Origin of the sequence: Streptomyces sp. NPDC049970, assembly GCF_040660235.1 — a bacterium.
GTDB lineage: Bacteria > Actinomycetota > Actinomycetes > Streptomycetales > Streptomycetaceae > Streptomyces.
In genome coordinates this window covers 338,422-396,092 of sequence record NZ_JBFALP010000003.1, presented here as the reverse complement: position 1 = coordinate 396,092, position 57,671 = coordinate 338,422, and the positions used below count along the sequence as shown (strand labels likewise).

Genomic DNA, 57,671 nt, shown 5'->3' with positions numbered 1-57,671 from the left:
GACTCCGAGCTGGACGGCCAGCAGGCCGAGGACCGGCTCCACGAGCTGGGCATCACCGTCAACCGGAACGCCGTCCCGAACGACCCGCGGCCCCCGATGGTCACCTCGGGTCTGCGGATCGGCACGCCGGCCCTGGCGACCCGCGGTTTCCAGGCCGAGGACTTCACCGAGGTGGCGGAGATCATCGCCGCCGCGCTGAAGCCGGCCTACGACGCCGACGACCTCAAGGCCCGCGTGATCGCGCTCGCCGAGAAGTTCCCGCTGTACCCCGGCCTCAAGTAGGCCGTCCGCAGTTTGCACGCAGGGTGGGGGCACCGCGCACACTGAACACAGTGAGCGCGGTGCCCCACCCCTTTGCCCCGCGCCCCCGGGCCCACCGGCCCGTCCCGCACCACCCGGGCGGACAAAGACGTCCACCAACGCCTTAGGAGTACTCCCGTGGCCATTTCGGTCTTCGACCTCTTCTCGGTCGGCATCGGCCCGTCCAGCTCCCACACGGTCGGCCCGATGCGCGCGGCCCGCATATTCGCCCGCCGGCTCAAGAACGAGGGCCTGCTGGCCCACACGGCGTCGATACGCGCCGAGCTGTACGGCTCGCTCGGCGCCACCGGCCACGGCCACGGCACCCCGAAGGCCGTCCTGCTCGGCCTGGAGGGCGAGTCGCCCCGCACGGTCGACGTCGAGGGCGCCGACGCCCGTGTCGAGGAGATCCGCGCCTCCGGGACCATCAGCCTGCTGGGCATGCACGACGTCCCCTTCGACGCCGACGACCAGCTGGTCCTGCACCGCCGCAAGGCACTGCCGTACCACGCCAACGGGATGACCCTCTTCGCGTACGACCGCGAGGGCGCCCCGCTCCTGGAGAAGACGTACTACTCGGTGGGCGGCGGCTTCGTCGTCGACGAGGACGCGGTGGCGGGCGAGAACCCGATCGTGCCGGACGACACCGTCCTCAAGCACCCCTTCCGCACCGGCGACGAACTGCTGCGGCTCGCCCGGGACACCGGCCTGTCCATCTCCTCGCTGATGCTGGAGAACGAGAAGGCCTGGCGGACCGAGGAGGAGATCCGGGCGGGACTGCTGGAGATCTGGCGCGTCATGCAGGCCTGCGTGGCGCGCGGCATGTCCCGCGAGGGCATCCTGCCCGGCGGCCTCAAGGTCCGCCGCCGGGCCGCGAACTCCGCCCGGCAGCTGCGCGCCGAGGGCGACCCGCAGAAGCACGCGATGGAGTGGATCACCCTCTACGCGATGGCCGTCAACGAGGAGAACGCCGCCGGGGGCCGCGTCGTCACCGCCCCGACCAACGGTGCGGCCGGCATCATCCCCGCCGTCCTGCACTACTGGATGAACTTCGCGGCACACGGCTGCACCGAGGCCGAGAAGGACGACGGCGTCGTCCGCTTCCTGCTGGCCGCGGGCGCCATCGGCATGCTCTTCAAGGAGAACGCCTCCATCTCCGGCGCCGAGGTCGGCTGCCAGGGCGAGGTCGGCTCCGCGTGCTCCATGGCGGCGGGCGCCCTCGCCGAGGTCCTGGGCGGCTCCCCCGAGCAGATGGAGAACGCCGCCGAGATCGGTATGGAGCACAACCTGGGCCTGACCTGCGACCCGGTCGGCGGCCTCGTCCAGATCCCCTGCATCGAGCGGAACGGCATGGCGGCGGTCAAGGCGGTCACGGCGGCGAAGATGGCGCTGCGCGGCGACGGCAGTCACATGGTCTCCCTGGACAAGGTCATCAAGACCATGAAGGAGACGGGGGCCGACATGAGCGTGAAGTACAAGGAGACCGCTCGGGGCGGTCTCGCGGTGAACATCATCGAGTGCTAGGCAGATGGGCCCTGACCAGCGCCTTCGCGTCTTTCGGCGCTGTCAGGGCCTTCCCTGCTTACGCGGCGGAAAGTCCCTGAAACCTCCCCGGACAGACGTGAAAGTCCCTGAGAACTCCCTGGGATGTGCCTCTGGAAGGGGCTTTCGACCTGCGGGTTCGCGGCATGTGAATCAACACCGGATGTGCCGCTCACCCACCAGCTGATGCATCAGATCGTTCCCTCACCTCCACGACGGCGCAGACGCGACAGGCCCTGCTCTCCCCTCGCGATCTGGCGCACTTGGTCACGGGGGAGACAGACGAACTGCCATCTTGGCGACGAGTCCACCCACCACACCGGCGAACACGGCGTCACACGGGCGAAGCACGCAAAATTTCAGCCACCATCGAAAGAAGTCCCCCGCCGTTCGGGCACCGCGGACGCCCGAAGTGCGATTCTCATCCATTTACTTATCGCCCGGATGATCCGCAACCCGCAGGCGCACTCCATGCCTAAGGCGAGGGGTCAACAGCACCGATACCAACCCTCGGCATCGGATAGGGCACCAATCCAGACTGCCTCACCGCGTCTTACCGACGAATCGCTGATGAAGAATAGGTGAGTCCGAAAATACCCAAGACAAGCCAAAACGTGACCAACAGCCAGGAAGTCAGCAGCATCCGCGCTCATGCCCGCACGCCCGATTTCCGGGCGCGGATCCCGCCAGGCCGGCCGAAGTCGTTGACATGATCGAGACAGGACGCCGAGACTCACATCGGGCAGGGTAGGTTTCGGCCGCCAGTCGAATTCCGGAATGGACCTGCGGTGACCTGCAATGATGCCGGAAAACCCAGAAACCTCCCGCAGCTCCGTATTCGATTTCCACTGCACGACGAAGGCAGGCAGGAGGTGAGGCGTGCCATGGCACGCTTACAGGGTGTTCACCACACCGACGACTACTTGATGCACCTGATACTCCCGTCAGTGCATTCCAGGAGTTCGACCCCCCTCGCGCTACTGGAGACGGAGGGCGAGGCGTGCAGACATCGCCTCGCTCGGGACCGTTCGCCCTGACGCCGGCCGTACCGACACATGACCCGCGCGATCCTCATCACGTGAACGCCATTCGAGCCGAGTCCGGCGATCGACACCGGAAACGCACTCCTGCGGGTCGCACGGGAACCGGTCATGGCCGGCCGCGCGGAATGCGAGAGCCTGCCCAGCCATCCCGACCGACTGACGATCACCGCACGGGTACCGCGCCACCGCAGCTGGTCGCCGATCCCTCCGGGGCGAGTGCGCCTCGAGGCCGTGGACCACAGCCGGCGCGTTCCTGACCGCCCGGTCGGCCAGCGGCCCCAGCCGGGACTGCACACGGCACTTGCCGACGATCACGTCTATCACCTTCTGGTGATCACGCCCCGTCCACCTCGGCTCCCACTCCGGCGATGCCTCCTCGGCCCCACCGGACATCACCCCACGACGCACGTCAGGCAACGATCAGGCAATCCGAAGGACACTGCCCAGCCCGGCCGTACGGAATGAATGGGTCCCATGGAAATTGATCAGAATTGCGGCGAAGTGTCCCAGCCCGTCGATGACTGGGTTCCCAACTCGATCCAGGTCAGAATCCTGGAGGGTGTTGCGGCCGGCTTCACCAGCGGGAGGCTTTCGAGAGAGTTGTACCTCAGCTCGAAGACCATCGATTACCACATCCGCGTCATGTCGGACAAACTCCAGGCTCCGAATCGCGTCGCGTTGATTTCAAGGGCGTTCGTCCTCCAGATTCTGCGAACTGATGAGTGGCCCCCGCGCATCGCCTGGGAAGCAATGGATTAGCCCGTGCGAGCAGTCGCCGACAGCGCGGCGACCCGCCCCCGACCGACGTCCTACGGCACGTCCGGTGCTGTGCTGCGGCGTCGGAACGCTCCCGCCTCGGCCTGCCTGTGCCCATCGCCCTCCCCTTCTGGCTGGCCGGGCGCGCCACCGGGCGCCACCGGGCGCCGGCTCAACGACCGGACTCGAAGTACCGCCTCGGGTCCGCCCATCTGCAACTAATCCACAGAATTTTTCAAATACAGCGCGTCGCTGTCTTCTTTGGGGTTTTTCCCAAACCCGAATACACCCACATCGCATCGTTGACACCACCAGGACCGCCCTCCAGGATGGAAACCAATAGCTGCCACCCGATTTCGGCACCGCCCAGGATTCCGGATCAGGAAGGCGGCCACATCGCCTACTTGCCCCAGTACCGAATGACTCTCGCATACGCGAAGGTGCTGCACGGTTGATGAATGCGAAGAATCCGGCCCGGGAGATTCCTGCGGAACCAGGTCCCCTCGCACGACAGTGGCGAGCGTAGAACATCGTTCACCGCAGGCCATTCGTCAACGCCGTCGGCATCCGAGCTCTGGAGGAGTGCCCCATGTCGAATCTGGACGAGCTCACAAGTTCACCCCCAGCAGTGCTGGACCCTCAGGATGAGGTGAAGATAGTTGGCCAATACTACGACGACAAGACGGAACGACTCGTTCGTAAATACGGCCCTGGGCCCAGGATTCACTACCACGTGGGTCACTACCCTTCCTCGGAAGCGCCGCTGCGTGCTGACGATGTGACACCGGATGCCATTCGCGGCAGCATACGGCTCCATCAAGAGGGCCTACTGCGGTACGCAGCCAAGATCTGGGACGCCGAGCAGCGGCTTTCGGGCAGGATCCTGGATGTCGGCTGCGGCCTCGGCGGGGGATCGCTCTTCTGGGCTCAGGAATACGGCGCCGACGTCACGGCCGTCACCAACGCCCCGGAACACGCCCCCGTTCTCGACGGGTTCGCGCGGGAGTGCGGTGTGGGCGAGAGGGTCCACACGCTGGTGAGCGACGCGAAGCATATTCCCCTGGACAGCGGCCCGTACGACGCGGCGGTGGCCATCGAGAGCAGCGGGTACTTCGACCGTCCCCTGTGGTTCGAGCGTCTGGCGCGTGTACTTCGTCCTGGCGCGAGTGTGTGCGTTGAGGAAGTATTCATCACCCGTCCTCACGGGGCCGATGTGTGGGCCGACTACTTCTACACGAAACCGGCCACGGTGCTCGACTACACAAGGGCAGCTCAGGCCGCGGGTTTCGAATTGGTCGACGATGTCGATGCCACGTCGGAAACCGCACCGTTCTGGGAGGAGAGCGCCGCCTGGACGAAGGCGCTGCTGGACAGTGACAACAGCCTCTCACCGGTTGACCGCAGGCAGTTGAGGATATCTCTGCTGGCGAACCAGGCGCTCGGCGCTGAGTGGCGGGCCGGTGGCGTGCGCCTCGGCTTCCTGCGCTTCGAACTGAAGTAGGCCAGGAATCAAGCATATCCGCCGAGCCGCGCCCAGCTCACGGCATCTTGATGTGGCTTCCACAGCCGGCAAGGGGTCAAGCAGGCGCTGGGCTGGTGCTGTCCGGAACAGCCCAGCCCTGCGGCGGGATTCCGCCCGCCTTTCCACAGGTCCGCCGGGCTCCCGCCGCCTTCACAAGGATACGGAGTTTTCATGACACTCGAGCAGTCTCCCGCGCACAGCGACGTTCTCAACGTGTACGACGGATTCGGCCGGATCTACGGTTCCGCGTGGGGCCCCAACATCCACTACGGCTACTGGGAGAACGACGCCGATGAAAGTTCCGTCGCAACGGCCACGGACCGCCTGACCGATCTGATGATTTCGGGTCTCGCCGCACGGCCGGGCCAGCGAGTCCTGGACATCGGCTGCGGCATCGGCTATCCCGCCCAGCGGCTCGTCCGTAAGTCCGACGTGGACGTGGTGGGCATCACCATCAGCCGGATCCAGGTGGCGGATGCCACGAAACTCGCGGCGGAGGCCGGGCTCGCCGACCGGGCCACGTTCCAGTTCGGGGACGCGATGGACATGCCGTTCCCCGACGGCTCGTTCGACGCGGCCTGGGCGTTCGAGTCGATGTGGCACATGCCCGACCGCGGCCAGGTGATCTCCGAGGCCGCCCGCGTCCTGCGCCCCGGCGGCCGCCTCGCCGTCGCGGACGTCATCCAGCGCGAACCGATCACTCCTGAGGGCCGCGTGGTCCTGGACCACGTGGTCGAGCACTACGGGGTTCGCTCCCTGGGCACCGTGGACGAATATCGGACGGCGCTGGCGGACAACGGCTTCGTCGATGTCGAGATCACCGATATCACCGACAACGTCATCCGCACCCTCGGGCTCATGGCCGACGCCGTGGAGACGGTTCACGACGACCTCGCCGCACTGGTCGGCGAGGAACAGGCCACCTCGCTCCTCGACTTCATGCGCAAGTTCGGGTCCGTCCCGGAGAGCGGCTACCTCTTCCTGACCGCCGTCCGCGCCTGACCGCGACGACCGGCCTCGGCTTGCCAGGACGAATGGCAGGCCGAGGCCGAGGTACGTCCCTTCGCTTCCGGCCGGCGTTCGTCACGCCTCACAGGTCGGCGGCCGGTAGGGCGCGACGAGCGCGGGCCCCCGAACTACCGACCGAGATGTCTCACGCCTCCGTCACTCTGTTCGGGGGCCTTCCCGGTTGACGGTGCCGCAGCGGTCCGCCGGTCGTACGCGCATGGAGCCGGCCACCATGCTCATCGCCATCGGGACGACCGGCCGGTGCCCCGCCCGTCCGGATGGACGGGGACACCGGTGCACCTCCGCGCACACACCCCTTCGGCAACAGCTCCGACGCCGTGACCGACTCTGCCACGACGGGATCATCGCCCCGGCATCCGCGTCACCTCCGCTGCCGCACACGCAGTTCGGTCAGCGCCCGGAGCGGAAACACCGGCCGATGGCTCGGCAGCGGCCCTGGCGCCAGGGTCAGACCTGGCATCCGGGTGGCGAGTGCCTGTATCGCGATCTCCAGTTCCGAGCGGGCGAATCCGGCTCCGAGGCAGAAATGGATGCCGTGCCCGAACGCGAGGTGCGAGGCGGACCCGCTGCCCGGGCTGAACGCGGCCGGGCACATGGAGGACTGGCTGTCCCGGCCGGCCACTCCGTAGAGGAGGAGCAGTCGGCTCCCCGCCGGCAGGGAAACGTCCCCGACCACGACGTCGTCGACTGCGGTCCGGTACATGCCTGCCAGCGGGCTGTCGAACCGCAGCCCCTCTTCGACGAGATCCCGGGCGGAGATCGTCCCGTCGACCACCTCCGCCCAGCCACCGGGCGCCTGGAACTGCTGGAAGAGGATGGTGCCGAGTGCCTCGGCGCAGGTCATGTGTCCTGCGAAGATCAGAGTGGGGATCATGACGGAGGCCTCGTCGGCCGTGAGCGTGCGGCCGGCCTTGCCCTCGTGGAGCAGTTCACTGATCAGGTCGTCCTGCGGCGAGGCGAGCCGCTCCTGCACGAGTGCCCGGCAGAACGCTCCGAAGTCCATCAGCCCGCGAGCGTATTCGCGTAGCCCGTCGAGATCGGTGTTTCCCCGTACCATCATGAGTTCGATGCGTTGCTCGGACCATGTGCGGCAGCGGTCGAGGTACTCGTCCGGTATGCCGAGGCGCCGCCCGATCACCTCGAGGGAGTAGGGGACCGCGAACTCCGTGATGAAGTCGAACTCCTCCGCGACCGCGACCCGCTCGACGAGGCCGTTGGCGACAGCGCGGATCGTGGGTTCGAAGGCCCTGACCCTGGCAGGCGTGAACCCGACGTTCAGGACCTCCCTGATCCTGGTGTGCTCGGGAGGGTCGAGCGAGCCCACGGCCAGCGCGTCGGCGCCGCGCCACGTGCGCAGCATCCGGCTCACGTCCTCGGGCAGAGAGACCGCAGAACGCGGATTGTGGTCACGTGCCGAGAAATTCTGGTCGTCGCGCAGCACGGCAACCATGTCCTGGCGCCGGGTGACGCACCATGCGTCGAGCAAGGGTGCGTAGAAAACCGGTTCCGTCTTTCCGATGCCGGTCAGGAAGGAATACGGGTCGTCACGATGCGCACCATACGGATCGAACGACCTGTCCTCCTGCGGTTGCCCCGAATCAATGGACATCGGCCATTCCGCCTCTCAGGCTTTCCGTGAGTCATTCCCGGAAATGATCAGTGACATGGTGTGATGCCCCTCGGCATGGCCGTCCCCGACGAGGCGCGGCGTTTCGCATGGCCGTCAGTGGCCACGCCCGCCCGTCACACGGACGAGCCGAGAGGGTTCCCTGTTCCGGCTTCGGACCCCGGGGAGCGGGCCGCATCGAGCACGTCCAGCGCCCACGTCGGTCGACGGAAACCGATCCCTCCGCAGGAAGCCCTATCGACTGTCAGGCGCCGGCTCAACGGCCGCACTCGAAGTGCGCCCACCTTGGATGCGGCTCAGCGGCCATCAATCCGCAGCGTAGTCCACATCCTGCTCCGGGCCGCCTTCTTTGGGCTTTTTCCTAAACCCGAAGATGCCCACGCCACATCGTTGACACACCCGGGGAAGCCCCACCAGGATGACAATCAGAACGATCACGAAAATACCGGCGCATCACCCGGGTCCGCATTGCGCGTATACGCGGGATCTGCCGCACGGATCAGCCTGTAGCGATTTCAGGCGATCTCGCACTTCAGGACAGCGACTGAACGATTGTTTCACGCAGTCGTCCAGCACATCAATTCTTAGTCGTGCAATTCGCGAACCCCATGCGCGTCGCTTCTGATCCGGCGGAGGCCGTCAGTGAGTACCCCAGCTCAATTGCCTTTCGAGCAGACGAATGTGCTGCACCTCGCGCCAGGGCTTCGCACGCTCCGTTCCCAGGGTGCGGTCCATCGGGTTCGTACAGCCGGGGGCGACGACGCGTGGCTGGTGACCGGTCATGCCTGGGTGACGCAGTTGCTCGACGACGGCCGGCTCAGCCGCTCGAATCCCGATCCGCAGGCTGCGGCGAAGGACGGCGGTTCCGCGATTCTGGCGGGCCTGCTGGGCGATCTGGCGACCGACCACGGCCGGTTGCGAGCGCTGCTGGATCCGCACTTCTCACCCGACCGGATGCTGGCGCTGCGGCCCTACGTCGAGGAAGTGACCGGGCGGCTCCTGGACCAGGTCGCCGTCCAGGAGCAACCGGTGGACCTGCGCGAGGCGTTGGCGCTTTCGCTGCCGCTCCTGGTGATGTGCGAGTGGCTGGGCGTCCCCCAGGAGGACAAGGACCGGTTCGGCGGCTGGATCCAGGACGCCGCCGGCGTCGGGGACCCGGTCAGGTCCAAGCAGGGGCTGGGTGAGCTGTTCGCCTACTGCGGGCGCCTCGTCGCTGACAAGCGGCGTGACCCGGGCGATGACGCGGTCTCCAGAATCTGCGCGACCGAGGGGATCAGTGACGACGAGGTCATCGGACTGACGGCGTTCCTGCTGTTCGGTGGATATGAGACCACGGTGGCCCGCATCGGCACGTGCGTGTCGCTGTTGCTGGCCAACCCCGAGCAGTGGCAGGCCTTGCTGCGCGACCCGGGTCTCGTCCCCGGCGCGATCGAGGAGACACTGCGGATGTCGATGCCGAATCCGCACAACGGCGGCATGCCCCGGTACGCGCTGACGGACTTCGAGATCGACGGCGTCGCCATCCGGACCGGCGACTTCGTACTGTTGAACACCATCGCGGCCAACCACGACGAGGCGGTCTTCGACCGCCCGGACCGGATCGATATCACTCGCGACACGACGGGCAGCCTCGCGTTCGGACACGGTGCGTACCACTGTGTCGGCGCGACGCTGGCCCGGATGCAGCTGCAGGTGGTGCTCACCCAGCTCGTCGCGCGCTTTCCGACCATGCGCCTGGCTGTAGGTGTGGACGAGCTGAGGCTACGCCTGACCACGCTGATCGGCGGGTTGGTCCGACTTCCGGTGACATGGTGATTGGATCCTTATGCTGCACGAGATATCCAGTGGTGTAGTCACCAGGAGCCCCGCACAGGTCCGCCCGTACCTCCTGTTGATGCGGCTCGACAGGCCTACGGGATACGTGCTCTACCTGCTCCCGGGACTGTGGGCCGTGGCCCTCGCCTCCGGGCGGCGACCGGACCTGCTGACGGTGGTGCTTCTCGCGGTCGCCGCGGTGCTGGTGCGCGGGGCTGCCTGCGCCGTCAACGACGTGATCGACAGGGAGGTCGACGCCAGGGTCGCCCGCACGGTGTCGCGGCCTGTCGCCTCGGGGACGCTCGGCGTCAGGGACGCCCTCCTCTTCGCCGGCGCACAGGCCGTGGTCGCGCTGCTGATCCTGGCGGTGGTGAACGTGGAGACGGCAGTGGTCGCCGCTGCCTCGTACCCGCTGATCGTCGCGTACCCGTACATGAAGCGCGTCTTCTTCTGGCCCTCGGCGTTCCTGGCGCTGGTCATGAGCGTCTACGCGCTGATCGGCTGGACAGCGGCGACCGGAAGCGCCGACTACCGGCCCGCCGTGTACGGCCTGTACGCCGGAGGAGCCTTCTGGACCCTGATTCACGATGCCGTCTACTCCCATCAGGACAAGGAGTACGACCGCCGAATCGGCGTCAAGTCCTCCGCTCTGCTGTTCGGCAAGGCAACGAAGGCGTGGCTGGCGACCTTTGCCGTGTTCAGTGTCGGCGGCGTGCTGTGGGCCGGTTCCCAGACGTCCATGGGGTGGGCGTTCTACCTGATCGCCGCACTCGCGGGAGCCTTCCTGGCCTACCTCATCATTCGTGTGGACCTGGACGACCCGACGTCGTGCTGGGACACCTTCGTGTCCAACACCTACTTCGGCTGGCTCATTCTCGCGGCCATGCTCGCAGGACAGTTCACGTGAAAGGTGCGGTACGCATGACGGATTCGATGTGGCAGGGCAGCGGCGTCCACCTCGACGCCTACCTCGCCCGCGTGGGCTACCAGGGCGACGTGGCCGCCGACCTCTCCACGCTCCGCGGCCTGCATGCCGCACACGTCGACGCGATCGCCTTCGACAACCTCGACGCGCTGTTCGGCCGCACGGCCGTACCGCTCGATCTGGACAGTGTCCAGGACAAGCTGGTGCGGCAGGGCCGCGGCGGCTGGTGTCTGGAACACGTCGTGCTGATGGCGGCCGTGCTCGACCGCATCGGGTTCGCGTTCACGGCGCTGGCCGGCCGGACGCGCATCCGCACCGGGAGCAGGTTCGGTCCGGCCCTGCACATGGCCCTGTGTGTGGAACTCGACGGCGAACGCTGGCTCCACGACGTGAGTTTCGGTGCCTACGGGCCGCACGAGCCCATCCGCCTCGTGGAGAACGCGCGGCTGGACGGCGACTGGCCGTTCGACCTCGTCCGGGAGCCGTCCGGTGAACACGTGCTGCGCTTTCTGAGGCCCGAGGGACCGGCCGAGCTCTACGGATTCACCACGGACGTGCGCTATCCCTCGGACTTCGAGCTCCTCAACCACTTCTGCCTCACTCATCCGCGCTCACCGTTCAATCGCCAGATCGTCCTCCAGCGCACGCAGCCCCACGTGAGGCACCTCCTCGCCGGCCGCACACTCACGGAAATACGTCCCGGGAGGCCGGCGACCCTCCGGCAACTCGACGCGGACGAGATGGTGTCCGCTCCGGAGGAGATCTTCGGGATCTCCTTGGAGCCGGGCGACATCCGCACACTCCACAAGCTCGTGAGCGGCGCGTGATGCTCCGACCGCTGTTACGGCACACGCCCACCGTGAACGCTCTCGCCGAGATACGGGCCGGTGGGGTGGCCCACCGCGCAATCGGCGTGGCCGAGGCCGCCCCCGCCCCCGAGAAGGCCTTCGGCGTAGCGCTGTACCCGCACGAGATCGAATCTCTCAGGCCAAAGCTCGGTGCCGTGCGCGCCGGGCGGCTCTGACCTGGACCGAGGTCACGATGAACGACATACCCAACGAGGCCGATCCCGGTGCCACCGTGGCGCGGCGGCTGCGGTCGCTCCCGGAGCACGACCCGCACGACGCGGTGGAGAACGCCGTTCTCAGCAGGCTCGCGGGCAACTGGCACCGGCGTGCCACGGTCAAGCAGGAGGAGCCGAACCTGGACGACGTCTTCGAGGTGGACCGGCCGGACTTCCCCGACGCCTTGCTGCCCTTCCGCGAGCATCCCACCTACCTCGCGCTCGACGAGGGGATGAAGGCGCGGATCCTCGCGTGGGGCTGGATCTCGTTCAACAAGAACATCATGGACATCGAGCAGCACGTGGTGAACCCGGGCTTCGCCCTGGTCACGCAGGACGTCTTCGACACCGGCATCGACAGCGAGGCCACAACTCTCGCGGTCACCCAGGCCATGGTCGACGAGCAGTACCACACGCTGATGCATCTCAACGCGAGCGCCTTGACGCGCCGAAAGCGCGGCTGGCGGATGGCGGAGACGGCGCTGCCTCTGGCGTACAAGGCCCGCAGGCAGGCGCACCGGCTGGCCGCGGCCGGCACGGACGAGGAGCGGGCCCTGGTGTCGCTCGCCTTCACCACGGTCGCGGAGATCTCGGTCAACGCGCATCTGGACCTGATCGCCGAGAACCACGAGATCCAGCCCGTGAACCGTATGACGGCCGTCCTGCACAACCGCGACGAGTACTGCCACGCCTCGATCGCGGACACCCTCGCCCAAGAGGCTTGGAAGCACTTCTCCTCCGGGCAGCGCGGCTACTTCCTCGCCGCGCTGGCCGACGGGATGGAGGCCTTCGCCGCACACGACTTCACGACCTGGGCCAGGATCCTGGACCTGCTCGGCGTGGAGGGGGGCGAGGAGATGCTGCGGGACATCGGGAGCGCCGCCGGCGGCAAGCGGCTCCTCCAGGACTTCAGCGGGTTGCGGCAGCTGTGCCAAGAGCTGGACGTCCTGGACGCCCTCCCCTTCGACTGGTCAACGGTGTCGACCCGAACCCCCTGACCACCACCCACCCAAGGTGCTGACCATGCGCGTCCTGCTCATCGACAACTACGACTCCTACACCTACAACCTGTACCAGTTGCTGGCGAAGGTGTACGGCGTCGCCCCCGTCGTCGTACGCAACGACGCCGCGGACCCGGACCACTTCGCGCCGCACGCCTTCGACGCCGCAGTCATCTCACCGGGCCCCGGCCACCCGGCGGTACCGCGCGACTTCGGCCGCTCCCGCGATGTCCTGGAGAACTCCGGGCTGCCGGTCCTGGGGGTGTGCCTGGGACACCAGGGCATGGGTCTGCTGGCGGACGCGCCGATCGTAGCCGCGCCGGAGCCCCGGCACGGCTATCTGTCCACGATCCGGCACGGTGGCACAGGTCTTTTCGCCGGCGTACCGCAGGACTTCACGGCCGTCCGTTACCACTCGCTGAGCGTCGCCGAACCCGTGCCGACGCACCTGGAGGTCACAGCGCGCGCCGAGGACGGTGTGGTCATGGGCCTGGCCCACCGTGAACGGCCCTGGTGGGGCGTGCAGTTCCACCCGGAATCGATCTGCACGGAGCACGGTGCCCGCCTCGTGGCCAACTTCCGGGACCTTGCTCTGGCAGGGCGGGGCAGCGTCACCGGACCGTACGAGGGACGGGCCGCCGCCGCGTCCGTCCCGGTCGCGGCACCGGAGGCGTCACCGCCGGGGCTGCGCGCGGAGTACGAGATCCTGGACCGCGCCGTGGACGCGGAGGCCGCGTACCTGGCGCTGTACGGGACGAGCACCCGCGCCTTCTGGCTCGACAGCTCGCGCGTGGAAGCCGGCCTGGCCCGCTTCTCCTTCTTCGGTGCCGCCGCGGAGCCGGGAGCGGAGACACTGACCTACCGCGTCGAGGACGGGCACACCGTCGTGGACCACCCCGACGGCGCCTCGCGCCGGGAGGACGGCAGTATCTTCGACGCGCTCGACCGCCGCACCGGCCGCGTGGTCGAGGGTGCCGGGGAGCTGCCCTTCGACTTCACCGGCGGTTACGTCGGCTACTTCGGCTACGAGCTGAAGGCCGACCTCGGCGGGCAGCGCGCCCACCGGGCGGCGACCCCGGACGCCGTGTGGCTCCAGGCGGACCGCTTCGTCGCCGTGGACCACGCCGACAACCGTACGTACGTCGTCGCCGTCTGCGAGCAGCAGGACTCCGACGCCGCGCAGAAGTGGATCGGAACGGTGGTCCCCGTCCTGACCGAGCTCCCCGCCGCGCGCCAGGATGCCTACGAGCCACCGCCTCCCACCCGGCACGACGCCTCGGCGTGGCTGGCCCGCCCGCGCGCACGCTATTTGGCGGACATCCAGGAGTGCGACCGCAGACTGCGCGAGGGCGTGAGCTACGAGATCTGTCTCACCACCAATCTGCACCTGCCCGCACCGGCCGACGACCTCGTCTACTACCGGCGCCTGCGACGGCTCAACCCCGCCCCCTACTCCGCGCTGCTGCGCCTCGGTGACCTCGCCGTGTTCAGCTCCTCGCCCGAGCGGTTCCTCAAGATCGACGGCGCCCGTACGGTCGAGGCGAAGCCGATCAAGGGCACCGCGCCCCGGCACCCGGACCGGGACACCGACGAGGCCACGCGCCGTGCCCTGCGCACGGACCCCAAGACGCGCGCCGAAAACCTGATGATCGTGGACCTGCTCCGCAACGACCTGGGACAGATCTGCGAGATCGGCACCGTCACCGTCCCCTCGCTCATGGCGCTGGAGTCCTACGCCACCGTGCACCAGCTCGTCTCCACCGTCACCGGCACCCTGCGCGAGGACAGCTCCGCCGTGGACGCGGTCCGTGCGTGCTTCCCCGGCGGGTCCATGACGGGGGCACCGAAGCTGCGCACCATGGAGATCATCGACGAGCTCGAAGGCGAGGCCCGGGGCGTCTACTCCGGCGCCATCGGCTTCATCGGCTACGCGGGCACGGCGGATCTGAGCATCACGATCCGCACGGCGGTGCGCCACGACGGCGGACTGACGATCGGCGCGGGCGGCGCCATCGTGCTCGACTCCGATCCGGAGGCCGAGTACGAGGAGATGCTCCTCAAGGCCCGGACCACGCTGCGCGCCCTGCCGTAGCTCGACGTTTGTCCTCGCCTGTCACCCGACCTGCTGATCTGCGGTTCTTCCCGGGACGGAGCGGCGATTCCCGGGTGGCGGCGCTCGTCACCCACGTGCGGGTCCGGATCGCCGCGGGCTCCTGACGAGCCCCGCCGGAGCCTCCCCCGGCGGGCCGCCTGCCCTGCTCGCCCTGGCCCGTCCGCCGGCCGTGGCACGCGGGGCCCACGGCCCGCCGGTGCGGCTACGAAGCGGCGGGGGCGTCCCGGCGCAGCGCGACCACGTCGATCTCCACCAGGATGTCCATGAGGTCGGAGCCGACGGTCGTGCGGACCGGGTGGGGCGCGGTGAAGAAGGCGCGGTAGGCGGCGTCGTAGGCCGAGAAGTCACGCCTCAGGTGCTGGAGGTGGGCCGTCACCTTGACGACGTCCTGCGGGCCGAGCCCCTCCGCCCGGAGAACGGCGCAGACGTTCCGCAGGACCTGGGTGGTCTGTTCCGCGACGGTGTCCGCGACCGCGCCGGTCTCGGGGTCCTGCGGGCCGAAGCCCGAGGTGAACAGGTAGGGCCCGGCGGCGATCGCCTGGCTGTACGCCCCGGCGGGCACGGGCGCACGGTCGGTGCGGACCTCGTGACGGGCGGGGCCGGTTCCGGTCATCGGGTGAGGTCTCCTTCACGGGCGTTGACCTCCGCGTAGTGGCGGAGCTTGTCCTCGTCGACGGTGACGCCGAGACCGGGGCCGGTGGGGACGCGCAGGCTGCCGCCCTCCAGGGTGAGCGGCTCGATGATGTCGTCGGCGTGCAGGTAGTACATGGAGTCGATGGCGCGGGACAGGACGGGGGTGCTGCCGACCACGGCGAGGTGCGCCGCGGTCGCGATGCCCAGTTCACCGCCGCTGTGCAGGTTCATGCCCAGCCCGAAGGTCTCGCAGTGCGCCGCCAGGGACTTGGTGGGCGCGATGCCGCCCCACTTGTAGACGTCCCCGTGGATGACGTCGACGGCGCCCAGGCGCATCGCCGGCGCGAAGTCCTCGAAGCGTACGACGCACATGTTGGTGCAGAGCGGTATGCGGACCTTCGCCCGGACCTGGCTCATGCCCTCGATGCCGACGCAGGGGTCTTCCAGGTATTCGAGGTCCAGTTCCTCCAGGGCGATCCCGGCGCGGATCGAGTCGGGCACGGACCAGGCCGCGTTAGGGTCGACGCGCAGGTCCACGTCGGGCAGTGCGGAGCGCAGCTCGCGCAGGATGGCGACATCGCCCTGGACGTCCTTGGTGCCCTTGAGCTTGACCGCGCGGAAGCCCCCCTCGGTGGTGACCCGGAGGGTGTGCTCGGCGAGTGCGGCGGGCAGGTCGGCGGCGCCGGCCCCGGGGGCGTCGGCCCGGGTGATGAGCGCGGTGAGCGGGACCTCGTCGCGTACGGGGCCGCCCAGCAGGTCGGTGACGGACTGGCCGGTGGCCTTGCCCATGGCGTCCCAGCAGGCGACGTCGAGGGCCGCGACGGCGGCGTAGCCGAGGTAGCCGTAGAAGAACGGCACCATGTGCTGCTTGCGGTGGAAGGCCTCCAGGGCGAAGGGGCTCGTGCCGATGAGGTCCTCGGCGAGGATCTTGACGATCGCGGCGACGGGCCGCCCCCACATGGTCTCGCCCCAGCCCTCGACGCCGGTGTCGGTCCGGATGCGTACGACGGTGCGCGTCTCGCCCGTCTTCGTCTCGAAGGAGCTGGTGAACGGGTTGACCAGGGGCAGGTTCACGACGTGGACGTCGACATCGGTGATCTTCATGCTGTTCCTCGTTCGGTTTCGGGTGCCGCGGCCGGTGCGGAAGGGCGGGCGGCGGCGCGGTTCAGGGTCCGGTGCGGGTGGCGGCGTCGAAGGCGAGAACGGCGCGCGCGAGGCCGCGTGCGCGGTCGTCGAGCAGCCGTCGGCCGCTCACGGCGTCGGCGGACGACGCGTCGTCGGTCGAGCCGCCGACGCGTTCCCACTCCCCGTGCCGTTCGACAGTGAGCCCGGGGTAGGGCGGCCGGTCGAAGAGCGGAGGCGGGTCGACCGGGGCGCGTGAGGGCAGCGGCGTACGCACCAGGGCGGGGTGCGCGGCGAGCATGAGGGACGTCTCGAACCAGCCCGCGTGGCCGGGGGTGACGTCCGGCCGCCCGCCGTCCTCCTCCCCGCCGGTCACGGTCCAGTACGAGCAGGCCGCGACGGTGACCTCGGCGCGCAGGGCGAAGCGCTTGACGGCGAGCTTCATGATCTCGTCGTTTCCGCCGTGGCCGTTGACGACGAGGATGCGGCGGTGGCCGCAGGCCGCGAGCGAGTCGAGGATCTCGCCGAGGACGGCGCCGAGGGTGGTGGCGGAGAGGGTCAGCGCGGCGGCGAAAAGGTGGTGCGGGCTGTGGCCGTAGGGCAGTGTCGGCAACCGGACCAGGGACGGGGCCGCCGTCCCCCCGTCGCCGACGCCGTCCGCGTCGCCGCAGCCGTCCAGGAGGGCGAGGGCGCGGTCCACGACGGCCTCGACCAGGAGCGTGTCCGTGCCCATGGGCAGGTGTCCGGCGTGCTGCTCCTGGGATCCGACGGGGAGCAGCGCGATGGCGCCGGGTGCGGACTCCCGGGTCTCCCGCCAGGTGGTTTCGGTCAGATTCCGGTGACTCATACGGCTACCTCCCCGCAACACCCGCGTGGCAGAGTCGGCGTATGGCTCATGAACGTTCTCCCTTGCGATTGGTACCGGATCCCGTGCCGGGTCCGGAGGTGCGGGCCGGGTCCGGCACGCTGGGGGCCGTCGAGCTGCTCCCCGGCCGGGTGCGCGCCGCCCTGCTCGACCGCTCGGGCGTCGTGCTCGACCGGGCCGAGGCGGACTTCGACACGGGTTCCGCGTCCCCCGCCCCGGTGGACGGTGCCCTCGCCCGGGTGTCGGCCGTCTTCGAGGGGCGCGCGCCCTCGGGGATCGGGGTCGCGGCGGCGGGGTTGGTCGACCCGGTGGCCGGCCGGGTGATCGAGATCGACGAGGCGCCCGCGCTGCGCGGCTACCGGGTGGCCGACCGCCTGCGGGAGCTGACCGGCGCACCGGTGCGGGTCGAGCACCGCGCACGGGTCCAGGTGCTCGGGGACCGCTGGTTCGGTCCGGGCCGCGGGCGGCGCTCCTTCGCGTCGGTGTCGACCGGCGAGGTCCTGGGGGTGGGCATCCTGTACGAGGGTGAGGTCCTGGCTCCGGAGGGCGGCCGCAGCGGCGCGCACATGACGGTGTCGGCCAGTGGTGAGCCGTGCACCTGCGGGCGGCGCGGCTGCTGGAAGGCGGTGGCCACCACCCGCTGGCTGAGGCAGCGGGCCGAGGCGCTCGGCCTCGGGGCCGCGGGCGCCTCGCTCGGAGCGCTGGTGGCCTCGCGCGATCCGGCGGCGCGGTCCCTGGTGGCGGAGTACGCGGAGAACCTGGTGCTGGGCCTCGCGACCGTCCAGCAGCTCTTCGCCTGCGGGCTGTTCGTACTGCACGGGGAGGCCCGCGAGGGCGGTGAACCGTTCCGGGCCCTGGTCGAGGCGCGGCTGCGTTCCGACGCGCAGGGCGGCGGCGAGCTGCCCCGGGTCGTGGTGAGCGAGGCCGCGGTGGACGACGTCGCACTGCTGGGAGGGGCGGGGCTCGTCCTGTCGGGCAGGTAGTGGCGCGGTGGTCACGCGCGCTCCCGCTCCGAGGCGGCGGAGCGGGCGGCCGACTCCGTCTGGGGGGTTTCCGGGGCCGCCCGGCGGCGGGTCCTGCGCGCCTTCGCGGGGTCGGGGACGGGGACGGCGTCCAGGAGCTGCCGTGTGTAGGGGTGTGCGGGGTCGGTGAACACCTGTCGGGCGGTTCCCACTTCGACGATCCGGCCCTCGCGCATGACGGCGACCCGGTCGGCCACCTGGCGTACGACGGCGAGGTTGTGTGACACGAACACGTAGGTGAGTCCGAGGCGTTGCTGGAGCTCGGCGAGCAGGTCGAGGACCCGGGCCTGGACGGACACGTCGAGCGCGCTGGTGGGCTCGTCGAGGACGACGAGGCGGGGTTCGAGGCCGAGCGCGCGTGCGATGGATATCCGCTGGCGCTGTCCGCCGGAGAACTCGTGGGGGTAGCGGTCCAGGATCGTGTCGTCGAGCCCGACGTCCTGGAGGAGCTCGCCCACCCGCTGCCTGGTCCAGGCCCTGCCCCGGCGGCCCCTGGCCCGCGGGTCGTGGGTGACGAGTGGTTCGGCGACGATGTCGACGATCCTCAGCCGGGGGTTCATGCTCGAGTAGGGGTCCTGGAGCACCACCTGCATCTGGCGGCGGACCTCGCGCAGCGCCTTGGCGTCGAGGCCGAAGAGGTCGGCGCCGTCGAAGCGTACGGTGCCCGAGGTCGGTTCGAGCAGGCGCAGCAGCAGCCGGGTCAGCGTGGTCTTGCCGCAGCCTGACTCCCCCACCAGGGCGAGGGTCTCCCCTTCGTGGACCGTGAGGCTCACGTCGTCGACGGCGATGCTTCCGGGACGGCCACCGAACTCCTTCCGCAGAGCGTCGAGTTCGAGCAGAGGCGGAGCTGTGGCGGTCATCCGGCGGTCTCCAGTCGGGGTGTCGCTTCGAGCAGTTGACGGGTGTACGGGTCCGCCGGGCGGGCGAAGACGTCGTGGACGTCCCCGCTCTCGACGGCCCGCCCGTGGTGCATGACCACGACGCGGTCGGCGGTCTCGGCGACGACGCCGAGGTCGTGGGTGATGAGGACGACGGCCATGCCGTGCCGTTCCTGGAGCCCGACGAGGAGGTCGAGGATCTGGCGCTGCACGGTGACGTCCAGGGCCGTGGTGGGTTCGTCGGCGATGAGGACGCGGGGGCGGGCGACGAGTGCGGCGGCGATCATGACGCGCTGGCGCAGCCCGCCCGAGAGTTCGTGCGGGTACTGCCGGTAGCGGCGCTCGGGGTCGGGGATGCCGACCTCGTCGAGGGCGGCCAGGGCGGCCGCCCTGGCCTCGGCCCTGCTGTGGGCACCGTGGTGGCGCAGGACCTCGGCGACCTGGTTGCCGACGCGTTGCAGGGGGTCGAGGCTGGTCATCGGATCCTGGAAGATCATCGAGATCTCGGCGCCGCGGATGCGGCCCAGTTCGCGCTCGCCGCGGCCGAGGACGTCCCTGCCGTCGAGGAGGATCTCGCCGCCGGCGTAGACGCAGGGCGGTTCGGGGTTGAGCCGGAGGGCGGACAGTGCGGTGGCCGACTTGCCGCTCCCCGATTCGCCGACGACGGCGAGGGTCTCCCCGGGTGCGACGGCGAGGCTGACGCCGCGCACCGCGTGGACGGTCGTGGTGGCGAGCCGGAAGTCGACGCGCAGGTCGTGGATCTCGAGGACCGGGGACGGCGCGGTGGGCCCGTGGCCGGAGGTGGTGGATGTCATCGGCGGTAGGCCTTCGGGTCCGCGACGTCGCGCAGCGCGTCGCCGGTGATGTTGACGGCGAGGGAGGTGAGCATGAGGGCGATGCCGGGGAAGACGGCGACCCACCAGGACGTGCCGAGGTAGAGCTGTCCGTCGGCGAGCATCGAGCCCCAGGTCACTGTCTCCTTGGGTACGCCGAGGCCGAGGTAGCTGAGGGATGCCTCGGCGACGACGGCCGCGGCGACGTGGAGCGTGCCGATGGTGGCGAGCGGTGCCATCACGTTGGGCAGCAGATGGCGTCGCATGATCGCGGTGTGGCCGACCCCGATGGCGTGGGCCTCGGTGATGAAGTCCCGGGACCGCAGGGACAGGACCTCGGAGCGGACGACACGGGCGTACGACACCCAGCCGGTCACGCCGAGGACGAGGACGACGTACCAGAGGCCCGAGCCGAGGAAGCCGACGACCGCGAGGGCCAGCAGGATCGCGGGGAAGGCCAGTTGGACGTCGGCGAGGCGCATCAGGACGCGGTCGGGCAGGCCGCCGAAGTAGCCGGAGGCGAGGCCGACGACGGTGCCGATGACTCCGGCCAGCAGGGCCGCGCCGGCGCCGACGAGCAGCGAGACGCGGGTGCCGTAGACGACGCGGGAGAGCAGGTCGCGGCCGAGCTGGTCGGTGCCCAGGAGATGGGCGCCGCTGCCGCCCTGCTGCCAGGCGGGCGGTCGGAGCCGGACCAGCAGGTCCTGCGCGGCGGGGTCGGCCGGCGCGATGAGCGGGGCGAAGAGCGCGCAGACCACGACGAGCACGAGGAAGGCGAGGGCCGCGACGGCGAGCCGGTTGCGCAGCAGGGTCCGCAGTGCCGCGGCCCGTTGGGCGGGGGCGGTCGGGGCGCGGGTGTCGGAGAGTGCCGGGTTCGGGGAGACGGTCGTCATCGGGAGGTCCTCACCCTCGGGTCGAGGAAGCTGTAGGAGAGGTCCACGAGCAGGTTCACGACGACGAAGGTCGCGGCGAAGAGCAGCACGGTGGCCTGGACGAGTGGGAAGTCTCGGTTGGAGATGGCCTCGATGGTGAGCTGTCCGACGCCGGGCCAGGAGAAGACCTGTTCGGTGAGGATGGCGCCGCCGAGGAGGCTGCCGACTTCGAGGCCCACGACGGTGACGACGGGCAGCGAGGCGTTCCGCAGCCCGTGGGTGAGGACGACCTTGACGGGGCCGAAGCCCTTGGCCCGTGCGGTGCGGATGTGGTCGGCGCCCAGTACGTCGATGAGCGAGGAGCGCAGCAGCCGGGCGACGACGGCCACCGAGTACACGGCGAGGGTCACGGCCGGCAGCACGAGGTTGGCGAAGGTGCCGTAGCCCGAGGCGGGCAGGGCGTGCAGGCCGACCGCGAAGACCAGGATGAGGAGGATGCCGACCCAGAAGGGCGGGGTGGACTGGCCGAGCAGGACGCCGGTCATGACGGTCCGGTCGGCGGCCCTGCCGCGGCGCATCGCGGCGTAGGTCCCGGCGGGCAGGGCGACGACGAGGGTGACGACGAGGGCGCCGGCGGCCAGGAGGAGGGTCGCGGGGATGCGGTCGGCGAGGACGGCGCGCACCGGCTGGTTGTAGAAGAGGGAGTCGCCGAAGTCGAGGCGCGGGATGCCCCACAGGTAGTCGAGGTACTGCGTGACCAGGGGGCGGTCCAGGCCGAGGCTGTGGCGCAGGACGCTCTCCTGCTGGGCCGTGGCGTCCGGCGGTAGGAGCACCTTGACCGGGTCGCCGGAGAGCCGTACGAGGAAGAAGGCGACGGTCGCGGTGCACAGCAGGACGAGCAGTGCGGTGCCCACGCGTGCCGCTACCGTCCGCAGGAGGAGGAGTGCCTCGCGCCGGGGTGCGGCGGGGCGTTCGCTCTCCTCGCCGGGGGCGGGCGGTGTGAGGAGCTCGGTCATCGGGAGACCTCCGCGCTCGCCATGTCGAGGACCCCGGCGAATCCCGGTGTCCAGCGGGGGCGTTCGTTGCGTGCGTAGATGTTGTCGATCTGGAAGAGGGGCACGAACGGCGCCTCGGCCTTGACGAGCCGCTGGAGGTCCGAGAAGGCCCGTCGCCGGGTTCCGGGCTCGACGGAGAGTTCCTCGAGGTCGACGAGCCGGTCGGCCTGTGCGTTGTGCCAGCGGCTCTGCCGCCGGTCGCTGCGCACGTTGGACTGGATCATGCTCTCGCCGTCGAGCGTCCAGACGGTGGACGCGGCCAGGTACATCGGCCCCAGCGCTCCGTGGTTGTCGGAGGTGAGGCGCTGGGCGTAGGTGCCGGGGTCGAGCAGGTCGACCCGGGCGTGGACACCGGCTCGGTCGAGGAGTCCGGCGATCGCCTCGGCGACGTTCGCGTCCACGTTGGAGGCGGTGAGGGTGGTGCGGAATCCGTGCGGGTGCCCTGCCTCGGCGAGCAGGGCCCGGGCGGTCGCGACGGACCGGGTGAAGGGCTCGACGGCGTCGTCGAAGCCGAACGCGCCGCGCGGGATCATCGCGGGGACCTCGGTGGCCTTGCCTCCGAGGACCGCCTTGATGAGCAGGGGCACGTCGACGGCGTGGTTGAGCGCCCGCCGCACCCGGACGTCCCTGAGCGGCCCTTCGGTGAGGGTGTCCAGGGAGAGGTACGAGGTGCGGATCCCGGTGTGGTGGTCGAGGCTCACGCCGGTGTAGCCGTCGAGCTGCTGGGCCGCGTCGGGGGTGAGCCCGGCGACGAGGTCCACGCCTCCGCTCTGCAGGGCGGCGAGCGCGGAGGACGCGTTCGGTGCGGGGGTGAAGACGAGTTCGTCGAGCGCCGGCCTGCCCTGCCAGTGCTTCCCGTAGGCGCGCATCCGCAGTTCGTGGTCGCGCTTCCAGCTCACGAAGGTGAAGGGGCCGGTGCCCACGGGGTGCGCGGCGAAGCCCTCGTCGCCGACCTCGTCCAGGTAGCGCGGCGGGACCACGACCCCGCCGAAGAGCGACACCTTGTCGGGCAGGATCGGGTCGTGGACGGTGGTGTGGAGGTCCACGGTGAGCGGATCGACCGCGGTGACGCCCTCGACGTAACGCAGTTCCACGATGGGTGACTTGGTCGCCGGGTCCAGCAGGCGTTCGATGCTGGACTTCACGGCCGCGGAGTCGCAGGGCTCGCCGTTGTGGAAGGTGACTCCGGGCCGCAGCCGGAAGCGCCAGACACGGGGCGAGACGGCCTTCCAGGACAGGGCCAGCCGGGGGCGCAGGCTGTTGTCGCGGCCCCGGACGGTGAGCGTGTCGAACATGTTGATCAGGGCGTTCATCGACATCATGTCGCCCTGCTTCTGCGGGTCCATGGTCTTGGGGTCACTCGTCTGGGAGACCCGAAGGACGTTGCCCGCGCCGGCCGCCGGGTCGGTGCCGCAGCCGGTGAGCAGTCCCGGTGCGGCGACCGCGGGGAGCAGCGCGCTGCCGTACCTCAGGACCGTCCGGCGGGAGGGACGACTGCGTTCCCGAGTCCACCCTCCACGTATTCGTTCCATGAGACAACACATCCGTTCCGGCAGATGGAATGCAGTGGGGGTAAGCTAGGCGACATGGGGAAACAGGTCAATAGCCGTTCGAGCGAACAGCCGCCTGCGGGCCAGGCTGTCGAACACTCCGTCATGGGCCCTGTGGACAAGGCGATGGAGGTCCTGTCCGCGCTGACGGAGACGGGTGCGCCGCACCGCCTGGCCGATCTGGCCCGGCGTACGGGACTCACCAAACCCACCGTGCACAGGCTGCTTCGCGGCCTCGCCGCGTCCGGCTTCGCGGAGCCCGGGGAAGGAGGGAGCTACCGTGCGGGGCCCCGGCTGCTCGGCCTCGCGGCAGCCGCTCTCGAAAGCGGCCCCGGACTGCGCCTGATCCGGCCCGTGCTGGCCGAACTCCGCACGCGTACGGGCCTGCTCGCGCACTACGCCGTGCGCGACGGGACCGCCGCGGTCTGCCTGGAGGCGTCCGAGCCCGCCCGGGAGTACGCCCTGGAACTGCGCCCGGGGTCCCGCGCGCCCCTGCTCCTCTCCGCGCCGGGCCTCGCGATCCTGGCCGCCCTGCCCCCCGCCGACACCGAGCCGGCCTTCGCGGCCCAGGAGGAGGCGGGCCACCACCTGCCGGTGCCGGCCGCGACCCTGCGGGAGGAGATCGCGGCGGCGGCGGAACGCGGGTACGCCCTCGACGACCAGTACGAGCAGGAGGACCGCCGCGCCCTCGCCTCGGCCGTGACCGACGCCGAGGGCCGGGTCGTCGGGGCGGTCGCGCTCACCGGTCTCGTGTTCACGCTGGACCGGGCCGGTGTCGAGCTGTACGGCCCGATGGTGCGGGCGGCGGCGCGCTCGGTGTCGGCCGGGCCGGGCCCGGGCGGGCGGGCCCGCCTCACGGTGGCCCACGGCGGGGCACGGAGCGGGGACCGGTGAACACAGGGGCGAAGAGGACGGGAGATCCGCGGGTGACAGGTGAGGGCGAGCGAGCGGCACTGCTGGCGGACGGCCGGGGGCGGCGCCTCTACTCGGGCGCCGCCTGGTCGGTGGGCACCGCGCGGGGCCCGGTGGACCGCGGATGGCTGGGCAGCAGGAGCTGGGGCGGGGCCGAGCTGGACGGCACGGACCTGTGGGACCTCGCCTCCGTGACCAAACCCGTCGTGGGCCTGGTCGTCATGGCGCTCGCCGAGCGCGGCGCGCTGCCCCTGGACGGCACGGTGGGGCAACTCCTGCCGCGCTACCGGGAGACGGACAAGGCGCCGCTGACCGTCACGGAACTCCTGGCCCACACGTCGGGCATGCCAGGACGGGTTCCCATGTACCGCGACCACCCCACCCGGGAGTCCCTGCTGAACGGGCTCGGGACACTGCCGCTGCGGTCCCGGCCCGGCGTGCGGGTGGAGTACTCCTCGCAGGGCTTCATCCTGCTCGGCCTGATCGCCGAGCAGGCGTCGGGCCAGGGGCTGGACGCGCTGGTGGCCGAGCTGGTGTGCTCCCCGCTCGGCCTGGAGGACACGTGCTTCACCCCCGGTCACGCGGAGCGCGCACGCGCCGTCGCGACCGAGCACTGCCCCTGGCGCGGCAGGACGCTGGTGGGCGAGGTCCACGACGAGAACGCGGCAGTGCTCGGCGGGGTCGCGGGCCACGCGGGGCTCTTCGCGACCCTCGCCGACACCGAGCGGCTCACGGTCGCCCTGGCGGGCGGCGCGCGCGAGCTGTTGCGCCCGGAGACCTTCGCGCTGATGACGGCCCCGCACACGGACGGGCTGAATCTCCGCCGCGCCCTCGCCTGGCAGGGCCAGGACCCGGCCGACTCCCCGGTCGGCCCCTCCTTCGGGCCGACCTCGTACGGCCACACCGGATTCACCGGCACGAGCCACTGGGTCGACCCCGCCACGGGGCGCTACGCGGTGCTGCTCACGAACCGGGTCCATCCGACACGGGAGGGCGACGGCATCACCGGGCTACGGCGGGAGTTCCACTCGCTGCCGGTCTGAGCCGTGGGGCGCGGCAGCCGTGGCCCGCACGGGCCCGGCCGCCGCGCCCCCGTCAAGCCCACCCCGGAGCCGGACTCCGCCCGCCCTCGCCGGCGGCGCGCTCGGCGCAGCACGCACCGTCAACTGGACTGGTATGGGCGGTTTTTCGCCACAGTGCGACCGTGCTGGCATATGCCTTCCCACAGGCATCCACAAGAGGTTCACTGAGGGTGACTCAAGGTGACGCGGTCGCCCATCCGGCTCGCCGATCCTCTTCCGACGAAGGGCAGCGATGCGAAAGATCGTCCTGCCGGCGCTCCACATGCCCTTCCGAAGCGCCGGCTGCAATCCGGCCATGGCCGACACCAGGGACACCGTCTGGCACTGGGCCGGGGAGAACGGCCTCGCCCTCTCCCCCGCCGCGCGCAGCGGGATGCTCCGCAGTCGGCCCGAGCTCTGGGCCTCGCTCGCCCTCCCCGTGGCCTCGCGGGAGCACCTGGACCTCTGCTGCCAGTGGCTCTTCTGGGTGCTCCTGGTCGACGACGAGTTCGACGACGGGCCCGCCGGCCGTGACCCCCGCACGTGCGGGCGGGTGATCGCCCGGCTGGTGGACGTCCTCGACGGCGCCGTACCGCACAGCGCCATGGAGTACGCGCTGGAGGACCTCCGGGAGCGGACCGGCCGGGGCCGGTCGCCGGTCTGGACCCGGCAGTTCCGCCGCGACACCGCCTCCTGGCTGTGGACGTACTACGCGGAGTCCGTCGAGCGGGCGGCCGCGGGAGAGCCGGCCAGGGCCGACTTCACGGACCACCGCCGCGACTCCGGGGCCGTACGCCTGTTCCTGGACCTCCAGGAGGTCGCCGCCGGCACGGACCTCCCGGAGTCGGCCCGGGGCCTGCCCTCGTACCTCGCCCTGCGCAACGCGGTCACCGACCACGCGGGGCTGTGCAACGACATCTGCTCCCTGGAGAAGGAGGCCGTGCTCGGGTACGGGCACAACACCGTCCTCCTCCTTCAGCGGGACCGGGGCTACACCCTCCAGGAAGCGGTCGACGAGGCGGGCATACAGCTGTCGCGCACGACCGAGCGGATCCGGCGCGCGGAGCGGGACCTGGCCGCGGAGATCGCCGCGGCGCACATCGAGGGCCCCGTCAGGGAGGCGCTGCGGGGCTGCGCGCGGGACTACCGCGGCCTGGTGCGCGGCAACGTCGACTACCACGCGCGCGCCGAGCGCTACACCCGTCCCGATCTCGTCCGGGCCGAGCGGCAGGACCGCCTGTCCCCGCACTTCACCGCCTGACCCGGCCCGGCCCCACCACCGACGGCCCGGCCCACCCCAGGTGGCCCGGCCGCCGTAACCGTCCGGCTTCCGCCGGTCCGGTGCGGTCACACCTTGTTCTGCGAGGCCCAGAACTCGTCGAACGTGAGCTCGCCGTCACCGTTGGTGTCGTGGGCGTTGATGACGGCCTGCGCCACGGTCTCGGTGACGTACGGGTCGCCGAGCTGAGCCATCGCGCTCTTGTACTCGGCGGCCGTGATGCTGCCGTCGCCGTTCTGGTCGAAGCGCTCGAATGCCTTGCGTGCCGACTCGATGTCCGCCACTGTTCCGCCCCTTCGTTAAGCGTTGTTGACGGGGTCAGATTATCCGGCGGTACGGCCGGACGGTCCGGCGGGCGACCCCGGACGGGGCGGCTGAGGGACGGCTGTCAGCGGAAGACACCGGTGTGGCCGAGCGAGTAGCGGCCCGGCTGCGGATAGACGGCCAGTCCGTGGGGACCGCTGCCGACCGGGATCCTGGCCAGCTCCTTGCCGTCGGCCGTGTCGATGGCGTACACCTCGGCGTCGTAACGCCCGGAGAGCCAGAGGACCTTGCCGTCGGCCGAGACGCCTCCCATGTCGGGGCTGCCACCGCCGGGCAGGTGCCACTTCTTCGTGAGCCGGTTCGCCGCGAAGTCGAAGACCGACACGGACCCCTCGCCCCTGTTGGTGATGTACATCTCCCGGGAGTCCCTGCTGACGTAGAGCCCGTGGGCCCCCTTGCCCGTCGGCAGCAGCTTCGGCGCGGTGAACGCCTTGCCGTCGAGGACCCAGACGCCGTGCGACATCATGTCGGCGATGTAGAAGGTGCTGCCGTCCGGGGAGAGCTTCACGTCCTGCGGCATCGCGCCCTGCTGGGGCAGCTTCTGCTGTGCGACGACCTCCATCTTCTCCGTGTCGACCTTGAGGAGGTCGCCGGAGAACTCGCAGGAGACGATGAAGTACCTTCCGTCCGCCGAGAAGTCGGCGTGGTTGACGCCGGCGCAGTCGACCGGCAGCGCCTTGGCCGTCTTCATCGTGTGCGGGTCGCGGAAGACCAGCTCGCGGTCCATGGAGGCCATGACCACGGCGTACTTGCCGTCGGGGGTGAAGTAGAGGTTGTACGGGTCGGAGACGTCGAGCGTGCGGCCGGTCTTCCCGGTGGCCGGGTCGATGGCGGTGAGGCTGTCGCCCAGGTCGTTGTTCACCCAGAGCGTCTTCAGGTCCCAGGAGGGCACGACGTGCTGCGGCTGGTTGCCGACGGGAATGGTCTCGACGACCTTGTACGTCGCCGGGTCGATCACCGAGACGGTGTTGGAGTTGGTGTTGGGGACGTACACCCGGGACGGGAACCCCTTGACGGCCGGTGCCAGCTTTCCGGGCCGGTCCGCCGCGTAGACGTCCGAGGGATCGAGCACGGGCGGCATACCGGGCAGTCCCGGCGGGGTCGCGGACCGGGCGGCCCTGTCCGGCGGTGCGGCGGCCTCGGTGCGTGGGGTGCCGGAGCGCGTGCCGTCCGCCGGGGCGGCGCAGGCGGCGAGCGCGGCGACGAGCAGGGTCGCGGCGGCGATGGTGCGCGGGGAGGGAGGCATCAGGTCAACAGCTCCGTGGTGGTCACCGCGCGCAGTTGGCGCCGGTCGATTTCGGTGAGCAGGAGGGGCAGGGCGGCGATGGTGTCGCGGTAGCCGAAGTGCAGGCTCACCACGGAACCGTTGCGGAGTTCACCGGCGACCTTGCGGGTGACCGCGGCGACCCCGGGCGAGGTGAAGTCGAGGGAGTCCACGTCGTAGGACAGGACGTGCGGGTATCCGGCACGGCGGGCGAGGTCCTGCACCAGCGGGGTGGCGTACTGGCCGCGCGAGGGCCTGAACCAGGTGCCGATGGACCCGGTGAGCCTGCGCAGGCGCTGCGCGCAGCCGGCGATCTCCGCGTACGCCCGCTCCTCGTCCATCGCGTTGACGTCCAGGTGGCTCTGGGTGTGGTTGCCCAGGTCGTGGCCGCCGTCGAGGATCCGGCGGGCCATGCCGGGGTGCTCGTCCAGCCAGCTGCCGACGGCCAGGACGGTGACCCGGGCGCCGGCCCGCTCGGCCTCGGAGAGGACGGCGCGGGCGAGGGCGGGATCGCCCTGGCCGTGGAACGTGAGGGCGACGCGGGGGCGCCCGCGGGGGCCGTGCGTGATCTGGACCGGCTGCCCGGGGAAGCGGCGCGGGACGGCGGCCGGGCGCACCGCGCCTTGGGCCTTACGGGCGGGTTGGGCGCCCGGGTCGTCGGCCGCCGCGGTCCCGGTCGGCGCCGGCTGTCCGGGCCCGGCGTCGGCGCAGCCCGCGCCTGCGGCGCCCGCCAGGAGGGTTCCGGCCGCGGCGCGCAGCGCGCTGCGGCGTGGCACCGGTGTCCTGCGACCGCCCATGGCCGTCCACCTCGCGGATCGGTTCGGGTGCCGTTCGCCCGAGACCTCACACACATTAGGGCGAAATGGGCGGAATATATGGCCGGACACCTTCACGATGTCATCACCGAATCGCCAAGTGAAGTCGGCACAGAAACAAAGAAAGCCAGGCGCGTGACCCATCACACCTGGGATTCATAACCGTAATGGACAGATCTATTGCCAATTATCCGTTTTGACACTTTGGTACCGGGGTCGCCCGTCTGCCATAGTCGGTGGCACGACCTCCTCCGACCCGAGCCAGGTCCCGCGAGCGGCCGTGGACACACCCCCCATTCCACGGCCCCCGCAGAAGCCCCCGACGCGCCGCACCCCGGCCGGCCGGGGGCTTCTGCGTGTCAGCGGTCGACGGTGCGCATCTCGAACCAGGTGGTCTTGCCCCGCGGTAAGAGGTCGACGCCCCAGCGGTCGGAGAGCTTGTCCACGAGAAAGAGCCCCCGGCCGCTGACATCCATCTCCCGGACCGGCATCAGGCACGGCAGGCCGCGCGACGGATCGCGCACCTCGATCCGGATCCAGCCGCGGCGGCGCAGCATCCGCAGCCCGAAAACCCGCGCTCCGGTATGCCGCACCGCGTTGCCCACGAGCTCGGAGACGAGCAGCACACCGTGTTCGACGGTCTGCGGCGGAAGCTGCCACTGACGGAGCATCACGCACGAGGTGATGCGGCGGGCGGCCGCGGCGGACTCAGGACGGGAGGGCAGCCCGACTTCGCCCTCCGTCGGATTCCCGAACAACTCCAGCGCCTTGAACGCCTGTTCGTCATCGACGCCAGGCATCCAGCGCGCCGCGGTCGCACTGCCGTGCGGTCGCGGCTGTTCCACACCCTCCAGGCCCGCCATGCCCACCATCATGGCCGCACACAACGCGCTCCGTGACCGTTCCGATGGAATCCCTTCCCCGGAACCAGTCATTCCGATTTGGTTCTCCGGCATATGCCAGTGGCAGAACATGGGTTCGTACAGCCACTTCGACCTGGGGGGACGGTCGCGGACCGGGTAATTGCACGGCCGCTCCGGGTGCTGGACCTTAAGACTCTCTTAAGGTCCAGCTAATCCGCCCGCACGGATGAACACGCGTCGCTCTGTGCGCAACTGGCGTTCGATCAGAGGAATCTGGCCTTGCCCGGCCCCTCCTCCACGAAGCTGCGCATGCCGCGCTCCCGGTCCTCCGTGGCGAACAGGCCCGCGAACCAGTTCCGCTCGATCGTGAGGCCGGTGTCGATGTCCGTCTCCAGACCGGCGTCCACGGACTCCTTGGCGGCCCGCAGCGCCAGCGCGGGACCCTGGGCCAGCCTGGCGGCCCACGCCCTCGCCTGCTCGTACACCTCGGCGGCGGGCACCACGCGGTCCACCAGGCCGATCGCCAGCGCCTCCTCCGCCCTGACCTGACGGCCCGTGAAGATCAGGTCCTTGGCCCTGGACGGGCCCACGAGCCGGGCCAGACGCTGGGTGCCGCCGGCTCCGGGGATCAGCCCGAGCAGGATCTCCGGCTGGCCGAGCTTCGCGTTGTCGGCGGCGATCCTGAAGTCGGCGCAGAGCGCCAACTCGCAGCCTCCGCCCAGCGCGTAGCCGGTGACGGCCGCGACGACGGGCTTGGGGATGCGCGCCACGGCGGTGAAGGACTCCTGCAGGGCCCTGGAGCGCACGACCATCGCCGCGTGGTCCATCGCCTGCATCTCCTTGATGTCCGCGCCCGCCGCGAACACCTTCTCGCCGCCGTAGAGGATGACGGCCCGCACATCCTCACGCCGGGTCGCCTCCTCCGCGAGCTCGCGCAGCCGGTCCTGGACGGCGACGTCCAGGGCGTTCATCGGCGGACGGTCCAGCCGGATCGTGCCGACGTTGTCGCTTACTTCGAGGGTTACGGTCATGGGGAGCAGGTTAACCGGCGCTAACAGAAGCGGGCCCGGTGCTGTTGGTCACAGCACCGGGCCCGCCTCACATCCGCCGTACGGCGGGAACTACTCGACCCACTCCGACCAGTCCATGTTCCAGCCGTTGAGGCCGTTGTCCGGCTGGATGACCTTGTCCTTGGAGTTCTTCACGATCACCACGTCGCCGATCAGCGAGTTGTCGAAGAGCCAGGCGGCGGGGGTCTTCCCGTCCCAGCCGCCGCGCACGTCCCGCAGGCCGACACAGCCGTGGCTGGTGTTGGTAGAACCGAAGATGCCCGACCCGCCCCAGTAGTTGCCGTGGATGAAGGTGCCCGAGGTCGAGAGCCGCATGGCGTGCGGGACGTCCTTGATGTCGTACTCGCCGCCGAAGCCGACGGTGTCACCGTTCATCCGGGTCACCTTTAGCTTCTCGCTGATGACCATCTGCCCGTTGTACGTGGTCGTCGACGGCGCGCCCGCGGATATCGGGATGTCCTTGATCTGCTCGCCGTCCCTGACGACCTTCATCCGGTGCGACTTCGCGTCGACCGTGGAGACCTGGCTGCGGCCGACGGTGAACTTCACGGTCTTGGCCTGCTTGCCGTAGACACCCGGCCGGCCCTCGACGCCGTCCAGGTCGAGGCGCAGGGTCACCTTCGTGCCCGCCGCCCAGTACTTCTCGGGGCGGAAGTCGAGGCGGTCGTTGCCGAACCAGTGGGGCTCGATCTCCACGGCCGGCTCGGCCGTGACGGTGATCGCCTTCTCGACGTCCTCGGGGGCGGTGATGCCCCGGGTGAAGTGGATCGACACCGGCATGCCGACGCCCACCGTGGAGCCGTCCTCCGGGGTGTACTGCCCGATGAAGGTGTTCTGCGGGACCAGCGTCGTGAAGGTGGTGTCCTTAGCCGACTGGCGGCCCCTGGCGTCCTTGGCGACCGCGTGCACCGTGTACTTCGTGGCGGCGGCCAGATGACGGTCGGGCGCCCAGCTCAGGCCGTCCGCCGCGATCCTGCCCCCGACCTCCTTGCCCTTGGGGTCGGCGACCTTCACCGCGCTCAGCTTGCCCTGCGCGGCCGAGACCTTGAGCGCCCCGCTGGTCGCCACGTCGGCGGCGCCCTCCTTGGGCGCGATGGTCACCACCGCCTGCGAGGCGCTGGTGTCGTCGACCTTCGCGCCCGCCCCCTTGCCGTCCGCGGCTCCGGTGGTCTCCGCTCCGCCGCACGCGGTCACCAGCAACAGCGATCCCACTGCCAGTGCCAGGAGTCCGGGGGCTCTGCGCCCGCGCCGTTCCCCGCCCGTGCCGGTCCCTGCCTCCGATATCGGATGCCCGTTCAATGTGGTCGTCTCCCCTCGCGCGGCCTGGCCCCGCCATGGCCCGCACTCCCCGCGCTGTGCACGCACGCTCACGGCAAGACAATCACACCGCACGCGGGGGGAACTCCCCCCGGGATGTCACTGTTCCGTCCCAAGTCCGCCCGAGCCTCGGCCCGGTGGTCCCGGAGAGCCGTTCTCCGGGACCCGCGCAGGTCGGACCGGTGGTCAGCGCAGTGCGGAGCCCGCCTTCCACCGGGGCCAGTCGAGGTTCCAGCCGCCGAGCCCGTTGTCCGGTGCGACGGTCCGGTCGGTGGAGTTGACCACCTCGACCACGTCGCCCACGAGCGTCCGCTCGAAGAACCAGCCCGCCGGGGTCTCCGAGCTGCCGCCCTTCACGTCGCGGAGCCCGATGCAGCCGTGGCTGGTGTTCTCCGAGCCGAAGATGTCGGGCGACTCCCAGTAGTTGCCGTGCAGGAAGGTGCCCGACTTCGTCAGCCTGATGGCGTGGGGTACGTCCTTGATGTCGTACTCGCCGCCGAAGCCGACGGTGTCACCGTTCATCCGGGTCACGTCGTGCAGCTCGGAGACGACCATCTTCCCGTTGTACGTCGTCGTCTTCGCCGCGCCCGCCGTGATCGGCACGGCGCTGACGAGCTCGCCGTCGCGGCGCACCTCCATGGTGTGCGCCCCGACGTCCACCAACGACGTCTGCGAACGGCCCACCCGGAAGGCCACCTTCTTCCGCTGGCTGCCGTAGACGCCGGGCGCGCCCTCGACGTCGCGGAGGCCCACGTCGACGGTGACCTCCGTCCCCGGCTCCCAGTAGTCGGCGGGGCGGAAGTCGAGCCGGTCCTTGCCGAACCAGTGGCCGGCCACCTCGACCTCGGGCTCCGTGGTGATCCGGATGGCCCTCTCCACCGCGGCACGGTTGCTGACCGGCCGGCTGAAGTCGAAGGAGACGATCATCCCGGTGCCCACCGTGGACCGGTTCTCCGGCTTGAAGTAGCCGATGAAGCGGTCCTCGGGGACCAGGGTCGTGAAGGTGGTGCTGCGGGCGGAGCGGTGGCCGTCCCCGTCGACGGCGACCGCCTCGACGCTGTACTTCCCCGCCAGCCCCAGCCGGTGGTCCTTCTCCCGGGGAGCCCAGGAACGGCCGTCCTCGGCGATACGCCCCGGCACCTCCCGGTGCTCGGCGTCCTCGGTGCGTGTCACCTTCACCCGTTCGAGCCGGCCGTCGGGGACGGTGACCTCCAGCCGGCTGTCCGCGCCGACGTTCTCGGCACCGTCCTTGGGAACGATCCGGATGGCGTCCCCGGGTGAGCGGTCGTCCCCGAAGAACGACGTCGTACCTGTGCAGCCCGTCAGTACGGCCAGCACGGTGACCAGTCCTGCCCATGTCAGCACGGCGGTCGAACCCGCCCGTGCTCTCTTCGCTACGTGGTTCACGCTTCCCCCAACGACAGGGGTCCTCCGGGGAAACGTGAGTGCGGGCCCGCCGGTGGGCAGAACAAGGGGTGAGGACACCATCAGGAAGGCCGCCGCAGGGACGCGGCGTACTCCTTCTGCGGGTGGCCGCTCCGACGAGCCGCAGGAGGCCGACAGGTGTCGAGCACAGCCGAGCAGGAGGAAGCACCGCGTACGACGGGGAGGGTCCTGGCCCACCGGCCGGCCCCGGGGAGCGGGCCGGACGAACCACCCGTATGGCCGGGGGCCCCGATGCCTCTGGGTGCCCGCTTCAGGGTCGGCCCGGACGGTGTGGCGGGCACCAACTTCGCCCTCTGGGCCGGCGGCGCCGAGGCCGTCGAGCTCTGCCTCTTCGACGAGCGGGGCCGTGAGACCCGGCTGCCGCTGACCGAGCTGACCCACGAGATCTGGCACGGCTTCGTCCCCGGCGCGGAGGCGGGACAGCGGTACGGCTACCGGGTGCACGGCCGCTGGGACCCCTGGACCGGGGCCCGCTGGAACGCGGCCAAGCTGCTCCTCGACCCGTACGCACGCGCGGTGGACGGTTCGTTCACCCTGCCGCCCGAGGTGTACGGCCACGTGAGGGACTGGCCCGACCAGCAGGTCGCCGACACCGTGCGCGACGACCGCGACTCCGCGCCCTTCGTTCCCAAGGCCGTCGTCGTGCACGACGACGACGACTGGGCGGAGGACCGCAGGCCGAAGACGCCGTGGGCGGACTCCGTCATCTACGAGCTGCACGTCCGCGGCTTCACCAGACTGCACCCGGACATCCCGCCGGAACTGCGCGGCACCTACGCCGGGCTCGCCCACCCCGCCGCCATCGGCCACCTCAGGCGCCTCGGGGTGACGGCCGTCGAACTGCTCCCGGTCCACCAGTTCGCCCACGAGGACCATCTGCTGCGGCGCGGACTGCACAACTACTGGGGCTACAACTCGATCGGCTACTTCGCCCCGCACGCCGGCTACGCCGCGAGCGGCACGGCCGGCGGGCAGGTCGGCGAGTTCAAGCAGATGGTGCGCGCCCTGCACGACGCGGGGATCGAGGTCATCCTCGACGTGGTCTACAACCACACCGCGGAGGCCGGCGAGCTCGGCCCGACGCTGTCCCTGCGCGGCATCGACAACCGCGGCTACTACCGCCTCGCCCCGGACGCGCGCCGCTACGCCGACTACACCGGCTGCGGCAACACCCTGCACGTGGTGCAGCCGCAGGTCCTCCGACTGATCACGGACTCGCTGCGGTACTGGGTGACGGAGATGGGGGTGGACGGCTTCCGCTTCGACCTGGCGGCGGCGCTGGCCCGCTCCATGCACGACGTGGACATGCTCTCCCCGTTCCTCGCCGTGATCGCCCAGGACCCGGTGCTGCGCCGGGTCAAGCTGATCGCGGAACCGTGGGACGTCGGCAACGGCGGGTACCAGGTGGGCGCGTTCCCGCCGCTGTGGACCGAGTGGAACGACCGCTACCGAGACGCCGTACGGGACTTCTGGCGCGGTGCGCTGCCCGACGTGCGCGACATCGGCTACCGGCTCACCGGGTCGAGCGACCTGTACGCCTGGGGAGGCAGGCGGCCGTACGCCTCCGTCAACTTCGTCACCGCCCATGACGGCTTCACCCTGCGCGACCTGGTCAGCTACGAACAGAAGCACAACGAGGCCAACGGCGAGGGCAACCGCGACGGGACGGACGACAACCGCTCCTGGAACTGCGGGGCCGAGGGCGGGACCGACGACCCGGACGTCAACGCACTGCGCCGCGGGCAGCTGCGCAACCTCCTGACCACGCTGCTCCTGTCGACCGGTGTGCCCATGCTGGTCGCGGGCGACGAGATGGGGCGTACGCAGGGCGGCAACAACAACGCCTACTGCCAGGACAACGAGGTCAGCTGGCTGGACTGGTCCCTGCTGGAGCAGCCCGAGTGGCGGGAGCTGACCGAGCTGACCGCACGGGTGCTGGCCCTGCGGCACCGCCACCCGGTGCTGCGGCGACGCGCGTTCTTCGCCGGGACGCCCCAGGCCCCGGACGGCCTGCGGGACCTGGCGTGGTTCACCTCCCAGGGTACGGAGATGACGGAGGCCGACTGGTACGCGCCGGCGGCCACGCTCGGCCTCTACCTGTCGGGGCGGGACATCCCGGGCCGTGACGCCCGGGGCGGGCAGATCACCGACGACAGCTTCCTGGCCGTCCTGCACGCGGACCACCGGCCCACCGACTTCCGCCTGCCCGGTCCGCCCTGGGCCGAGGCGTACGAACTGGTCCTGGACACCTCGCTCGACGAACAGTCCACGGCCCCCGGAACCGCACACCCGGGCGGCTCGGTACTCACCGTGCCGGGGAGGTCGCTGCTCCTGCTGCGCGTGACGGGGTGAGGGGGTTCAGCCGAGGATGCCGCGCTCGTAGGCGACGGCCACGGCCGCGGCGCGGTCCTTCGCGCCGAGTTTGGCGAAGACATGGGTGAGGTGCGTCTTCACGGTCGCCTCGCTGATGAACAGCCCGGCCGCGATCTCACGGTTCGACGTACCGCGGGCGACGAGGCCGAGCACCTCGCGTTCGCGCGCGGACAGCGACTCGTTGCCGGGACCCGCCGGGGCGCGCACCCGTGCGACGAGGCGGGAGGCGACGGCGGGTGAGAGCACGGTGCGGCCGTCGGCCGCCGCGCGTACGGCGGTGAAGAGCTCCTCGCGGGGAGCGTCCTTGAGCAGGTATCCGGTCGCACCGGCCTCGATGGCGGGGAGGGTGTCGGAGTCGGTGTCGTAGGTGGTGAGGACGAGCACCCTGGACCGGGCACCCAGCCGGGTCAGTTCGGCGATGGCGGCCACGCCTCCACCGCCCGGCATCCGCAGGTCCATCAGGACGACGTCGGGGTCGGTGCGGCGGACGAGGGCGACGGCGGCCACCCCGTCGGCGGCCTCGCCGAGCACCTCGAAGCCCGGCGCCGAGGTGAACACGGAGCGCAGACCGTCCCGTACGACCGGGTGGTCGTCGACCACGACGAGGGTGATGGTGCGCGCGGTGTCCGGGGCATCGGTCATGTCGCGCCCAGCGTACCGGCCCTCAGACACGGCGGACCAGGGGCAACCGGGCGGAGACGGCGGTGCCGAGACCGGGCTCCGCCTCCACCGTGACGCGCCCCGCGACGCGTTCGGCGCGCGCCCGCATCCCGCCGAGCCCGAAGCCGCCGGTGCCGCCGGGCGGGGGCAGCGCGGCGGGGTCGAAGCCGCACCCGTCGTCGCGTACGTCCAGGGTGATCTCGCCGTCCATGTACGACAGGGTGACGCCGGCCCGGGTCGCCGAGGCGTGCCGCGCGGTGTTGGCCAGGGACTCCTGGGCGATACGCAGCAGGGTGGCGCCGACCTCGTCGTGCAGCGGCTCGACCGATCCGGTGACGGTGAACTCCGCGCGCACCCCGGTCCGCTCCGCCCATCGCGTGACCGTCTTCCCGAGTGCTCCGGGCAGGTCGTCGTGCTCCAGCGCCGCGGGAACCAGGTTCTGCACGGAGCGGCGGGCCTCCCCGAGGCTGTGCCGTGCCAGGCCCGCCGCCCGGTCGAGGTGCTCACCGGCCAGGGAGGGGTCCGCGGTGGAGGTGGCGGCCTGGAGCTGGGCGATGATCCCGGTCAGGCCCTGCGCGAGGGTGTCGTGGATCTCGGCTGCGAGCCGGCGCCGTTCGTCGGCCACCCCTGCCTCCCTGGCCTGGAGGAGGAGTTGGGCGTGCAGCCCGGCGTTCTCCTCCAGGGCCTGCGCGAGGCGGGTGTTGGCGCGTTCCAGTTCGGTGATCGTCTCGCTCTGGTGCCGGGTCCTCTCCGCCTCGCGGTCGCTGAGGTTGCCGAACACCAGGGCCAGCGAGGAGTGCAGGGCGAACAGCGCGCCGAAGGCAGCCCAGTTGGTGAGGGAGGCGGGCGGCATGCCGCCGCCGGACTGCGAACCGGCCATGGTGGCGGCGGTGCACAGCAGCCCGGCGCGCATGAGCCGTCTCGGCAGCAGCTCCCCGACGTCGAAGTAGCCCACGATCGCGTAGATGGAGAAGAACGGGTTGCACCAGCACAGGGCGAAGGCGATCAGGGTCCGCAGGACGTAGTAGACCCGGGCCGCGGGCGACCGCACCGGGACCTTCGGCCGGGTCCGGCCCCACCACACCTGGAGGGTGCAGGCCGCCACGACGAGCGCCCCGGCCGCGTACCCGTCCCCCCGGGACATCCCGACGAGGCCGGCGGAGAGCACGGCCATCAGCGAGGCGACGCAGAGCAGCGTGTACGGCCCGTAGCGGTAGAACTGCCCCCAGCGCTGCTCGACCGTGGTGCCGCCGCCCATCGTGCCGCTCCCCCTCCTTCGACCCGCGCCGCCCGTCACGCCCCTGGTCGAGTCTCCCCCGCCCGGAGCCCTGGTCACTCCCAGCGGAAGAGCCGGGTCGACACGACGCCGAGCAGCGCGGCCCACACCAGCATGACCGCGAGGTGCGCGAATCCGGGCCAGTCGCCCGAGGCAGCCTGGTCGAGGGCCTGCGACGCGGCGCCGAAGGGGGTGAACTCGACGATGCGGCGGAGCAGGTCCGGCATCGTCGAGACCGGCACCCAGACCCCGGCGGTGAACATCATCAGGAGGTAGGCCACCGAGCCGACGGCGGTCACGACCTTGGACGTGCGGGACAGCGCGCAGATGGTCGCGCCGAGGCCGAGGACGCAGACGACGGCGAGGAGCAGGGACAGCAGGTAACCGGCCCCCTGTTCGGGCAGTCGCACGCCGAAGGCGATCCTGCCGACGGCGATGACGAGCACGGCGGAGCCGAGGGACGCCACGCCGTGCAGCACGATCTGCGCGGTCAGCAGGGCGGAAGGGCGCACAGGCGTGGCCGACATCCGCCGCAGGATGCCGCGTTCGCGGTATCCGGTGAGGACCGGCGGCATGGCCTGCAGCCCGGCCATGATCATGGCAAGCAGGACGGCGACCGGTACGTACAGGTCGATGACGCTGCGGCCGCCGAGGGCGTCGTCATTCTCCCGGAAGGAAGGGATGAGGCCGAGGATCGTCATCAGGGCGGTCGGGAAGACCAGGATCCAGAACAGGCTGCCCGGCTCACGCAGGAAGAGCCGTGTCTCCGCCCTGAGGACGGCGGCGGTCGGGGCGGGACGGGGCGCGGCGGCGTTCGTGCGGACGGTCGCGGTCATGGTCATGAGGCCTGTTCCGTGAGGTCGAGGAAGACGTCGTCCAGGCCGGCCTCGGCGACGCGCAGTCGCCGGGCCGTGACGCGGCGGCGGGCGAGGAGTGTGATGACGGCGTTGGCGGTGTCGTCGGTGCCCTGGATGACCACCCGGGCGCCGGGTTCGGTCACCTCGACGGAGACGGCACCGGGCAAGGTCGCGAGTTCGGCGTACGGCAGCGGCTCGGACGGGGTGAAGGAGATGGCGGTCGATCCCGCCGCCCCTGCGACCAGTCCGCCGGGGGTGTCGAGCGCGACGAGACGGCCCTTGTCGATGACCGCGACGCGGTCGCAGAGCCGCTGTGCCTCCTCCATGAAGTGGGTGACCAGCAGGACGGTCACACCGCTGTTCCGGATCTCCTCGACGATCCGCCAGGTGTCGCGCCGGGCACGCGGGTCGAGGCCGGTGGTCAGTTCGTCCAGCACGACCACGCGCGGGTTCCCGATGAGCGCGAGCGCGATGGACAGCCGCTGTTTCTGGCCACCGGACAGCTTGGCGAAGCGGCGGTCCAGATGGCCGTCGAGACCGAGGCGTCCCGCGAGGTCACGCCGGTCGGCGGGGGCCGGGTAGAACGCGCTGTAGAGCTCCAGGGCCTCGCGTACGGTCAGCTTGGGCTGGAGCTCGCTCTCCTGGAGCTGGGCGCCGAGCAGCGCGGTCACCTCGTCCCGGTCGACAGCCGGGTCCAGTCCCGCGACCCGGACCGTGCCGGCGTCCGGGACCCGCAGTCCCTCCACGCATTCGACGGTGGTGGTCTTGCCCGCCCCGTTGGGGCCGAGGATCCCGAAGATCTCCCCCTCCTCGACGGCGAAGCCCACGCCGTCGACGACCGTGCGCCCCCCGTAGGCCTTGCACAGCCCGTTCACTTCGATGATCGCCATGCCCGCAAGTGTTCCGGCGGGCGGGCCGGGCCGGTATCCGCCGTACCGCTCCGGCGGGCATCGGCCGATCGGTTGACGCACCGCTGCGACCCGGACGATCCGACCGGAAAACCAGGTGAGCGATGTCAGTGGTGAACCATAGGCTCGCTCCTGATGCCCGAAAAACCTGCAGAGCACACGGACCGGTCCGCCGTGCGCTCCCTCCTGCGGCTGTGGCCCTATGTCAGACCGGTGCGTAAGCGCTGGCTCGGTGCCGCCCTCGTGGCGGTTCTGGCCTCCTGTCTCGCCCTGGTGATCCCCCTGGTCCTGAAGTGGATGGTGGACGGTCCCGTCGCCCGGCGCGACCCGGGCGGGGTGTGGCTGGGAGCCCTCTGGCTGCTGCTGCTGGGGATCGTGGAGGCCGGGCTGTTCGGGCTGCGCCGGTGGCTGGTGGCCAGGCCGCTGGCGGGTGTCGAGGCGTCGATGCGCGCCGACCTCTACCGCCATCTGCAGCGCCTGCCCGTGGAGTTCCACGACCGCTGGCCCTCGGGGCAGCTGCTCTCGCGGGGCACGACGGACCTGATGCTGATGCGGATGTTCCTGGCCTTCCCGCTGACCTTCCTGCTGGTCAACGGCACCACGATCCTGGTCGGTTTCGTCATCCTGTTCGTTCAGGAATGGTCCCTGGGGCTGGTGCTGCTGGCTCCCGCGGTGCCTCTGATGATCCTGTGCTCCGTCTTCGAGACGAAGTACTCCTTGGTGGCCCGCAGGGCCCAGGACCAGGTCGGCGATCTCACGACGGTCGTCGAGGAGAGCGTGCTCGGTATCCGTATCGTCAAGGGCTTCGGCCGCAACCGCAGCCAGGCACTGGCCTTCCGCGCCCTCGCCCGGCGGCTGCGCGGCACGGAGCTGGGCAAGGCGCGGCTGCTCGCCGGTATCTGGGCGCTCATCACCGCCATCCCCGAGCTGGCCATCGGAGCGGCCCTGGTGCTCGGCACGGTCCAGGTGGCGGACGGCGAACTGTCGGCCGGCACGCTGGTGGCCTTCCTGACGACGGCTCTGGCGCTGCGCTGGCCGGTCGAGTCCATCGGGTTCCTGCTGGCGATCAGCCAGGAGTCGGCGACGGCGGCCGACCGCTTCTTCGAGGTGATGGACGTCGCCGAGGAGCCGGCACCCGGAAGTCCGGACGGCGCGGCCGGGAGGACCGTTGGGAGCGGGAAGGACGCGGGGGCCGGGGCGACCCGGGGTGCGGACGGCATGGTCTTCGAGGGGGTGGAGTTCCGCTATCCGGACGCCGAGCCCGGCTCACCGCCCGTCCTCGCCCGGATCGACCTGCGGATCCGGCCCGGTGAGACGATGGCCCTGGTGGGGGCGACGGGTTGCGGGAAGACGACCCTGACCGCGCTCGTGCCGAGGCTCCACGACGTCACAGGCGGCCGGATCCTGCTGGACGGCGAGGACATCGCCTCCATGGAGCGCCCCCGGCTGCGTGAGCTGGTGTCGGTGGCCTTCGAGGAGCCGACCCTCTTCTCCGCCACCGTCGGACAGAACGTGCTGATGGGTGCGGAGGGCGCGGGCGAACAGGATCTGCTCCGGGCCCTGTCGGTCGCACAGGCCGACTTCGTGCACGACCTCCCGCAGGGCGTGGACACCCAGGTCGGGGAGCAGGGGCTCAGCCTGTCCGGCGGCCAGCGGCAGCGTCTCGCGCTGGCCCGTGCGGTGGTCGGAGCACCCAGGTTCCTGGTGCTCGACGATCCGCTCTCGGCCCTGGACGTGCACACGGAGACCCTGGTGGAGGCGGCCCTGCGCCGCGTGCTGGAGGAGACGACCGCCGTGGTCGTCGCCCACCGCCCGTCCACGGTGATGCTCGCGGACCGGGTGGCGCTGCTGTCCGAGGGCCGGATCAGCGCCGTCGGCACCCATCAGGAACTCCTGCGGACCAGCGCCGAGTACGCCTGGCTGATGTCCGGTGCCCGTGAGGACGCCGGTGTTCTCGTCCCCGAGGAGGGCGGCACCCGATGACCAGTACGACTGCCGACGGCCCCGCCGTCGCCGACGAGGACCTGCCCGGCGAAGGACCGGGCCGGGTCCCGGAGGACGGGGATCCCTTCGACGGGGACTCCCTGCCCACCCCCCGGGGCGCCACCCGCGCGCTGCTGACGTCCCTGCTCGGCCCGATGCGGGCCAGGGTGGTCGTGGCCTGCCTCCTGCTGCTGGTCCAGCAGGCCGCCGTGCAGGCGGGGCCGCTGCTCGTGGCGTACGCCATCGACAGCGGTGTGCCCGCGTTCCGCGACCACGACTACGGCCCGCTGGCCGCCGTCGGGGCCGGGTACGCGGTGTGCTCGCTGGGCGCGGGGCTCCTTCAGTACGCCTTCATCAGGGCGGCGGCGAGGATCAACCAGGACGTGCTGCTGGACCTGCGCGGCCGCATCTTCCGTCACGCGCAGGCACTGAGCGTGGACTTCCACGAGCGCTACACCTCGGGACGGCTGATCTCCCGGTCGACGACGGACGTGGAGTCCCTGCGAGAGCTGCTCAGCGAGGGACTGCAGGAACTCATCGGCGTGGTCCTGTCGTTCGTGTCGATCTCCCTCATGCTGCTCTGGCTCGACCTCGGCATCGGAGCCATCGCGGTGGCCTCCTTCGTCCCCCTGTACCTGCTGGTGCGGAACTACCAGCGCCGGGCGGCCTCGGCCTACTCGGCGCGCTCGTCGGCGATCGCCGCTGTCATCGTGAGGTTCGCCGAGACGATGAACGGGATCCGCCCCGTGCAGGCCTTCCGCAGGGAGCGCGTCAACGACCGGGACTTCGCCGTGCTCAACCACCGCCACGAGCGGACGAACGGCGACGCCCTCCTGGAGATGGCCCGTTACGTCGTCGGCTCCCGGCTCGTCGCCAACACCGCGGTGGCCGCGATGGTCCTGTGGGGCGCCCAGCGGGTGGCGTCGGGCACCCTCGCCCTCGGCGTGCTGGCCGCCGCGGTGCTCTATCTGCGCCGGCTCTACGACCCGATCGACCGGCTCGCGATGTTCCTCAACTCCTACCAGTCCGCGTCGGCTTCGCTGGAGAAGATCGCGGGGCTGCTGGCCCAGACGCCCACGGTCCCCGAGCCGCTCGCCCCGAGGGCGCTGCCGCCCGCCGCCGGTGGGCACCCGGGCCGCGAGGTCACGTTCGACGACGTGCGGTTCGCCTACCGGACGGGTGGCGAGGTCCTGCCGCGCTTCGGTCTGACGATCCCGGCGGGCCAGACCGTGGCCGTGGTCGGCTCCACCGGTGCCGGCAAGTCGACGCTCGCCAAACTGCTGGCGCGCTTCTACGACCCGACGGAGGGCAGCGTGCTGCTCGACGGCACAGATCTTCGCGACCTGGCGACGGACGAGCTGCGGCGGGGCGTGGTGATGGTGACCCAGGAGGCGTTCCTGTTCTCCGGGACGATCGCCGAGAACATCGCGATCGGGCGTCCGGACGCGACGCCCGAGGAGATCGAGCATGCGGCGAAGGCCATCGGGGCGCACGACTTCATCAGCTCCCTGCCCGACGGCTACGACACCGACGTACGCAAGCGGGGCGGCCGGATCTCCGCCGGGCAGCGACAACTCGTGGCCTTCGCACGCGCGTTGCTCGCGGATCCCGCGGTACTCATCCTCGACGAGGCCACGAGCTCGCTCGACGTGCCGGGCGAGCGGGCGGTGCAGCGGGCGATGGACACCGTGCTGCACGGTCGCACGGCTGTGGTGATCGCCCACCGGCTGTCGACCGTGGAGATCGCGGACCGGGTCCTGGTGATGGAGCGGGGGCGCGTGGTGGAGGACGGCTCCCCGGCCGAACTCATCGGCGGGACGGGCAGGTTCGCGGGTCTGCACCGCGCGTGGCGGGAGAGCCTGGCCTGACGGCCTCGGCGGGTGCCGCCGCCCGCGCGGAAGGCCGTGCCGGCCCGTGGTCCACGGCTCCGTTCGCCACGGACCCGCGCCGACGACCCGCGGTGCGGCCGTCGCGGGTGGCGCCGTGGGCCTTCGGGCCACCGGGACGGCGCGGAACTGGCCACAGTTCCGCGCCGTCTCAGCCCGTGGTCCGCCCTCCGTTCGCGCATTCCTGTTCGAACGACGGAAATTCGAACGGAATCTCAACGCACCCTGCGATTTCAGGCCCCACGACGGTCCGCGACCTCCCATACAGCACCGGTATGACACACAACGAAACGTCCGCTTAACGAACACCGCACTTCCGGCAACGGACGACTTCCGGCCAATCTGTTGACGCGGTCCTGACACGCACACACTTCTGCTGGCACTCTTCCCCCGTTCCGCGCACCGCCTGCTCTGCCGGTCGGCTCACCCAGTCGGCCGTGAACCCCCCTCGCAGAAGGAGTCCGCGTGAGACCCACGCCCAGCCGTCGTACCACCGCGACCGGCGCTCTGATTGCCGCAGCAGCACTCCTCGCCGTCGGAATGCAGGGCGGTGCCGCAACGGCCGCCTCCGACAGCGCGACCGCGGCCCCCGCCGCCGCGGTGAAGGGCGCCGATCCCGGCGCGCTCCCCGCGAAGCTCTCCCCCGCCCAGCGCGCGGAGCTGCTCCGTGAGGCCAACTCCACCAAGGCGGAGACCGCCAAGGAGCTCGGCCTCGGGTCCACGGAGCAGCTCGTGGTCCGGGACGTCGTCAAGGACGTCGACGGCACCACGCACACCCGCTACGAGCGCACGCTCGGCGGGCTCCCCGTCCTCGGCGGCGACCTGGTCGTGGCCGAGTCGAAGGCCGGAGCGACGCAGGGCGTCACCAAGGCCTCGAAGGCGACCGGAACGCAGCTGAAGGCGGTCGGCACCACGGCGGACGTCGCGCCGGCCACCGCCGAGAAGCAGGCACTCACCGCGGCCAAGGCGGACGGTTCGAAGAGCACCGAGGCCAGCAAGGCCCCGCGCAAGGTCGTCTGGGCGGCGAGCGGCACCCCGCAGCTCGCGTACGAGACCGTGGTCGGCGGCCTCCAGCACGACGGCACGCCGAACGAGCTGCACGTCGTCACGGACGCCTCGTCCGGCGCCAAGCTGTACGAGTGGCAGGCCATCGAGACCGGCACGGGCAACACCCAGTACAGCGGCCAGGTCACGCTGGGTACCTCGGGCAGCTCGGGTTCGTACAACCTGACCGACGCGGCGCGCGGCAGCCACAAGACGTACAACCTGAACCGCGGCACCTCGGGCACCGGGACCCTGTTCTCCGGCGCCGACGACGTGTGGGGCAACGGCAGCGCGTCCAACACCGAGACGGCAGCCGCGGACGCGCACTACGGGGCCGCGGAGACCTGGGACTTCTACAAGAACGTCATGGGCCGCACCGGCATCAAGGGCAACGGCGTCGGCGCCTACTCCCGGGTGCACTACGGCAACAGCTACGTCAACGCGTTCTGGTCCGACAGCTGCTTCTGCATGACGTACGGCGACGGCAGCGGCAACCTCGCGCCCCTGACCTCGCTGGACGTGGCGGCCCACGAGATGACGCACGGCGTCACCTCCAACACCGCAGGCCTCAACTACAGCGGTGAGTCGGGCGGTCTCAACGAGGCCACCTCCGACATCTTCGCGGCGGGCGTGGAGTTCTACTCCAACACCACCACGGACCCGGGCGACTACCTCGTCGGCGAGAAGATCGACATCAACGGCGACGGTACGCCGCTGCGCTACATGGACAAGCCCAGCAAGGACGGGGCGTCCAAGGACTCCTGGTACTCGGGCATCGGCTCGGTCGACGTCCACTACTCCTCGGGCCCGGCGAACCACTTCTTCTACCTGCTCTCCGAGGGCAGCGGCGCGAAGACCGTCAACGGGGTGTCCTACAACTCCCCGACCTCCGACGGCCTCCCGGTGACCGGCATCGGCCGGGACAAGGCGCTGCAGATCTGGTTCAAGGCGCTCACCACGAAGTTCACCACGACCACGAACTACGCCGCGGCCCGCACGGGCACCCTGGCGGTTGCCACCGAGCTGTACGGCGCCACCAGCGCCGAGTACACCGCGGTCGCCAACGCGTGGGCCGGCATCGCGGTCGGCTCCCGTCCCGGCGGCGGCACCGACCCGGGTGGCAAGGTCTTCCAGAACACGACGGTCAAGGCCATCGCCGACCTCAGCACCACCAACTTCCCGGTCGTCGTCAGCGGCGTCACCGGCAACGCGCCGAGCACCCTCTCGGTGGCGGTCAACATCACGCACACCTACCGCGGTGACCTCGTCCTCGACCTGGTCGCCCCGGACGGTACGGCGTACCGGCTGAAGAACTCCTCGTCGAGCGACTCCGCGGACAACGTGGTGGCGACCTACACGGTCAACGCCTCGTCCGAGGTGGCCAACGGCACCTGGAACCTGAAGGTCCAGGACGCCTACTCCGGCGACACGGGCACCTTCAACAGCGTCAAGCTCACCTTCTGAGCACCGTCCGGGGACGCCGAGCAGGCGTCCCCGGACGGCGCACCGGAAGAATCCGACGGCCCCGGGGAGCTCGCTCCCCGGGGCCGTGCTGCGCTGTCCCGGGGTTCAGCCCGGAAGGTTCTGCTCGGCCCAGACGACCTTGCCGGTGGTCGTGCGGCACGAACCCCAGCTGCGGCAGAGCAGGTTGATGAGCTGGAGTCCCCGGCCGCCCTCGTCGCTGACGTCCGCGTGCTGGATCTGCGGCAGGTCGGGGCCGGTGTCGGCCAGCTCCACCACGAGACGCTCGTCGCGCAGCAGCCTCAGCCGGCCCGGCCCGCCGCCGTACCGCAGGGCGTTGCCGACCAGTTCGCTGACGACCAGTTCCGTCACGTCCGCCAGGTCGGCCAGGTCCCAACGGGCGAGCTGCTCCGTGACCAGCTTCCGGGCGACGGAGGCCGGATTGCCCTCAGCGGGCAGGTCCCACTCCCGCAGCCTCTCCTCGGGCGACAGCTCGTGGCCGCCCGCGACCAGCAGCACCGCCTCGTCGAACCGGCCGTCGTCGTGCCGCGGCGCGGTCAACGGCCCTCCGCTGTCCAGCAGTTCGAGCGGCATCGCGGCCACAGCCGTACGCAGCCCCTCCAGCTGTACGTCCACGTCGTCGGTCCGCGTCTTGATCAGCCCGTCGGTGTAGAGGACCAGCCGGCCGCCGACCGGACCGCGCAGCCGCAGCGGGTCGTACGGGATGACCCCGGCCCCCAGCGGCGCCCCGACCGGTACGTCGAGGTAGCGGGCGGTGCCGCCCGCGTCCACCAGCAGCGGCGGCGGATGGCCCGCGCTCGCGATCGTGTAGCTGGAGTCCGCCGGGTCGTAGACCGCGCACAGACACGTGGCGACCTGGTCGTCCTCCAGGTCCCGGGTGGCGAGGTCGAGCCGGGCCAGCACCCTGTCGGGGGCGATGTCCAAGGTCATGAGGGTGCGGGCGACGGCCCGCAGCCGTCCCATCGTGGCGGCGGCGGGCAGCCCGTGGCCGGTGACGTCGCCGACGACCAGGGCCGTACGCCCGCCGGGCAGCGCCACCACGTCGTACCAGTCGCCGCCCACCCCGTGCGCGTCGAGGGCGGGCACGTAGTGGGCGTGCACCCCGAGCCCCGGTGTGCGGGGGGTGGCACGCGGGAGCAGGGAGCGCTGGAGCGAGACGACATGCTCGCGCTCACGTCCGTAGAGCCGCGCGTTGTCTATGAAAACCGCTGCCATGGAGGCCAGTTGGCCGGCCAGGTCCAGGTCGGCCCGGTTGAACGGCGGACTGTCCCCGGCTCGTACGAAGTCGGCGGACCCGAGCAGCACACCGCGCGCGGTCAGCGGCACGGCCATGTAGCTGTGGACGCCCTGGCGCCGCATGGCCACCGCCGCGCTCGCCGTGGGCGTGACGCTCTCGTAGTCCTGCGAGGTCATCCGGCTGACCAGCACCGGCCGTCCGTTGCGGAGGCACTCGGTGGTCAGAAGCGTCTCGCGGCGCTCACGGAGGTCGACCACCTCGCCCACGGGTGACGGCTCCAGCCCCTTCAGCCAGTCGACGGTCCGGACCGCCATGGCGCGGGTGACGGGCACCGCGGCGCCGGTGACCCGCTCGCCCTCCTCGCCGCGCAGCACGGACTCCAGCAGGTCCACGGCGGCACCGTCGGCCAGCCTCGGGACGCTGTAGGCGGCCAGTTCCTCGGCCGTGCGCTCCAGGTCGAGGCTCGTACCGATCCGGGTGCCCGCCGCGTTGAGCCAGCGCATCCGGGCAGCGGTGGTGAAGCGGTCACCGCGCGGGCCCACCGGCTCGGACCGGGGGACGGGCAGGCGCCGTGAGGTGCCACCCCGCGCGGCCAGCCGACGGGTCAGGCGCCTCGCTCGGCCTCCGCCGCGGTTCACCGTGCCGACCTCCACTCGCGTCCGGGGGAACGCCTCGCTCGTCGGTGGCTGCGGGACAGCACCGGCAGGGGTGTCATGTTAGCGAGATCACGGCGAAAACACCCCTGCCGGTTTCACGGTGGGACCGCCGGGCAGCGCCGTGGGCCCGGCGCGCACACACGCGCCGGGCCCACGGGAGGGGAACGGTTCAGCGCAGGAGTACGCCTCCGCCGTCACCCGTGGACGCGTTCGGCACCGCGACCAGGCCGAGCTCCGCACCCGAGGCGAGCAGCGGGTGCGAGGGCAGGACGCGCACGGTGTAGCCGTACGGGCCCGTGCGGTCGAGGGCGAGCGGGCCCTCGTACAGCCAGCGGTCCTCCAGGTCGTGGCCGCCGGCCGGCTTGAGCGGGTACGTCTGGGCCTCCGCGATCGCGTCCCCGGAGTCGACCCGCCCGGCGACCACCTGCACCTCGACGTCGTCCGGGTCGAGGCCGCCCAGGGAGATCCGGACCCGGAGCGCCAGGGTGGACCCCAGCTCGGCGGAACCGCCGACGACCGTGTCGGCCGTGGCCTCCACGTGGTCGACCGCCACCTGCGGCCAGGCCGCGCGGATCCTGGACTTCCAGGCGGCGAGCTCGCGGGCGGCCGCGGGCTGGAGTGCCCGGCGGGCCAGCGCGGCGGGGGCGTAGAGCCGCTCGACGTACTCGCGCACCATGCGGCCCGCGAGGACCTTGGGGCCGAGGGTGACCAGGGTGCGGCGGACCATCTCGATCCACCGCTCGGGCAGGTCATCGGCGTCGCGGTCGTAGAAGCGCGGGGCGACCCGGTCCTCGATCAGTGAGTAGAGGGCGTTCGCCTCCAGTTCGTCGCGCCGCTCCTCGTCGGTGGCGGAGCCGTCGGCGGTGGGGATCGCCCAGCCGAAGTCGGGCTCGAACCACTCGTCCCACCAGCCGTCCCGCACGGACAGGTTGAGACAGCCGTTGAGCGCCGCCTTCATCCCGCTGGTCCCGCAGGCCTCCAGGGGGCGCAGCGGGTTGTTGAGCCAGACGTCGCAGCCCGGGTAGAGCTTCTGCGCCATGCCCATGCCGTAGTCCGGGAGGAAGACGATGCGGTGTCGCACCCGCGGGTCGTCCGAGAACCGCACCAGTTCCTGGATCAGCCGCTTGCCGCCGTCGTCGGCGGGGTGGGCCTTGCCCGCGACGACGATCTGGATCGGGCGCGTCGGGTGCAGCAGCAGCTCCCGCAGCCGGTCCCGGTCGTGCAGCATCAGCGTCAGGCGCTTGTACGAGGGCACCCGGCGGGCGAAGCCGATGGTCAGCACGTCGGGGTCGAACACGTCGTCGATCCAGCCGAGTTCGGCGGTGCCGGCGCCCCGCCGCCGCCAGGAGGCGTAGAGGCGCTTGCGCACCTCGGCGACGAGCTGCTCGCGCAGCCCCCTGCGCAGGTCCCAGATCTCACGGTCGGGCACGGAGTTCACGGCGTCCCAGCGCCTGGGCGTGCCGGTCTGTCCGCTCCCGTCGCTGTCCGTGGCGCCGAGCTCGGCTCCGGCCAGGGCGTTCTCCGCCCGTTCGGAGCCGAAGGCGCCGGCTCCGAGGCGCAGCACCTCGGGTGCGACCCAGGTCGGCGCGTGCACGCCGTTGGTCACCGAGGTGATCGGCACCTCGGAGGGGTCGAATCCCGGCCACAGCCCGGAGAACATCTCCCGGCTGACGGCTCCGTGCAGCGTGGAGACGCCGTTGGCGCGCTGGGCCAGCCGCAGTCCCATGACCGCCATGTTGAAGAGGCCCGGCTCACCGCCCTCGTGGGTCTCCATACCGAGGCGCAGGATCTTCTCCACGCCGACGCCCGGCAGCTCACCGTCGTCACCGAAGTGACGGGCCACCAGCTGGCGTTCGAAACGGTCTATCCCGGCGGGCACCGGGGTGTGTGTGGTGAAGACCGCACCGGCCCGCACCACCTCCAGGGCGGCGTCGAAGTCGAGCCCGGAGTCGACGAGTTCCCTGATCCGCTCCAGTCCGAGGAATCCGGCGTGCCCCTCGTTGGTGTGGAACACCTCGGGGGCCGCGTGCCCGGTCAGCCGGCAGTAGGTGCGCACGGCGCGCACCCCGCCGATGCCCAGCAGTATCTCCTGGAGCAGCCGGTGGTCGCTGCCGCCGCCGTAGAGCCGGTCGGTGACGTCGCGCTCGCCCGGCGCGTTCTCCTCGACGTCCGAGTCCAGGAGCAGCAGGGGGACGCGGCCGACCTGGGCCTGCCAGACGGAGGCGTACAGCGAGCGGCCGCCGGGCAGTGCGAGCACCACCCGGCTGGGGGTGCCGTCGGTCTCCCGCAGGAGGGTGAGCGGCAGCTCGTTGGGGTCGAGGACGGGGTAGTGCTCCTGCTGCCAGCCGTCACGGGACAGGCTCTGGCGGAAGTATCCGTGCCGGTAGAGCAGCCCGACGCCGATCAGCGGCACGCCCAGGTCGCTGGCGGCCTTCAGGTGGTCGCCGGCCAGGATGCCGAGTCCTCCTGAGTACTGCGGCAGCGCGGCGGTCACCCCGAACTCGGGCGAGAAGTAGGCGATGGCCGCGGGGAGCTCCGCGCCCTGGGCGAGCTGGTTCTGGTACCACCTCGGGCCGCCGAGGTACTCCTGGAGGTCGCCGGACACCTCGGTGAGCCGGCGCAGGAAGTGCTGGTCGCCGGCCAGCTCGGCGAGGCGGGCCGCGGAGACGGCGCCGAGCAGGCGCACGGGGTCGGCGTCCGCGGGCCGCCAGCCCTCCGGGTCGGCAGCCTGGAACAGCTGTTGGGTGTCCGTGTGCCAGGACCAGCGCAGGTTGCGGGCGAGGTCGCTGAGCGGTCGCAGGGGTTCGGGCAGGACGGGACGCACGGTGAACCGACGAATGGCCTTCACGTATCCCACCTTTAGCAGGGGACCTGTGGATCCGAGGGGACGCACGACGGTGGGCGCCCTCTCCGTCACCCTCGACGGTAGCGGTGTGCCGCCGTACGCGGCCACGGCGCGCGACCGGCTCAGTGGGTCCGGCGCGCCGCGGTACGCCCGCCCCCGTCACCGGCGTCGCGGCGTGCGCGCCGCCTCTCCGCCGCCGCACGGAGCGCACCTTTCACACGGGCCTCGTGCGCCCCCTCGGCCACCGTGACCCCGTGGGTCAGATGCGCCAGTTCCGTACCCATCTGTCACGGGCGATATGGCTGATTTACCCACCTCACGCGGCCTTGTGGCGCCCCGCACCACAGGACAGGCTTCGGTGGTGCCCGCGTTACGGCCGGGGGACCGGCGCGCGGCCCACAGCGCGTGCACCGGTTGTACCCAGGAGTTAACACGCCGTCGGGTTGGCCGCCCGAAAACGGTGGGAAGGCTTCCCCGGTGACAGTCCCGCGCTGCACACCCAGGTGCCCCCGGTCGGAGCCCGAATCCCCCGCGCACCTGCCATTCGAGTGCCATTCGAGTGAACGCGGACAGGAGCGGCCATGCCCACAGCCCGCCAGCCGACGACCGAGCAGCTACAAAGGACGCAACCCCACCATCGCGGCGCGCGCGGTCAGCCCCTCACGCCCACGTCGCGCACCGTGCATGCCGAGCTCCGACCCCCAGGTGATTCCATGATCGGTCGCATTCCCGTCCTGGACGTACGTCCTCTCGTCGACTGCGGCAGACGGCCGGCCAAAGCCGTCGCCGGCGAGACCTTCGAGGTCAGCGCCACGGTCTTCCGCGAGGGCCATGACGCGGTGGCCGCCAACGTCGTCCTGCACGACGCGAACGGACGGCCCGGCCCCTGGACGCCGATGCGCGAGCTCGCCCCCGGCACGGACCGCTGGGGTGCCGATGTCACCCCCGGTACCGAGGGCTCCTGGACGTACACCGTCGAGGCGTGGAGCGATCCGGTCAGCACCTGGCGCTCCCACGCGCGGATCAAGATCCCGGCGGGCATCGACACCGCCCTCGTCCTCGACGAGGGGGCCGAGCTGTACGCCCGCGCCGCCGAGGGCGTGCCCAAGAAGGACGGCCGCGAGGCGGTGCTGGCCGCCGTCGACGCGCTGCGTGACACCGGCCGGCCCGCGGCCGCCAGGCTCGCGGCCGCGCTGGCCCCCGAGGTGGACGAGGCGCTCGGCCGCCACCCCCTGCGCGAACTGGTCACCGCCTCCCGCCCGCTGCCTCTGAACGTCGAGCGCCGGCGCGCACTGTACGGCTCCTGGTACGAGCTCTTCCCGCGCTCCGAGGGCGCCCGGCAGGAACCGGTCGCGCCGCCGAAGCCCGCGAGGAAGCCGAGGGCGGCGAAGACCGCGAAGACGGCCGCCGCCACGCGGAGGAAGAGCCCGGCGGTCACCGCGGACATCCCCCCGCAGCCGGCCACCCGGCTCGTCAGCGGAACCTTCCGCACCGCGGCCGAGCGGCTTCCCGCCGTGGCCGCGATGGGCTTCGACGTCGTCTATCTCCCCCCGATCCACCCCATCGGCACCACCCACCGCAAGGGCCCCAACAACAGCCTCACCCCCGGCGCAGACGACCCGGGCGTGCCCTGGGCGATCGGCTCGGCGGACGGCGGCCACGACGCGGTGCACCCGGATCTCGGGACGCTGGAGGACTTCGACCACTTCGTCGCCACGGCCCGCACCCTGCGCATGGAGATCGCGCTGGACTTCGCGCTCCAGTGCTCTCCGGACCACCCCTGGGTGACGGAGCATCCGGAGTGGTTCCACCACCGCCCGGACGGGTCGATCGCCTACGCCGAGAACCCGCCGAAGAAGTACCAGGACATCTATCCCGTCGCGTTCGACGCGGACATGGCCGGGATCGTCCGGGAGACGGTGCGCATCCTGCGGTTCTGGATGGAGCACGGGGTGCGGATCTTCCGCGTCGACAACCCGCACACCAAGCCGGTCGTCTTCTGGGAGAAGGTGATCGCCGACGTCAACGGCACCGACCCGGACGTGATCTTCCTGGCGGAGGCCTTCACCCGCCCCGCGATGATGCGCACACTGGCCTCGGTCGGCTTCCAGCAGTCGTACACGTACTTCACCTGGCGTAACACGAAGCACGAACTCACCGAGTACGTCACGGAGCTCTCGGGCGAGAGCTCCTCGTACATGCGGCCCAACTTCTTCGTGAACACGCCCGACATCCTTCCCGGTCACCTCCAGGACGGCGGCCGTGCCGCCTTCGGGACCCGGGCCGTGCTGGCCGCGACGCTGTCCCCCTCCTGGGGCATGTACGCGGGCTTCGAGCTGTACGAGAACACCCCGGTGCGTCCCGGGAGCGAGGAGTACCAGGACTCCGAGAAGTACCAACTCAGGCCCAGGGACTGGGAGTCGGCGGAACGTGAGGGCCGCTCGCTCGCACCCCTGATCACCTCGCTCAACCGGATCCGGCGTCGCCATCCGGCGCTCCAGCAACTGCGCGACGTGCACTTCCACTCGGTCGACAACGAGGCGCTGATCGTCTACAGCAAGCGCTCCGGTGCGGACGTCGTCCTGGTGGTCGTCAACCTCGACCCTCACCACACCCAGGAGGCCACGGTCTCGTTGGACATGCCGCGTCTCGGCCTCGACCGGCACGAGAGCGTGCCGGTGCGCGACGAGCTCACCGGCGACACCTATCACTGGGGCAGGACCTTCTATGTGCGTCTCGAGCCGGGTGTGACACCCGCGCACATCGTCGCCCTGCGACCGTCCCCGCCGACCGGAGGGTCACCCACGCCATGATCGTCAATGAGCCTGTCCACGACCTGTTCGAGGACACTCCCGCCAAGGACCGCGACCCCGACTGGTTCAAGCGCGCCGTCTTCTACGAGGTACTCGTCCGCTCCTTCCAGGACTCCAACGGGGACGGTGTCGGCGACCTCAAGGGCCTCACCGCCAAGCTGGACTACCTGCAATGGCTGGGCGTCGACTGCCTCTGGCTGCCGCCGTTCTTCAAGTCCCCTCTACGGGACGGTGGTTACGACGTCTCCGACTACACCGCCGTGCTGCCCGAGTTCGGCGACCTCGCCGACTTCGTGGAGTTCGTCGACGCCTCGCACCAGCGCGGCATGCGCGTGATCATCGACTTCGTCATGAACCACACGAGCGATCAGCACGACTGGTTCCAGCAGTCCCGCAGCGACCCTGACGGGCCGTACGGCGACTACTACGTCTGGGCCGACGACGACAAGCAGTTCCCGGACGCGCGGATCATCTTCGTCGACACGGAGACGTCCAACTGGACCTTCGACCCGGTCCGCAAGCAGTACTACTGGCACCGCTTCTTCTCGCACCAGCCCGATCTCAACTACGAGAACCCGGCCGTGCAGGAGGAGATCATCTCGGCGCTGCGCTTCTGGCTGGACCTCGGTATCGACGGCTTCCGCGTCGACGCCGTGCCCTACCTCTACCAGCGCGAGGAGACCAACTGCGAGAACCTCCCCGAGACCCACGACTTCCTCAAGCGGGTCCGCAAGGAGATCGACGCCAACTACCCGGACACGGTCCTGCTGGCGGAGGCCAACCAGTGGCCGGAGGACGTCGTCGACTACTTCGGCGACTACACCGCGGGCGGCGACGAGTGCCACATGGCGTTCCACTTCCCCGTGATGCCCCGCATCTTCATGGCCGTCAGGCGTGAGAGCCGCTACCCGGTCTCGGAAATCCTCGCGAAGACCCCGGAGATCCCGTCCGGGTGCCAGTGGGGCATCTTCCTGCGCAACCACGACGAGCTCACGCTCGAGATGGTGACGGACGAAGAGCGCGACTACATGTACGCGGAGTACGCGAAGGATCCGCGTATGCGGGCCAACATCGGCATCCGCCGGCGCCTCGCCCCGCTCCTGGACAACGACCGCAACCAGATCGAGCTGTTCACGGCACTGCTGCTGTCCCTGCCCGGCTCCCCGATCCTCTACTACGGGGACGAGATCGGGATGGGCGACAACATCTGGCTGGGCGACCGCGACGCCGTACGCACCCCGATGCAGTGGACGCCCGACCGCAACGCCGGCTTCTCCTCCAGCGATCCGGGGCGGCTCTACCTGCCGACGATCATGGACCCGGTCTACGGCTACCAGGTCACCAACGTCGAGGCGTCCATGGCCTCGCCGTCGTCGCTGCTGCACTGGACGCGGCGGATGATCGAGATCCGCAAGCAGAATCCGGCGTTCGGCCTCGGCTCGTACAACGAACTGCCGTCGTCGAACCCGGCGGTGATCGCGTTCACCCGGGAGTACAAGGACGATCTCGTGCTGTGCGTCCACAACTTCTCGCGGTTCGCGCAGCCGACGGAGCTCGATCTGCGGGCCTTCGACGGGCGTCATCCGGTGGAGCTGATCGGCGGGGTGCGCTTCCCCGCCGTCGGTCAGTGGCCCTACCTGCTGACACTCGCCGGGCACGGCTTCTACTGGTTCCGGATGCGCAAGGACGCCCCGATCGGCTGACCGCCGGTGACGGGCGGCCGACGGCGCCCCGGCTCCCGGGGCGCCACCCGCGGGGCGGTTTCCGCCGCCCCGCACGGGGGCACTCTCCCCCGTATCGAGCTCTCCAGGGCTCCGTCGAGCCCTCCGGGCCCATTGATCGAGTCCGTACGGACTTTTCCTCACCCGACACGTCCCGCACAGCCGGACAGCCATTGCCGCAATCCGGGACACTCTGCGCATCCTGTGGTGTGCCCGGGGAAAGGACGCGATGCCATGTCGGAGGCTGCATCCACTCGAGTCGCCCTGGCGAAGAGCACAACATCGAGAAAGACGACAAGAAGACTTTCGACGAGCACCACGAGCACGACCGCTCTGCTGCCGTCACTCGCGCCACTCCTCCACGAGTGGGTGCCCCGGCAGCGGTGGTTCGCCGGAAAGGGACGGCCCGTCACCGGCTTCTCGCTCGTGGCCGCGACGGAGATACTGCCACTGGACCCCGCGAGCACGGGCCCCGGGCTGCTGCATCTGCTCGTCAGGGTCCACCAGCCGGGCAACCGGCCCGCGCAGTCGCAGGGCGACTGCTACCAGCTGCTGCTCGGCGTGCGCACGGCCCTGCCCCAGCGGCTGGCCGACGCGCGGATCGGCCAGGTCACCGAAGGGCCACTGGCCGGGCGCACCCTGTACGAGGGGCTGCACGACCCTCGTGTCGCCGACCTCCTGCTGGAACGGTTCCGTAGCCCCGGGTCGCTCGGACCGCTCCGCTTCGACCGTGCCGAGCCCATCCCGCCCGCTCTCGCCCCACGCGTCCTGGACACGGAGCAGTCCAACTCCTCACTCGTGTACGGGGACGCGTTCATCCTGAAGATCTTCCGGCGGGTCTTCCCCGGCATCAACCCCGATCTGGAACTGCCGCTCGCGCTGGGCCGCGAGGGCTGCGGGCGGGTACCGGCACCGGTCGCCTGGTTCGAGGCGACGACGGACTCGGAGCCGCTCACCCTGGGCGTGCTGCAGCCGTTCCTGCGCGGCGCGCAGGACGGGTGGCGGCTCGCCCTCACGGCCCTGGCCGAGGGGCGCGACTTCGTCACCGAGGCCCATGCGCTGGGCCGGGCCACGGCCGAGGTGCACACGGCGCTCGCCGCGGCGCTGCCGACGCCGTCCCTCGCCCAGGACCGGACCAGGGACCTGGTGGCCGGGATGGTCGAACGGCTGGAGGCGGCCGCCCAGGCGGTGCCGGCACTCGTCCCGTACGTACCGGGTCTGCGCACCGCCTTCGACGCCGTCGCCGCGCTCGGGGAGACGGAGCGCGGCTGGACGGTGCAACGGGTCCACGGCGACCTGCACCTGGGTCAGACCCTGCGGGCCGACGACGGATTCTGGTCGCTGATCGACTTCGAGGGCGAACCGGCCAGACCTCTGCCCGAGCGCAGGAGCCCGCAGCCGATCGTGCGCGACGTCGCGGGAATGCTCCGCTCCTTCGACTACGCGGCCCGCTCGCACCACCCGTGGAACCCGGAGTGGGCGGCCCGCTGCCGCACCGCCTACTGCGAGGGCTACGCACGGGCGGCCGGCTCCGACCCTCGCTCGGAGCCGGAACTGCTGCGCGCCCACGAGACCGACAAGGCGGTGTACGAGGTGCTGTACGAGGCCCGGCACCGCCCCGACTGGCTGCCGGTCCCGATGGCCGCCATCCAGCGCCTGGCCGCCGCGCCTGTATGACCTCCGCATCCCCCGTCCACCCTTCGAGTCCTTCGAGGAGGCAGTCTCCGTGACCGCCCGCAAGCCGTCCCGCAAGTCACCCGAGCCAGTCCAGGCCCCGCCCGCGGCCGAGCCGGTGAGCGCCGAGGTCGCGGCGGCCGTCCCGGCGAAGCCCCCCGCTCCCGTACCGGCGACGGCCGAGTCCACCGTTGCCGTACCGGCGGCCGACGCCACCGCCCCGGCCCCGGCCAAGCGCGCCCGCGCCAAGCGGACCACCGCGGCCGCCGGCACCACCCCCCGCCCGCGGCGCGGCGGCGGCAGCAGGAACGCGCTGCCCGCCACCGCCCTGCACGACGC

45 protein-coding genes (2 of these 45 only partly in view) are annotated in these 57,671 nt (G+C 70.9%); 23 read left to right on the top strand and 22 right to left on the bottom strand.

The genetic code is table 11. The features are described 5' to 3' along the window. The 5 genes from glyA to AB0I83_RS08015 form a co-directional block, all read left to right on the top strand. A protein-coding gene (gene glyA, locus AB0I83_RS08035; protein WP_363304002.1) for a serine hydroxymethyltransferase crosses the window boundary here: on the top strand, positions 1–282 show its 3' end. It extends 978 nt beyond the left edge of the window; only the last 282 of its 1,260 coding nucleotides appear in the window; its start codon lies beyond the left edge, outside the window; the stop codon is at positions 280–282. A 156-nt stretch (positions 283–438) separates the two neighbouring features. Then, positions 439–1,824, top strand: coding sequence for an L-serine ammonia-lyase (locus tag AB0I83_RS08030; RefSeq protein WP_356531018.1), 1,386 nt, complete (start codon positions 439–441; stop codon positions 1,822–1,824). A 1,535-nt stretch (positions 1,825–3,359) separates the two neighbouring features. Continuing rightward, positions 3,360–3,644, top strand: a complete 285-nt coding sequence (locus AB0I83_RS08025; protein WP_363304001.1) for a LuxR C-terminal-related transcriptional regulator — start codon at positions 3,360–3,362, stop codon at positions 3,642–3,644. A gap of 586 nt (positions 3,645–4,230) precedes the next feature. Further along, entirely contained in the window at positions 4,231–5,142 is a 912-nt protein-coding gene (locus AB0I83_RS08020) for a methyltransferase domain-containing protein (protein ID WP_363304000.1), read from the top strand. A 192-nt stretch (positions 5,143–5,334) separates the two neighbouring features. Continuing rightward, the gene (locus AB0I83_RS08015; RefSeq protein ID WP_356531013.1) at positions 5,335–6,165 is read left to right on the top strand and encodes a methyltransferase domain-containing protein; all 831 of its coding nucleotides are present in this window, start codon (positions 5,335–5,337) and stop codon (positions 6,163–6,165) included. A gap of 388 nt (positions 6,166–6,553) precedes the next feature. Here AB0I83_RS08015 and AB0I83_RS08010 read toward each other — a convergent pair whose 3' ends face one another. Continuing rightward, entirely contained in the window at positions 6,554–7,678 is a 1,125-nt protein-coding gene (locus AB0I83_RS08010) for a cytochrome P450 (protein ID WP_363303999.1), read from the bottom strand. Between the two features lie 912 nt (positions 7,679–8,590). Here AB0I83_RS08010 and AB0I83_RS08005 point away from each other — a divergent pair. From AB0I83_RS08005 to pabB, 6 genes are read left to right on the top strand one after another with little or no spacing between them, the layout of a single operon-like run. Beyond that, positions 8,591–9,634 carry a cytochrome P450 gene (locus AB0I83_RS08005; protein WP_363303998.1) on the top strand — a complete coding sequence of 348 codons (1,044 nt, stop codon included), beginning with the start codon at positions 8,591–8,593 and terminating at the stop codon, positions 9,632–9,634. Between the two features lie 10 nt (positions 9,635–9,644). Continuing rightward, positions 9,645–10,541 (top strand): UbiA family prenyltransferase, encoded by an 897-nt coding sequence (locus tag AB0I83_RS08000; protein WP_363303997.1) that lies wholly within the window; start codon positions 9,645–9,647, stop codon positions 10,539–10,541. A 14-nt stretch (positions 10,542–10,555) separates the two neighbouring features. Then, positions 10,556–11,386, top strand: coding sequence for an arylamine N-acetyltransferase (locus tag AB0I83_RS07995; RefSeq protein WP_363303996.1), 831 nt, complete (start codon positions 10,556–10,558; stop codon positions 11,384–11,386). Between the two features lie 32 nt (positions 11,387–11,418). Next, a complete protein-coding gene (locus AB0I83_RS07990) occupies positions 11,419–11,583 on the top strand; it encodes a hypothetical protein (protein ID WP_363303995.1) in 165 nt (54 codons plus the stop codon). 17 nt (positions 11,584–11,600) lie between these two features. Beyond that, positions 11,601–12,620 carry a diiron oxygenase gene (locus tag AB0I83_RS07985; protein ID WP_363303994.1) on the top strand — a complete coding sequence of 340 codons (1,020 nt, stop codon included), beginning with the start codon at positions 11,601–11,603 and terminating at the stop codon, positions 12,618–12,620. A 25-nt stretch (positions 12,621–12,645) separates the two neighbouring features. Next, the gene (gene pabB, locus AB0I83_RS07980) at positions 12,646–14,715 is read left to right on the top strand and encodes an aminodeoxychorismate synthase component I (RefSeq protein WP_363303993.1); all 2,070 of its coding nucleotides are present in this window, start codon (positions 12,646–12,648) and stop codon (positions 14,713–14,715) included. Positions 14,716–14,938: 223 nt separating this feature from the next. Here the strand turns inward: pabB and AB0I83_RS07975 are convergent, their stop codons facing one another. The 3 genes from AB0I83_RS07975 to AB0I83_RS07965 form a co-directional block, all read right to left on the bottom strand. Continuing rightward, positions 14,939–15,349: a Rid family hydrolase gene (locus tag AB0I83_RS07975; protein ID WP_363303992.1), complete on the bottom strand. Its 411-nt coding sequence runs from the start codon at positions 15,347–15,349 to the stop codon at positions 14,939–14,941. Then, complete coding sequence (locus AB0I83_RS07970; RefSeq protein ID WP_363303989.1) at positions 15,346–16,473, bottom strand: enolase C-terminal domain-like protein; 1,128 nt, start codon at positions 16,471–16,473, stop codon at positions 15,346–15,348. Before AB0I83_RS07970 ends, AB0I83_RS07975 begins: the two co-directional genes overlap by 4 nt. Before the next feature lie 61 nt (positions 16,474–16,534). Further along, complete coding sequence (locus AB0I83_RS07965; protein ID WP_356530999.1) at positions 16,535–17,338, bottom strand: creatininase family protein; 804 nt, start codon at positions 17,336–17,338, stop codon at positions 16,535–16,537. A 62-nt stretch (positions 17,339–17,400) separates the two neighbouring features. Here AB0I83_RS07965 and AB0I83_RS07960 point away from each other — a divergent pair, with 62 nt between their 5' ends. Beyond that, a complete protein-coding gene (locus tag AB0I83_RS07960) occupies positions 17,401–18,339 on the top strand; it encodes an ROK family protein (RefSeq protein WP_356530997.1) in 939 nt (312 codons plus the stop codon). An 11-nt stretch (positions 18,340–18,350) separates the two neighbouring features. Here the strand turns inward: AB0I83_RS07960 and AB0I83_RS07955 are convergent, their stop codons facing one another. From AB0I83_RS07955 to AB0I83_RS07935, 5 genes are read right to left on the bottom strand one after another with little or no spacing between them, the layout of a single operon-like run. Then, a complete protein-coding gene (locus AB0I83_RS07955; protein WP_363303988.1) occupies positions 18,351–19,238 on the bottom strand; it encodes an ATP-binding cassette domain-containing protein in 888 nt (295 codons plus the stop codon). Then, on the bottom strand, positions 19,235–20,071 hold the full coding sequence (locus AB0I83_RS07950) for an ABC transporter ATP-binding protein (protein WP_363303987.1): 837 nt from the start codon (positions 20,069–20,071) through the stop codon (positions 19,235–19,237). Before AB0I83_RS07950 ends, AB0I83_RS07955 begins: the two co-directional genes overlap by 4 nt. Next, positions 20,068–20,982: an ABC transporter permease gene (locus AB0I83_RS07945; RefSeq protein ID WP_356530992.1), complete on the bottom strand. Its 915-nt coding sequence runs from the start codon at positions 20,980–20,982 to the stop codon at positions 20,068–20,070. Before AB0I83_RS07945 ends, AB0I83_RS07950 begins: the two co-directional genes overlap by 4 nt. Beyond that, complete coding sequence (locus AB0I83_RS07940) at positions 20,979–21,977, bottom strand: ABC transporter permease (RefSeq protein WP_363303986.1); 999 nt, start codon at positions 21,975–21,977, stop codon at positions 20,979–20,981. The genes AB0I83_RS07945 and AB0I83_RS07940 overlap by 4 nt, the downstream gene beginning before the upstream one ends. Continuing rightward, positions 21,974–23,548 (bottom strand): ABC transporter substrate-binding protein, encoded by a 1,575-nt coding sequence (locus tag AB0I83_RS07935; RefSeq protein ID WP_356839641.1) that lies wholly within the window; start codon positions 23,546–23,548, stop codon positions 21,974–21,976. The genes AB0I83_RS07940 and AB0I83_RS07935 overlap by 4 nt, the downstream gene beginning before the upstream one ends. A 54-nt stretch (positions 23,549–23,602) precedes the next feature. Between AB0I83_RS07935 and AB0I83_RS07930 the strand changes: the two genes are divergently transcribed. The 3 genes from AB0I83_RS07930 (at position 23,603) to AB0I83_RS07920 (ending at position 26,800) form a co-directional block, all read left to right on the top strand. Continuing rightward, entirely contained in the window at positions 23,603–24,460 is an 858-nt protein-coding gene (locus AB0I83_RS07930; protein WP_363303985.1) for an IclR family transcriptional regulator, read from the top strand. Positions 24,461–24,492: 32 nt separating this feature from the next. Continuing rightward, the gene (locus AB0I83_RS07925) at positions 24,493–25,521 is read left to right on the top strand and encodes a serine hydrolase domain-containing protein (RefSeq protein WP_363303984.1); all 1,029 of its coding nucleotides are present in this window, start codon (positions 24,493–24,495) and stop codon (positions 25,519–25,521) included. A gap of 301 nt (positions 25,522–25,822) precedes the next feature. Continuing rightward, positions 25,823–26,800 (top strand): terpene synthase family protein, encoded by a 978-nt coding sequence (locus AB0I83_RS07920; RefSeq protein WP_363304093.1) that lies wholly within the window; start codon positions 25,823–25,825, stop codon positions 26,798–26,800. An 86-nt stretch (positions 26,801–26,886) separates the two neighbouring features. On the opposite strand, the gene AB0I83_RS07915 is transcribed toward AB0I83_RS07920, so the two are convergent. The 7 genes from AB0I83_RS07915 to AB0I83_RS07885 all read right to left on the bottom strand — a co-directional run bounded on the left by AB0I83_RS07915 (position 26,887) and on the right by AB0I83_RS07885 (position 33,878). Beyond that, positions 26,887–27,102 (bottom strand): EF-hand domain-containing protein, encoded by a 216-nt coding sequence (locus AB0I83_RS07915; RefSeq protein WP_356530983.1) that lies wholly within the window; start codon positions 27,100–27,102, stop codon positions 26,887–26,889. A 104-nt stretch (positions 27,103–27,206) separates the two neighbouring features. Beyond that, the gene (locus tag AB0I83_RS07910) at positions 27,207–28,388 is read right to left on the bottom strand and encodes a beta-propeller fold lactonase family protein (RefSeq protein WP_363303983.1); all 1,182 of its coding nucleotides are present in this window, start codon (positions 28,386–28,388) and stop codon (positions 27,207–27,209) included. After that, entirely contained in the window at positions 28,388–29,203 is an 816-nt protein-coding gene (locus AB0I83_RS07905) for a polysaccharide deacetylase family protein (protein ID WP_363303982.1), read from the bottom strand. Before AB0I83_RS07905 ends, AB0I83_RS07910 begins: the two co-directional genes overlap by 1 nt. A gap of 377 nt (positions 29,204–29,580) precedes the next feature. Further along, complete coding sequence (locus AB0I83_RS07900) at positions 29,581–30,096, bottom strand: ATP-binding protein (protein WP_356530979.1); 516 nt, start codon at positions 30,094–30,096, stop codon at positions 29,581–29,583. Between the two features lie 251 nt (positions 30,097–30,347). Continuing rightward, entirely contained in the window at positions 30,348–31,115 is a 768-nt protein-coding gene (locus AB0I83_RS07895; protein ID WP_363303981.1) for an enoyl-CoA hydratase-related protein, read from the bottom strand. A gap of 90 nt (positions 31,116–31,205) precedes the next feature. After that, positions 31,206–32,453 (bottom strand): Ig-like domain-containing protein, encoded by a 1,248-nt coding sequence (locus AB0I83_RS07890; protein ID WP_363303980.1) that lies wholly within the window; start codon positions 32,451–32,453, stop codon positions 31,206–31,208. Positions 32,454–32,657: 204 nt separating this feature from the next. Continuing rightward, positions 32,658–33,878, bottom strand: coding sequence for an Ig-like domain-containing protein (locus AB0I83_RS07885; protein ID WP_363303979.1), 1,221 nt, complete (start codon positions 33,876–33,878; stop codon positions 32,658–32,660). A 270-nt stretch (positions 33,879–34,148) separates the two neighbouring features. Here AB0I83_RS07885 and glgX point away from each other — a divergent pair, with 270 nt between their 5' ends. Beyond that, positions 34,149–36,269 (top strand): glycogen debranching protein GlgX, encoded by a 2,121-nt coding sequence (glgX, locus tag AB0I83_RS07880; protein ID WP_363304092.1) that lies wholly within the window; start codon positions 34,149–34,151, stop codon positions 36,267–36,269. Between the two features lie 6 nt (positions 36,270–36,275). Here the strand turns inward: glgX and AB0I83_RS07875 are convergent, their stop codons facing one another. The 4 genes from AB0I83_RS07875 to AB0I83_RS07860 all read right to left on the bottom strand — a co-directional run bounded on the left by AB0I83_RS07875 (position 36,276) and on the right by AB0I83_RS07860 (position 39,973). Beyond that, on the bottom strand, positions 36,276–36,932 hold the full coding sequence (locus AB0I83_RS07875; protein ID WP_356530974.1) for a response regulator transcription factor: 657 nt from the start codon (positions 36,930–36,932) through the stop codon (positions 36,276–36,278). Positions 36,933–36,954: 22 nt separating this feature from the next. Continuing rightward, entirely contained in the window at positions 36,955–38,208 is a 1,254-nt protein-coding gene (locus AB0I83_RS07870; RefSeq protein WP_363303978.1) for a sensor histidine kinase, read from the bottom strand. Positions 38,209–38,282: 74 nt separating this feature from the next. Next, on the bottom strand, positions 38,283–39,068 hold the full coding sequence (locus tag AB0I83_RS07865) for an ABC transporter permease (protein ID WP_363303977.1): 786 nt from the start codon (positions 39,066–39,068) through the stop codon (positions 38,283–38,285). Beyond that, the gene (locus AB0I83_RS07860; protein WP_363303976.1) at positions 39,065–39,973 is read right to left on the bottom strand and encodes an ABC transporter ATP-binding protein; all 909 of its coding nucleotides are present in this window, start codon (positions 39,971–39,973) and stop codon (positions 39,065–39,067) included. The genes AB0I83_RS07865 and AB0I83_RS07860 overlap by 4 nt, the downstream gene beginning before the upstream one ends. Before the next feature lie 153 nt (positions 39,974–40,126). On the opposite strand from AB0I83_RS07860, the gene AB0I83_RS07855 reads away from it, so the two are divergent. The 3 genes from AB0I83_RS07855 to AB0I83_RS07845 all read left to right on the top strand — a co-directional run bounded on the left by AB0I83_RS07855 (position 40,127) and on the right by AB0I83_RS07845 (position 46,368). Further along, positions 40,127–41,974, top strand: a complete 1,848-nt coding sequence (locus AB0I83_RS07855; RefSeq protein WP_363303975.1) for an ABC transporter ATP-binding protein — start codon at positions 40,127–40,129, stop codon at positions 41,972–41,974. After that, the gene (locus tag AB0I83_RS07850; RefSeq protein ID WP_363303974.1) at positions 41,971–43,842 is read left to right on the top strand and encodes an ABC transporter ATP-binding protein; all 1,872 of its coding nucleotides are present in this window, start codon (positions 41,971–41,973) and stop codon (positions 43,840–43,842) included. Before AB0I83_RS07855 ends, AB0I83_RS07850 begins: the two co-directional genes overlap by 4 nt. Positions 43,843–44,325: 483 nt before the next feature. Continuing rightward, entirely contained in the window at positions 44,326–46,368 is a 2,043-nt protein-coding gene (locus tag AB0I83_RS07845; protein ID WP_356530966.1) for a M4 family metallopeptidase, read from the top strand. Between the two features lie 105 nt (positions 46,369–46,473). On the opposite strand, the gene AB0I83_RS07840 is transcribed toward AB0I83_RS07845, so the two are convergent. Together AB0I83_RS07840 and glgP are read right to left on the bottom strand one after the other, a co-directional pair. Beyond that, the gene (locus AB0I83_RS07840) at positions 46,474–48,261 is read right to left on the bottom strand and encodes a SpoIIE family protein phosphatase (protein ID WP_363303972.1); all 1,788 of its coding nucleotides are present in this window, start codon (positions 48,259–48,261) and stop codon (positions 46,474–46,476) included. Positions 48,262–48,448: 187 nt separating this feature from the next. Beyond that, a complete protein-coding gene (gene glgP / locus AB0I83_RS07835) occupies positions 48,449–51,127 on the bottom strand; it encodes an alpha-glucan family phosphorylase (RefSeq protein WP_363303971.1) in 2,679 nt (892 codons plus the stop codon). 710 nt (positions 51,128–51,837) lie between these two features. On the opposite strand from glgP, the gene AB0I83_RS07830 reads away from it, so the two are divergent. The 4 genes from AB0I83_RS07830 to glgB all read left to right on the top strand — a co-directional run. Next, entirely contained in the window at positions 51,838–53,937 is a 2,100-nt protein-coding gene (locus AB0I83_RS07830; RefSeq protein WP_363303970.1) for an alpha-1,4-glucan--maltose-1-phosphate maltosyltransferase, read from the top strand. Continuing rightward, positions 53,934–55,640 carry a maltose alpha-D-glucosyltransferase gene (treS, locus tag AB0I83_RS07825; protein WP_356530959.1) on the top strand — a complete coding sequence of 569 codons (1,707 nt, stop codon included), beginning with the start codon at positions 53,934–53,936 and terminating at the stop codon, positions 55,638–55,640. The genes AB0I83_RS07830 and treS overlap by 4 nt, the downstream gene beginning before the upstream one ends. A 252-nt stretch (positions 55,641–55,892) precedes the next feature. After that, complete coding sequence (locus AB0I83_RS07820; protein ID WP_356530958.1) at positions 55,893–57,335, top strand: maltokinase; 1,443 nt, start codon at positions 55,893–55,895, stop codon at positions 57,333–57,335. Between the two features lie 49 nt (positions 57,336–57,384). Next, a protein-coding gene (gene glgB, locus AB0I83_RS07815) for a 1,4-alpha-glucan branching enzyme (protein WP_363303969.1) crosses the window boundary here: on the top strand, positions 57,385–57,671 show its beginning. Its footprint extends 2,149 nt past the window's final position; 287 of the gene's 2,436 nt are visible here — the first part of the coding sequence; it begins with the start codon at positions 57,385–57,387; its stop codon lies off the right edge, out of view.

Bases quoted from the DNA above. Each gene is read 5' to 3' on its own strand.
- AB0I83_RS07905 (WP_363303982.1), bottom strand. From the start codon at position 29,203: ATGGGCGGTCGCAGGACACCGGTGCCACGCCGCAGCGCGCTGCGCGCC.
- AB0I83_RS08000 (WP_363303997.1), top strand. From the start codon at position 9,645: ATGCTGCACGAGATATCCAGTGGTGTAGTCACCAGGAGCCCCGCACAG.
- AB0I83_RS08025 (WP_363304001.1), top strand. From the start codon at position 3,360: ATGGAAATTGATCAGAATTGCGGCGAAGTGTCCCAGCCCGTCGATGAC.
- AB0I83_RS07920 (WP_363304093.1), top strand. From the start codon at position 25,823: ATGCCCTTCCGAAGCGCCGGCTGCAATCCGGCCATGGCCGACACCAGG.
- AB0I83_RS07995 (WP_363303996.1), top strand. From the start codon at position 10,556: ATGACGGATTCGATGTGGCAGGGCAGCGGCGTCCACCTCGACGCCTAC.
- AB0I83_RS07935 (WP_356839641.1), bottom strand. From the start codon at position 23,548: ATGGAACGAATACGTGGAGGGTGGACTCGGGAACGCAGTCGTCCCTCC.
- AB0I83_RS07950 (WP_363303987.1), bottom strand. From the start codon at position 20,071: ATGACATCCACCACCTCCGGCCACGGGCCCACCGCGCCGTCCCCGGTC.
- AB0I83_RS07975 (WP_363303992.1), bottom strand. From the start codon at position 15,349: ATGACCGGAACCGGCCCCGCCCGTCACGAGGTCCGCACCGACCGTGCG.
- AB0I83_RS07955 (WP_363303988.1), bottom strand. From the start codon at position 19,238: ATGACCGCCACAGCTCCGCCTCTGCTCGAACTCGACGCTCTGCGGAAG.
- AB0I83_RS07860 (WP_363303976.1), bottom strand. From the start codon at position 39,973: ATGGCGATCATCGAAGTGAACGGGCTGTGCAAGGCCTACGGGGGGCGC.
- treS (WP_356530959.1), top strand. From the start codon at position 53,934: ATGATCGTCAATGAGCCTGTCCACGACCTGTTCGAGGACACTCCCGCC.
- AB0I83_RS08020 (WP_363304000.1), top strand. From the start codon at position 4,231: ATGTCGAATCTGGACGAGCTCACAAGTTCACCCCCAGCAGTGCTGGAC.
- AB0I83_RS07970 (WP_363303989.1), bottom strand. From the start codon at position 16,473: ATGAAGATCACCGATGTCGACGTCCACGTCGTGAACCTGCCCCTGGTC.
- AB0I83_RS07850 (WP_363303974.1), top strand. From the start codon at position 41,971: ATGACCAGTACGACTGCCGACGGCCCCGCCGTCGCCGACGAGGACCTG.
- AB0I83_RS07820 (WP_356530958.1), top strand. From the start codon at position 55,893: ATGTCGGAGGCTGCATCCACTCGAGTCGCCCTGGCGAAGAGCACAACA.
- AB0I83_RS07930 (WP_363303985.1), top strand. From the start codon at position 23,603: ATGGGGAAACAGGTCAATAGCCGTTCGAGCGAACAGCCGCCTGCGGGC.
- AB0I83_RS07945 (WP_356530992.1), bottom strand. From the start codon at position 20,982: ATGACGACCGTCTCCCCGAACCCGGCACTCTCCGACACCCGCGCCCCG.
- AB0I83_RS07865 (WP_363303977.1), bottom strand. From the start codon at position 39,068: ATGACCATGACCGCGACCGTCCGCACGAACGCCGCCGCGCCCCGTCCC.
- AB0I83_RS07870 (WP_363303978.1), bottom strand. From the start codon at position 38,208: ATGGGCGGCGGCACCACGGTCGAGCAGCGCTGGGGGCAGTTCTACCGC.
- AB0I83_RS07900 (WP_356530979.1), bottom strand. From the start codon at position 30,096: ATGATGGTGGGCATGGCGGGCCTGGAGGGTGTGGAACAGCCGCGACCG.
- AB0I83_RS07985 (WP_363303994.1), top strand. From the start codon at position 11,601: ATGAACGACATACCCAACGAGGCCGATCCCGGTGCCACCGTGGCGCGG.
- AB0I83_RS07940 (WP_363303986.1), bottom strand. From the start codon at position 21,977: ATGACCGAGCTCCTCACACCGCCCGCCCCCGGCGAGGAGAGCGAACGC.
- pabB (WP_363303993.1), top strand. From the start codon at position 12,646: ATGCGCGTCCTGCTCATCGACAACTACGACTCCTACACCTACAACCTG.
- AB0I83_RS08015 (WP_356531013.1), top strand. From the start codon at position 5,335: ATGACACTCGAGCAGTCTCCCGCGCACAGCGACGTTCTCAACGTGTAC.
- AB0I83_RS07875 (WP_356530974.1), bottom strand. From the start codon at position 36,932: ATGACCGATGCCCCGGACACCGCGCGCACCATCACCCTCGTCGTGGTC.
- AB0I83_RS07855 (WP_363303975.1), top strand. From the start codon at position 40,127: ATGCCCGAAAAACCTGCAGAGCACACGGACCGGTCCGCCGTGCGCTCC.
- AB0I83_RS07830 (WP_363303970.1), top strand. From the start codon at position 51,838: ATGATCGGTCGCATTCCCGTCCTGGACGTACGTCCTCTCGTCGACTGC.
- AB0I83_RS07895 (WP_363303981.1), bottom strand. From the start codon at position 31,115: ATGACCGTAACCCTCGAAGTAAGCGACAACGTCGGCACGATCCGGCTG.
- glgX (WP_363304092.1), top strand. From the start codon at position 34,149: ATGCCTCTGGGTGCCCGCTTCAGGGTCGGCCCGGACGGTGTGGCGGGC.
- AB0I83_RS07910 (WP_363303983.1), bottom strand. From the start codon at position 28,388: ATGCCTCCCTCCCCGCGCACCATCGCCGCCGCGACCCTGCTCGTCGCC.
- AB0I83_RS07965 (WP_356530999.1), bottom strand. From the start codon at position 17,338: ATGAGTCACCGGAATCTGACCGAAACCACCTGGCGGGAGACCCGGGAG.